This is a genomic window from Pseudomonas sp. FSL L8-0168 (genome assembly GCF_037976155.1).
GTDB classification, from domain to species: domain Bacteria; phylum Pseudomonadota; class Gammaproteobacteria; order Pseudomonadales; family Pseudomonadaceae; genus Aquipseudomonas; species Aquipseudomonas paracarnis.
The window spans coordinates 3,070,530-3,125,958 of sequence record NZ_CP150262.1; the positions used below are offsets into that span (position 1 = coordinate 3,070,530).

57 protein-coding genes and 2 pseudogenes (2 of these 59 only partly in view) are annotated in these 55,429 nt (G+C 61.0%); 18 read left to right on the top strand and 41 right to left on the bottom strand.

From position 1 onward, the window contains the following. The 5 genes in view from MHH62_RS13655 to MHH62_RS13675 are tightly spaced (at most 31 nt apart) and all read left to right on the top strand, a layout consistent with a single transcriptional unit that may run on beyond the window. Positions 1 to 411: the final stretch of an FAD-binding oxidoreductase gene (locus MHH62_RS13655; RefSeq protein ID WP_032902375.1), read on the top strand. The gene continues 888 nt to the left of window position 1, outside the view; 411 of the gene's 1,299 nt are visible here — the last part of the coding sequence; the start codon falls outside the window, past its left edge; the stop codon is at positions 409 to 411. 31 nt (positions 412 to 442) lie between these two features. Further along, positions 443 to 808 (top strand): cupin domain-containing protein, encoded by a 366-nt coding sequence (locus MHH62_RS13660; RefSeq protein ID WP_020301331.1) that lies wholly within the window; start codon positions 443 to 445, stop codon positions 806 to 808. Between the two features lie 13 nt (positions 809 to 821). After that, positions 822 to 1,643, top strand: a complete 822-nt coding sequence (locus MHH62_RS13665; RefSeq protein WP_014719081.1) for a molybdenum cofactor biosynthesis F family protein — start codon at positions 822 to 824, stop codon at positions 1,641 to 1,643. After that, positions 1,636 to 2,439 (top strand): SDR family oxidoreductase, encoded by an 804-nt coding sequence (locus tag MHH62_RS13670; protein ID WP_020301332.1) that lies wholly within the window; start codon positions 1,636 to 1,638, stop codon positions 2,437 to 2,439. The genes MHH62_RS13665 and MHH62_RS13670 overlap by 8 nt, the downstream gene beginning before the upstream one ends. Continuing rightward, complete coding sequence (locus MHH62_RS13675) at positions 2,429 to 3,184, top strand: SDR family oxidoreductase (protein ID WP_020301333.1); 756 nt, start codon at positions 2,429 to 2,431, stop codon at positions 3,182 to 3,184. Before MHH62_RS13670 ends, MHH62_RS13675 begins: the two co-directional genes overlap by 11 nt. Positions 3,185 to 3,298: 114 nt before the next feature. On the opposite strand, the gene feaR is transcribed toward MHH62_RS13675, so the two are convergent. The 3 genes from feaR to MHH62_RS13690 form a co-directional block, all read right to left on the bottom strand. After that, positions 3,299 to 4,240 carry a transcriptional regulator FeaR gene (gene feaR, locus MHH62_RS13680; protein WP_339230990.1) on the bottom strand — a complete coding sequence of 314 codons (942 nt, stop codon included), beginning with the start codon at positions 4,238 to 4,240 and terminating at the stop codon, positions 3,299 to 3,301. 113 nt (positions 4,241 to 4,353) lie between these two features. Then, positions 4,354 to 4,920, bottom strand: a complete 567-nt coding sequence (locus tag MHH62_RS13685) for a DUF3156 family protein (protein ID WP_032901972.1) — start codon at positions 4,918 to 4,920, stop codon at positions 4,354 to 4,356. Further along, positions 4,883 to 6,382: an APC family permease gene (locus MHH62_RS13690; protein WP_032901975.1), complete on the bottom strand. Its 1,500-nt coding sequence runs from the start codon at positions 6,380 to 6,382 to the stop codon at positions 4,883 to 4,885. Before MHH62_RS13690 ends, MHH62_RS13685 begins: the two co-directional genes overlap by 38 nt. A 216-nt stretch (positions 6,383 to 6,598) precedes the next feature. Here MHH62_RS13690 and MHH62_RS13695 point away from each other — a divergent pair, with 216 nt between their 5' ends. Next, positions 6,599 to 7,921, top strand: a complete 1,323-nt coding sequence (locus MHH62_RS13695; RefSeq protein WP_336827436.1) for a hypothetical protein — start codon at positions 6,599 to 6,601, stop codon at positions 7,919 to 7,921. A 32-nt stretch (positions 7,922 to 7,953) separates the two neighbouring features. Here the strand turns inward: MHH62_RS13695 and MHH62_RS13700 are convergent. Both MHH62_RS13700 and MHH62_RS13705 read right to left on the bottom strand, forming a co-directional pair. Beyond that, positions 7,954 to 8,427, bottom strand: a pseudogene (locus MHH62_RS13700) (flavin reductase family protein); the annotation flags it as partial. A 56-nt stretch (positions 8,428 to 8,483) separates the two neighbouring features. After that, the gene (locus MHH62_RS13705) at positions 8,484 to 9,653 is read right to left on the bottom strand and encodes a flavin-dependent monooxygenase (RefSeq protein ID WP_032901980.1); all 1,170 of its coding nucleotides are present in this window, start codon (positions 9,651 to 9,653) and stop codon (positions 8,484 to 8,486) included. A gap of 236 nt (positions 9,654 to 9,889) precedes the next feature. Between MHH62_RS13705 and MHH62_RS13710 the strand changes: the two genes are divergently transcribed. Next, entirely contained in the window at positions 9,890 to 11,377 is a 1,488-nt protein-coding gene (locus tag MHH62_RS13710) for an aldehyde dehydrogenase family protein (RefSeq protein WP_020301342.1), read from the top strand. A 23-nt stretch (positions 11,378 to 11,400) separates the two neighbouring features. On the opposite strand, the gene MHH62_RS13715 is transcribed toward MHH62_RS13710, so the two are convergent. The 5 genes from MHH62_RS13715 to MHH62_RS13735 all read right to left on the bottom strand — a co-directional run bounded on the left by MHH62_RS13715 (position 11,401) and on the right by MHH62_RS13735 (position 14,290). Continuing rightward, complete coding sequence (locus MHH62_RS13715) at positions 11,401 to 12,000, bottom strand: hypothetical protein (RefSeq protein WP_003192417.1); 600 nt, start codon at positions 11,998 to 12,000, stop codon at positions 11,401 to 11,403. Between the two features lie 41 nt (positions 12,001 to 12,041). Then, positions 12,042 to 12,548, bottom strand: a complete 507-nt coding sequence (locus MHH62_RS13720; protein ID WP_003192419.1) for a hypothetical protein — start codon at positions 12,546 to 12,548, stop codon at positions 12,042 to 12,044. Next, positions 12,545 to 13,063: a hypothetical protein gene (locus MHH62_RS13725; RefSeq protein ID WP_003192421.1), complete on the bottom strand. Its 519-nt coding sequence runs from the start codon at positions 13,061 to 13,063 to the stop codon at positions 12,545 to 12,547. The genes MHH62_RS13720 and MHH62_RS13725 overlap by 4 nt, the downstream gene beginning before the upstream one ends. Beyond that, entirely contained in the window at positions 13,060 to 13,722 is a 663-nt protein-coding gene (locus MHH62_RS13730; protein WP_339230999.1) for a hypothetical protein, read from the bottom strand. Before MHH62_RS13730 ends, MHH62_RS13725 begins: the two co-directional genes overlap by 4 nt. Before the next feature lie 172 nt (positions 13,723 to 13,894). Continuing rightward, the gene (locus tag MHH62_RS13735; RefSeq protein WP_003192423.1) at positions 13,895 to 14,290 is read right to left on the bottom strand and encodes a Rid family hydrolase; all 396 of its coding nucleotides are present in this window, start codon (positions 14,288 to 14,290) and stop codon (positions 13,895 to 13,897) included. Between the two features lie 303 nt (positions 14,291 to 14,593). On the opposite strand from MHH62_RS13735, the gene MHH62_RS13740 reads away from it, so the two are divergent. Then, a complete protein-coding gene (locus tag MHH62_RS13740; protein WP_230957574.1) occupies positions 14,594 to 15,121 on the top strand; it encodes an Sbal_3080 family lipoprotein in 528 nt (175 codons plus the stop codon). Positions 15,122 to 15,283: 162 nt separating this feature from the next. Here MHH62_RS13740 and MHH62_RS13745 read toward each other — a convergent pair whose 3' ends face one another. From MHH62_RS13745 to MHH62_RS13760, 4 genes are all read right to left on the bottom strand, one after another. After that, positions 15,284 to 16,216 carry a pyridoxamine 5'-phosphate oxidase family protein gene (locus tag MHH62_RS13745; protein ID WP_339231003.1) on the bottom strand — a complete coding sequence of 311 codons (933 nt, stop codon included), beginning with the start codon at positions 16,214 to 16,216 and terminating at the stop codon, positions 15,284 to 15,286. An 80-nt stretch (positions 16,217 to 16,296) separates the two neighbouring features. Beyond that, entirely contained in the window at positions 16,297 to 17,181 is an 885-nt protein-coding gene (locus MHH62_RS13750) for a LysR family transcriptional regulator (RefSeq protein ID WP_020300749.1), read from the bottom strand. After that, on the bottom strand, positions 17,181 to 18,101 hold the full coding sequence (locus tag MHH62_RS13755; protein ID WP_339231007.1) for a LysR family transcriptional regulator: 921 nt from the start codon (positions 18,099 to 18,101) through the stop codon (positions 17,181 to 17,183). The genes MHH62_RS13750 and MHH62_RS13755 overlap by 1 nt, the downstream gene beginning before the upstream one ends. Positions 18,102 to 18,270: 169 nt before the next feature. After that, on the bottom strand, positions 18,271 to 18,903 hold the full coding sequence (locus MHH62_RS13760) for a glutathione S-transferase (RefSeq protein WP_339231010.1): 633 nt from the start codon (positions 18,901 to 18,903) through the stop codon (positions 18,271 to 18,273). 214 nt (positions 18,904 to 19,117) lie between these two features. Here MHH62_RS13760 and MHH62_RS13765 point away from each other — a divergent pair, with 214 nt between their 5' ends. The 3 genes from MHH62_RS13765 (at position 19,118) to MHH62_RS13775 (ending at position 22,603) form a co-directional block, all read left to right on the top strand. Further along, entirely contained in the window at positions 19,118 to 20,194 is a 1,077-nt protein-coding gene (locus MHH62_RS13765; RefSeq protein ID WP_020300751.1) for an aldo/keto reductase, read from the top strand. A 267-nt stretch (positions 20,195 to 20,461) separates the two neighbouring features. Next, positions 20,462 to 21,676, top strand: a complete 1,215-nt coding sequence (locus tag MHH62_RS13770) for a DUF1835 domain-containing protein (RefSeq protein WP_020300752.1) — start codon at positions 20,462 to 20,464, stop codon at positions 21,674 to 21,676. A gap of 90 nt (positions 21,677 to 21,766) precedes the next feature. Continuing rightward, a complete protein-coding gene (locus MHH62_RS13775; protein WP_339231014.1) occupies positions 21,767 to 22,603 on the top strand; it encodes an HAD family acid phosphatase in 837 nt (278 codons plus the stop codon). Between the two features lie 147 nt (positions 22,604 to 22,750). Here the strand turns inward: MHH62_RS13775 and gspD are convergent, their stop codons facing one another. From gspD to MHH62_RS13835, 12 genes are all read right to left on the bottom strand, one after another. Further along, a complete protein-coding gene (gene gspD, locus MHH62_RS13780; RefSeq protein WP_020300754.1) occupies positions 22,751 to 24,877 on the bottom strand; it encodes a type II secretion system secretin GspD in 2,127 nt (708 codons plus the stop codon). A gap of 5 nt (positions 24,878 to 24,882) precedes the next feature. Then, positions 24,883 to 25,383, bottom strand: coding sequence for a general secretion pathway protein GspN (locus MHH62_RS13785; RefSeq protein ID WP_020300755.1), 501 nt, complete (start codon positions 25,381 to 25,383; stop codon positions 24,883 to 24,885). Then, positions 25,380 to 25,982 (bottom strand): type II secretion system protein GspM, encoded by a 603-nt coding sequence (gspM, locus tag MHH62_RS13790; RefSeq protein WP_020300756.1) that lies wholly within the window; start codon positions 25,980 to 25,982, stop codon positions 25,380 to 25,382. The genes MHH62_RS13785 and gspM overlap by 4 nt, the downstream gene beginning before the upstream one ends. Further along, entirely contained in the window at positions 25,957 to 26,949 is a 993-nt protein-coding gene (locus tag MHH62_RS13795) for a PilN domain-containing protein (protein ID WP_019821142.1), read from the bottom strand. Before MHH62_RS13795 ends, gspM begins: the two co-directional genes overlap by 26 nt. Beyond that, positions 26,946 to 27,647, bottom strand: a complete 702-nt coding sequence (locus tag MHH62_RS13800; protein WP_020300757.1) for a general secretion pathway protein GspK — start codon at positions 27,645 to 27,647, stop codon at positions 26,946 to 26,948. Before MHH62_RS13800 ends, MHH62_RS13795 begins: the two co-directional genes overlap by 4 nt. Next, positions 27,644 to 28,252, bottom strand: coding sequence for a prepilin-type N-terminal cleavage/methylation domain-containing protein (locus MHH62_RS13805; RefSeq protein ID WP_072433813.1), 609 nt, complete (start codon positions 28,250 to 28,252; stop codon positions 27,644 to 27,646). Before MHH62_RS13805 ends, MHH62_RS13800 begins: the two co-directional genes overlap by 4 nt. Then, positions 28,249 to 28,581, bottom strand: a complete 333-nt coding sequence (locus MHH62_RS13810) for a type II secretion system protein (RefSeq protein ID WP_014719114.1) — start codon at positions 28,579 to 28,581, stop codon at positions 28,249 to 28,251. Before MHH62_RS13810 ends, MHH62_RS13805 begins: the two co-directional genes overlap by 4 nt. Then, the gene (locus MHH62_RS13815) at positions 28,578 to 29,003 is read right to left on the bottom strand and encodes a GspH/FimT family pseudopilin (protein ID WP_020300759.1); all 426 of its coding nucleotides are present in this window, start codon (positions 29,001 to 29,003) and stop codon (positions 28,578 to 28,580) included. Before MHH62_RS13815 ends, MHH62_RS13810 begins: the two co-directional genes overlap by 4 nt. Positions 29,004 to 29,010: 7 nt before the next feature. Next, positions 29,011 to 29,421, bottom strand: coding sequence for a type II secretion system major pseudopilin GspG (gspG, locus tag MHH62_RS13820; RefSeq protein WP_019821138.1), 411 nt, complete (start codon positions 29,419 to 29,421; stop codon positions 29,011 to 29,013). Between the two features lie 20 nt (positions 29,422 to 29,441). Then, positions 29,442 to 30,638, bottom strand: a complete 1,197-nt coding sequence (gspF, locus tag MHH62_RS13825; protein ID WP_014719116.1) for a type II secretion system inner membrane protein GspF — start codon at positions 30,636 to 30,638, stop codon at positions 29,442 to 29,444. Continuing rightward, positions 30,635 to 32,302 carry an ATPase, T2SS/T4P/T4SS family gene (locus MHH62_RS13830; RefSeq protein ID WP_233086015.1) on the bottom strand — a complete coding sequence of 556 codons (1,668 nt, stop codon included), beginning with the start codon at positions 32,300 to 32,302 and terminating at the stop codon, positions 30,635 to 30,637. The genes gspF and MHH62_RS13830 overlap by 4 nt, the downstream gene beginning before the upstream one ends. Before the next feature lie 255 nt (positions 32,303 to 32,557). Next, positions 32,558 to 33,598, bottom strand: coding sequence for a LacI family DNA-binding transcriptional regulator (locus MHH62_RS13835; protein WP_014719118.1), 1,041 nt, complete (start codon positions 33,596 to 33,598; stop codon positions 32,558 to 32,560). 197 nt (positions 33,599 to 33,795) lie between these two features. On the opposite strand from MHH62_RS13835, the gene MHH62_RS13840 reads away from it, so the two are divergent. Beyond that, complete coding sequence (locus tag MHH62_RS13840) at positions 33,796 to 35,988, top strand: TonB-dependent receptor (protein ID WP_339231031.1); 2,193 nt, start codon at positions 33,796 to 33,798, stop codon at positions 35,986 to 35,988. Between the two features lies 1 nt (position 35,989). Further along, the gene (locus MHH62_RS13845; RefSeq protein WP_339231034.1) at positions 35,990 to 37,321 is read left to right on the top strand and encodes an LLM class flavin-dependent oxidoreductase; all 1,332 of its coding nucleotides are present in this window, start codon (positions 35,990 to 35,992) and stop codon (positions 37,319 to 37,321) included. Between the two features lie 40 nt (positions 37,322 to 37,361). Here the strand turns inward: MHH62_RS13845 and aqpZ are convergent, their stop codons facing one another. Continuing rightward, positions 37,362 to 38,054, bottom strand: coding sequence for an aquaporin Z (aqpZ, locus tag MHH62_RS13850; RefSeq protein WP_073844912.1), 693 nt, complete (start codon positions 38,052 to 38,054; stop codon positions 37,362 to 37,364). A 542-nt stretch (positions 38,055 to 38,596) separates the two neighbouring features. Between aqpZ and MHH62_RS13855 the strand changes: the two are divergent. Together MHH62_RS13855 and MHH62_RS13860 are read left to right on the top strand one after the other, a co-directional pair. Further along, positions 38,597 to 38,924, top strand: a pseudogene (locus tag MHH62_RS13855) (integrase); the annotation flags it as partial. Between the two features lie 372 nt (positions 38,925 to 39,296). Next, complete coding sequence (locus tag MHH62_RS13860; RefSeq protein WP_339231040.1) at positions 39,297 to 39,650, top strand: hypothetical protein; 354 nt, start codon at positions 39,297 to 39,299, stop codon at positions 39,648 to 39,650. On the opposite strand, the gene MHH62_RS13865 is transcribed toward MHH62_RS13860, so the two are convergent. Then, positions 39,642 to 39,851: a hypothetical protein gene (locus MHH62_RS13865; RefSeq protein WP_038449292.1), complete on the bottom strand. Its 210-nt coding sequence runs from the start codon at positions 39,849 to 39,851 to the stop codon at positions 39,642 to 39,644. The genes MHH62_RS13860 and MHH62_RS13865 overlap by 9 nt on opposite strands. Positions 39,852 to 39,934: 83 nt before the next feature. Between MHH62_RS13865 and MHH62_RS13870 the strand changes: the two genes are divergently transcribed. Then, positions 39,935 to 40,618: an SOS response-associated peptidase family protein gene (locus tag MHH62_RS13870; protein WP_339231043.1), complete on the top strand. Its 684-nt coding sequence runs from the start codon at positions 39,935 to 39,937 to the stop codon at positions 40,616 to 40,618. A 38-nt stretch (positions 40,619 to 40,656) separates the two neighbouring features. Continuing rightward, on the top strand, positions 40,657 to 41,472 hold the full coding sequence (locus tag MHH62_RS13875) for a hypothetical protein (protein ID WP_339231045.1): 816 nt from the start codon (positions 40,657 to 40,659) through the stop codon (positions 41,470 to 41,472). Between the two features lie 3 nt (positions 41,473 to 41,475). Here the strand turns inward: MHH62_RS13875 and MHH62_RS13880 are convergent, their stop codons facing one another. The 11 genes from MHH62_RS13880 to MHH62_RS13930 form a co-directional block, all read right to left on the bottom strand. Next, the gene (locus tag MHH62_RS13880; RefSeq protein ID WP_339231048.1) at positions 41,476 to 42,015 is read right to left on the bottom strand and encodes a lysis system i-spanin subunit Rz; all 540 of its coding nucleotides are present in this window, start codon (positions 42,013 to 42,015) and stop codon (positions 41,476 to 41,478) included. Further along, positions 42,015 to 42,440 (bottom strand): cell wall hydrolase, encoded by a 426-nt coding sequence (locus MHH62_RS13885; protein ID WP_138725928.1) that lies wholly within the window; start codon positions 42,438 to 42,440, stop codon positions 42,015 to 42,017. The genes MHH62_RS13880 and MHH62_RS13885 overlap by 1 nt, the downstream gene beginning before the upstream one ends. A 57-nt stretch (positions 42,441 to 42,497) precedes the next feature. Beyond that, complete coding sequence (locus tag MHH62_RS13890; RefSeq protein ID WP_339231053.1) at positions 42,498 to 43,058, bottom strand: tail fiber assembly protein; 561 nt, start codon at positions 43,056 to 43,058, stop codon at positions 42,498 to 42,500. Positions 43,059 to 43,060: 2 nt separating this feature from the next. Next, on the bottom strand, positions 43,061 to 43,540 hold the full coding sequence (locus MHH62_RS13895) for a hypothetical protein (protein ID WP_339231056.1): 480 nt from the start codon (positions 43,538 to 43,540) through the stop codon (positions 43,061 to 43,063). Between the two features lie 1,033 nt (positions 43,541 to 44,573). After that, positions 44,574 to 48,302, bottom strand: coding sequence for a phage tail protein (locus MHH62_RS13900; RefSeq protein ID WP_339231059.1), 3,729 nt, complete (start codon positions 48,300 to 48,302; stop codon positions 44,574 to 44,576). Between the two features lie 57 nt (positions 48,303 to 48,359). Continuing rightward, positions 48,360 to 48,941 (bottom strand): tail assembly protein, encoded by a 582-nt coding sequence (locus tag MHH62_RS13905; protein WP_057712031.1) that lies wholly within the window; start codon positions 48,939 to 48,941, stop codon positions 48,360 to 48,362. Beyond that, the gene (locus tag MHH62_RS13910; protein ID WP_339231063.1) at positions 48,938 to 49,693 is read right to left on the bottom strand and encodes a C40 family peptidase; all 756 of its coding nucleotides are present in this window, start codon (positions 49,691 to 49,693) and stop codon (positions 48,938 to 48,940) included. Before MHH62_RS13910 ends, MHH62_RS13905 begins: the two co-directional genes overlap by 4 nt. Before the next feature lie 3 nt (positions 49,694 to 49,696). Then, positions 49,697 to 50,446: a phage minor tail protein L gene (locus MHH62_RS13915; RefSeq protein ID WP_339231066.1), complete on the bottom strand. Its 750-nt coding sequence runs from the start codon at positions 50,444 to 50,446 to the stop codon at positions 49,697 to 49,699. A gap of 10 nt (positions 50,447 to 50,456) precedes the next feature. Further along, complete coding sequence (locus tag MHH62_RS13920; protein WP_339231069.1) at positions 50,457 to 50,795, bottom strand: phage tail protein; 339 nt, start codon at positions 50,793 to 50,795, stop codon at positions 50,457 to 50,459. A gap of 2 nt (positions 50,796 to 50,797) precedes the next feature. Next, positions 50,798 to 53,713: a phage tail tape measure protein gene (locus MHH62_RS13925; protein WP_339231072.1), complete on the bottom strand. Its 2,916-nt coding sequence runs from the start codon at positions 53,711 to 53,713 to the stop codon at positions 50,798 to 50,800. Positions 53,714 to 53,770: 57 nt separating this feature from the next. After that, entirely contained in the window at positions 53,771 to 54,103 is a 333-nt protein-coding gene (locus tag MHH62_RS13930; RefSeq protein ID WP_339231075.1) for a hypothetical protein, read from the bottom strand. A gap of 198 nt (positions 54,104 to 54,301) precedes the next feature. Between MHH62_RS13930 and MHH62_RS13935 the strand changes: the two genes are divergently transcribed. Beyond that, positions 54,302 to 54,568, top strand: a complete 267-nt coding sequence (locus MHH62_RS13935; protein ID WP_339231077.1) for a hypothetical protein — start codon at positions 54,302 to 54,304, stop codon at positions 54,566 to 54,568. A 167-nt stretch (positions 54,569 to 54,735) separates the two neighbouring features. Here MHH62_RS13935 and MHH62_RS13940 read toward each other — a convergent pair whose 3' ends face one another. Both MHH62_RS13940 and MHH62_RS13945 read right to left on the bottom strand, forming a co-directional pair. Further along, entirely contained in the window at positions 54,736 to 54,987 is a 252-nt protein-coding gene (locus tag MHH62_RS13940; RefSeq protein WP_339231079.1) for a DUF1799 domain-containing protein, read from the bottom strand. Positions 54,988 to 55,049: 62 nt separating this feature from the next. Then, positions 55,050 to 55,429, bottom strand: partial view of a phage tail assembly chaperone gene (locus MHH62_RS13945; RefSeq protein ID WP_339231081.1) — the 3' portion only. The gene runs 4 nt beyond the window's last position; only the last 380 of its 384 coding nucleotides appear in the window; the start codon falls outside the window, past its right edge — the gene reads right to left on this strand; its stop codon occupies positions 55,050 to 55,052.

Consider the following 55,429-nt stretch of genomic DNA (forward strand, 5'->3'; position numbering starts at 1 on the left):
CGCCTGCTGTTCGGCGCCGCGACGCCCCTGGTGGAGCACATTCCCGGCGACCTGAAAGCCTGGAACCGTCACCTGATGCTGAAGATTTTCCCCTACCTCAAGGACGTGAAAATCGACTTGGCCTGGGGCGGCCCGATGGCGTGCAGCCCGAACCTGTTCCCGCAAGTGGGCACCTTGCCGGGGCGCAGCAATGCGTTTTTCGTGCAGGGCTATTCCGGCTTTGGCGTCACGCCCAGCCACATCATCTGCAAGGTACTGGCCGAAGGCATGAGCGAAGGCTCGGCGCGTTATGACCTGGTCAGCTCGATTCACCGCTCCACCATCATCGGCAAGGACGCGATTCGCCCCCTGCTGCTGACGGCGGGCAAATCCTGGCACCAACTTTCCGGCTACTGGAATGGGCGCCGCTAACCCTCTTTTCTCACTCACAGGAACCACTGCCATGCCTCTTACCGCCCTGAAACACAACGTCCAGCTGTCGGAACTCGACGCCTGGGGCACCGTGGCCGACCTCGGCTCGCAAATCCTCGAAGGCGAAGTACGCGCCTTCGGCAAGATGACCTTTGGCGCGCCCACCGATGCGGTCAGCAGTGCGTACTTCGGCACGACCCAGGGCAAGTTCCGCATGGTTTACCCGTTCGCCGAACAGGCCACGATAGTCACCGGCGAAGTGGTGCTGACCGACGAGTCCACCGGCCAATCCACCCGCTACAAGGCCGGTGACAGCTGGTTCGTGACCAAGGGCACGCCCGTGCTGTGGGAAGTGGTCAGCGAGAGTTTCGTCAAACACTACTTCGCCGTCGTGTAAGGGAGGCGTTGCCATGTCGAATTCATCTGACTGGATCACCGTGGGCGCCCTGGCTGAGGGGTTTGCACCCGAGGCGTTCATCCTGCCGAACCTGGCCGACCTGGCCGGCCAGACCTTCACCCTGCACTTTGCCAATGGCTGGCAGATCGAACACCGCTTCGAACAGGAACGCCTGGCCTGGCACGCCGCCGATGGCCACTCCAGCGGCAGCGCCGCCTACCGCGCCAGCTCGATTCGCCCGGGCCTGTACCTGGTGGACTTTATCAAGCACGAGGCCGGGCAAAGCTGGTCGATCAGCCTGGTGCTGGACACACCAAATGCCTCCTTTACCGCGGTGATTGGCCGTATGCCGGAACCAGCAGAGACCCACGAAGGCCTCTACCACCGCGCCCTGGCCGGCAAACCGCTGACCTCGGTACAGGTCGACTTCCTCCACGGCAGCCTCGACCGGCCGTGGCAGGATGGCCACTGCCTGCACGCCCCCACCGACGAGTTGGTCGGCCTGCGCAACCACTATCGCTACAGCCCCAGCGAGGTCTACGAACACATCTACCTCAACCCTCGGTTCTACGCCTGGCAATGCCTTGAGGGCGTGGAGAAAGGCTTGTGCGACACCGACCGCTGCCATTACTACAAGATCGCCGAACAGCTGTACCTGTTCGTGTGGCAGGAGAAGATCGTACCGACCCTCGGCCTGGTGCTGATCGACCTGCAACAGCACCGCAGCGACGGCAAGATCTTCGGCTATGCCGGGGCGTCCTTCGACGCGTTGTCGAACTTCCCGATCAGTTCCTATTGCCAGGTGCTCAACCGCACGGAGTATCCCCGTGACTGAGCCGCGCACGGTGGTGATCACCGGGGCCGGCACCGGCATCGGCGCTGCCTGCGCACGCTTGTACGCACAGGAAGGCGCACGGCTGGTGCTGATCGGTCGGCGTCGTGAGCCCCTGGAACAGATGGCGCAGGACACCGGCGGGCTGATCCTGGTGGGCGATGCCGCCTGCCCGGACACCTGGGACGGCTTTATCCAGCAAATCCGCAGCCACTGCGGGCGCCTCGATGTGCTGCTGGCCTGTGCCGGTGGCCACGGGCTAGGCAGCGCGACCCAGACCAGCCCGGCCACCTGGGAAGGCGCGCTGCGCAGCAACCTCGACAGTGCGTTCTACAGCGCCCGCGCCTGCCTGCCGCTGTTGCAGGAAAGCGCCGGGAACATGGTGCTGATTGGTTCCATCGCCTCATTGGCGGCAGGCCCCGAGGTGTGTGGCTACACCACCGCCAAGCATGCGCTGCTCGGGCTCAACCGCTCGCTGGCCCGTGATTATGGCCCCCATGGCGTGCGCGTGAACGCGGTGTGCCCAGGCTGGGTGCACACGCCGATGGCCGACGCGGAGATGCGGCCGTTGATGGAGGCGTACGGCGAGAGCTTGCAGCAGGCCTATGCACGGGTGTGTGCCGATGTCCCGCTGCGGCGCGCCGCCCGTGCCGACGAGATCGCCAAGGTGTGCCGCTTCCTGACCAGCGACGACGCCTCGATCATTACCGGCGCCACGTTGGTGGCGGACGGTGGGGCCAGCATCGTCGACGTGCCGACGCTGGCGTTTACGCGCCTGGAGCCTGCCCATGACGAATGACCTGGATTTCAGCGGCCAGGTCGTGCTGGTCACCGGCGGCGCCCAGGGCATTGGCCTGGGCATCGTCCAGGCCTTTGCCCAACGCGGTGCGCGGGTGGTGATTGCTGACCGTCTGCTTGAACAGGCTGAAGCCGTGGCTGCCCGGTTGTGCGCACGGGGGCATCAAGTTGAAGCCGTTGGCGTTGACCTGGCGGATGCCAAAGCGGTGTTTGCTTGCGTCCAAGGCTTGGCGCAACTGGATGTACTGGTGCACAACGCCGGGTACTTTCCGCTGACCGCCTTTGCCGACATCACCCCAACGATCCTGGAGCGCACCCTGGCGGTGAACCTGTCGGCGCTGTTCTGGCTGACCCAGGCGGCGTTGCCGAGGTTTCGCGAGCAAGGCCGGGGCTGCGTGCTGGTGACGTCTTCGGTCACCGGCAACCGGGTGGGTTACCCGGGGCTGAGCCACTATGCGGCGTCCAAGGCCGGGGTGAATGGGTTTATCCGCAATGCCGCGCTGGAGCTGGCGCCGTTGAATGTGCGGGTCAACGGCGTGGAGCCCGGCATGATCGCCACTCCGGCGATGGATAACCTGGGCGATGCGGCCGTGAATGACAGCATCGCCCGCCGTGTGCCGCTGGGGCGCCTGGGCGTGGCGGCGGATATTGCCGGGGCGATGGTGTTTCTGGCCTCTGACCTGGCGGGCTATATCACCGGGCAGACGCTGGTGGTGGACGGTGGCGCGACGCTGCCCGAAATCTGAAACCCGATCATTCCCACGCTCTGCGTGGGAATGCATCCTGTGACGCTCCGCGTCACGACTTGGAGCGGGACGCGGAGCGTCAGGGCGGCGTTCCCACGCGGAGCGTGGGAACGATCACGCTTGCACCGCCTGCAACCGGCTGGAACGAAACTCCTTGGGCGACACCTCGAACTGCTTCTTGAACGACCGACTGAAATGCGCCGAGTCGGTAAAGCCCCATTTGTACGCAATCGAGGTGATCGACTCACTGCGCAGGAACGGGTTGGTCAAGTCATCCGCACTGCGCTTGAGCCGTGCGCGCTGGATATAGCGGCAGACGCTGTCGTCCTGTTCTTCAAACAGACGGTACAGATGCCGCACCGAAATATTCAGGCGGTTGGCCAGGCCGATCGGGCTCAGGCCTGGCTGGCTCAGGGACTCATCGATGACCTTTTGTACATAGCTGCGCAGGTTATTGCCGTGCAACGCAGCAACGCCCTCGCGACACTCATCGCCCTGCTCCAACGCCGACCCCAACAGCGAGACGAAGGCCGCTTGCAGCGCTTCCACTTGCGTGGCGTCTTCGTCGGTATCGTCCTTGCACAGTTGGTCCATCAGCACATGCAGCATGCGCCCGCAGGCTTTGGTCGAGGAGATCTTGCCGAAGGCCCGTGCCTGGCCGCCCAGGTGCTTGCACACCGCACTGCGCGACAGGGACAACGAGGCGTGTTCGATCAGGCCGAAGGGGGTGATTTCGATGGAGCCCACCGAGTCCATCAACAGCATTTCTCCGGGGGCCAGTTGTACGGTCTGGTCGTTCTGGGTGATCTGGGAGTAGCCGCTGCGCTGGCTGACCAGGAAACATTCCTGGTCGTTGTCATGGTCCGCTTGGTGCGTCGGGCGCTTGATCAGCCCGGCGTTGGTGCGCAGGATGGCCAGGCCACGCGACAGGTTGTGGATCTCGCCGATAAACAGCGAACGGTTGAAAGCCAGCTGAGTATCGAAGTGGCCGCACGCGGCGCGCAGTTCGCGGTTCCAGCTGTCGAGCCCGTCGGGTGCATGCTGTGGGATGCTCATGGGGTGTCTCCGCAGTGGCGTTATTCTTGTTGTTCTGCGCAATAGTTAACATGTTATCTATATGCACGCAACAACAACCTGTTTGCCCTTTGCAGAAGCACTAATGGTGCCAATCAGAGATTCGACAGTACCCTGTGCAGGCCGACCAATGTGGCGAGCAAATGCTCGCGTTGTGCACGGCTTAGCGCAATGTAGCGCCGAAACGCCGGCATGCGGTTGACCACCTCGCTGCCGCCCATATGCTCCAGGCGAACGCACCATTGCTGGTCGTGCAGCTCGATGCGCAGGCGCTTGAAATCCAGCGGCATTAACGCTTGGAACAACGTGCTGTCAGCCAGCAGACGCGCCTGCAATTCACGGCCCAGTGCCTGATTGCCAGAGCGGCGCCGCACATGAATGCCGCTGCGACGGATCGCGCCGCCATGGTGCACTTCGAAGCTGCCAGCGCCACCCGCTGCCGCAGGAGCGCGCAGGACATATTCGGTCAGCACCAGGTGCATCAACAACTGCGACTCGGTGCGCTCGACAATTTCGAAGGCCACACCGTCCACTTCAAGGGTTGCCAGGCCCAGATCACGCCGCAGGTGGGCCAGGGTCACCCCCGGCCGATACCCACTGGGTGCGCGGTCAGCACGAAACAGCTCAAACAGTTTTTGCCGCAAGGTCGCTATAACTTGCATGGGCGTGCCCCGGTTCGTGATTGAATTCCTTGGCCAACACCTCCTCTACGCAGGCGGGCTTGAAGGGGTTGACCTTCTGCACCACCAGGGTCCAGAACAGCGCGTAGGTGGCCGTCACGCCGAGCATCACGCCAAACGGCACGTAGATGTCCGCCGGGTTCATGCCGGGCGGGGTGATAAACCACATGCCCAACAGGATGCCGATGCTGGAGACGATCTGCGGCAGCGGGAACCACGGCGAGCGATAGGCGCGGGGCAAGTCCGGACGCCGAATGCGCAGGATCACCACCGACAGCGTCACCAACAGGTAGGCAAAACTCCAGGCACACACCGCCGCCAGCACCAGGTGCATGATGTTGTCGGTGTTGCCGCCCAGGTACAGCGCGTGCAGGCACGGGATCAACATGGCCACCAGGATGCACAACAGCGGCGTCTTGAAGCGCGGATGCAGGTAGGTGAACACCTTGGGCAAGGCGCCATCCACTGCCATTCCGTAGAGAATGCGCGGCACGCCGGCCATCAGGGTATTGATGGTCGCAGCGCCAGCGAACAGAAAGCCGATGCCCAGCCACAACGGGCCGATCTGCCCCATCACCTGTTCGGCGAACCGGGGAATGGCCATGGGTGTGTCCAACAGGTGCACCCCCGAAGCTGCGTCGAGCACCACGTTCTCCACCTGGCGTTTCATCGCCGCGCCATAGATGAACATGCAGGTGGCCACGCCCATCAGCCCGAGCATCATCGCCCGTGGCATCACCTTGGCCGATTGGCGCAGGTCCGGCGCCAGCGGGGTGACGAACTCGCAGCCCACGAACATGAACATCGCCATGCCCACCAGCGACAGCACGGTAACCAGGTCGGTGCCCACCAACGACTCGCCGAACCAGCCCTCCAACTGCACCGCCGGCGCGGCGATCAGGCCCAGTACGCCGAACACCATCAGGGTGGTCCACATGCCGAAGGTCAGGATGATCTCGGCGCGGCCAAATGCGCTGACGCCAAAAGCATTCAGCACGCCGAACACCAGTACGAAACCGACGCCCAGCAACCACGAGCCGCCGGCCGACTCTGCCAGGGTATTGAGGTGTTCGAAGTTCACCAGGGCCATGACCCCGGCGAGGATAGTTTCGGCGGTGCCGGCGAACACATGCACGATCAGGTAGGCCGACAAGGTCCCGGTGATCGCAAAGAACCTACCCATGCCACAGTTGATGTAGTCGTACACCGAACCGGTGGTAGGCAGTATCGACGCGGCCTCGGCGAAGGTGGTGGCCTGGGCCAGCATCATCACCACGGCGAGCAGCATCGCCAGGGCAAAGGCGCTGCCGCCGATGCCGAAACCCATGGTGGCGGTGAGGATCACCGGGCTGGCCATGATCAGGCCGATGGTGCTGGCCAACGCAGTGGGAAAACCTACCGTGCCCCGGTTGAGGTGTGCGGTGAGTCGGTCGTTGATCGACATGGAGGGGTCCTCGAAGCGGTTTTTTTAATGTGTCGGCACTCTGCGCCCCACTCCCGTTGATCGTCTTGCCCCTGTCTGCCGCCGGTTTTGTTGCTGCCTGCCAGGGCGTGTGGCCTGGCGGCCAGAGTCAATTGCCTGGCACGCAGGGAAAAGACTTGGCCTCATACCGCTCGCCCTAATGCGCCCTCACTCTTAACCAAGATGGGGTCAATAACAATGGAGCACACACTGAAAAACCGCCGCCTGCGCCAGACGGTCGGCCTGGGCGTGGCACTGCTGGTGGGCCAGGCGCAGGCCATCGAGTTGTATGCCGACGCCGACACTCAGGTCACCGGCAACTTCCTCGCCGTGTACGGTATGTTCAATAGCCCGAAGAACTACGATGGGCGCAGCGGCGGCTCCACCTGGCGTGAGGCGTTCATCAAGTACGGCCTGAGCGTCGAACAGCGCCTGGGCAACCTGGGCGGTGTGTATGGCACGGCCAACCTGGTGAGTTCCGGTACCTGGGGCGATGGCGACGCATCCGGGTTGACCAACGGCACCGAGCGCACCACCAAGTTTGACGAAGCCTTCGCCGGCTGGCGGTCCGGGGAGCTGTTCCCGGTGTTGGGCAAGGACGGTGTGGACCTGTCGTTTGGCCGCCAGATCATCATGTTGGGCGACGGTTTTATCCTTAACGACGACGGCCCCAACCTGGGCAACGGTGTGGGCGACGGCGAGTTCAATCGCGGCGGCGCCTACTACATCGCCGCACGCCATGCCTTCGATAAGACGGCGGTGATTCGCCTGGGTGGCAAGGACGGCGTGCATGGCAGCCTGATGTGGATCAAATCCGACAACCGCGCCCAGGCCCTCACCGAAATGGCCGCCGGCACCCTGGAATACAGTGCCGCGCCGGGCACCCTGGGGTTGACCTATATTCACGGCATCGATGTGGATGAGCGCTTCGCCACCGACCTGCAGCGCCAGCGCAAAGGCATGAACCTCTACAGCCTGCGCGGCACCGGCAATGCCGGTATCGACAACGCGCACTTCGCCTTCGAACTGGCGCGCCAAAGCCGTCGCGACGGCCAGGAAAATGCCGGCTACGCCGAAGCCGGTTACACCTTCACCAACCTGCCGTGGTCACCGGACCTGACCTACCGCTACGCCCGTTATTCGAAGAACTGGGACGGCATGTTCTCAGGCTTCAACCGTGGCTACGGCACCTGGGTGCAGGGCGAAGTAGCGGGCAACTATTCCGGCCCCTTCAACAGCAACACCGCCGTGCAGCACGTGGCGCTCAAGGTCAAGCCACTGGAGAACGTCACGCTTGGGGCGCTGTTCTTCGACTACAACACCGTCAGCACCCGCGGCCAATTGAACCTGGATGGCCGCGAACTGGACCTGTATGCCGAATGGGCCGTCAACGAGCACCTGATCATCACGCCGCTGCTCGGCCTGTACAAACCGAATAAATCAGCCGAAAACGGCGGCAATCAGATCGGCGGCAACGGCACCAATGTCTACAGCCAACTGGTGGTCGCCGTGCCGTTCTAAACCGCCTCGGGCGCGCACGGAGGCAGCGCCCGGACCTCGGCATAGGCGCCCTGATGATAGAGCAGCGGCGCACGGCCAAAATCATCAAAGGCCACCACCTTGCCGATCATGATCCAATGGTCGCCGCCGTCCACCTGCTGGTATTTCTCACAGTGAAAACGCGCCGAGCAATCGGCGAATACCGGCGAGCCTCCCTCCCCCGGCTCGTATTCGATCAGGGCGAAGCGGTCTTCACGGGGGCGCGCGAAATTGTTGGATAGATGCACCTGGTCCGCCGCCAACACATTCACGGCAAAGTGGCTGGCCTCCTCGAACACGGCATGGCTGTTGGAGCGCTTGTCGATGCTCCACAGCACCAGCGGCGGGTCGAGGGATACCGAGTTGAAACTGTTGGCCGTCACGCCCACCTTGCGCCCGGAGACGGTGGCGGCGGTGACCACGGTCACGCCAGTGGCAAAATTGCCCAAGGCGCGACGAAAGGCCCGTGGGTCGAATACGTCAGACATGCAAGACTCCCGGGTGGCCTCTATGGGCCGCCCTGATTGTTGTAGGGAAAACGCAGCTACACCATGCTCGGGTCGGGTTCCAGGCCCATCAGCTCACGGCCAAGGATCTGCGCGCACACGTCATAGTCGGTGTAGGCATGCGCGCCGGTCATGTGGGCATCGCGGAACAGGCGCTGCATTTCGTTGTGTTCGAACCAGGCATTGCCACCGGCGGCGGCGAACAGCCGGTCTACCGCTTCGATGCACATCTTGGTGGCGTAGGCCTGGTTGGTGCGCCAGAACGCCAGGGTTTCTCGCGCTGGGTAGCGGTGGGCGGCGCTGTGTTCGGCGTGGTCTTGCCAGGTTTTCTCCAAAAACGCCCGAGCGGCGGCCACCTGGTGGGTGGACTCGGCCAGGCGCATCAGCGCCGGGGTCGCTGCGCCGACGGCGGCACCGGTATAGGCGCGCACACGGTTTTTGGTTTTTTCGCGGAACACCTCCAGCATGCGCTCGGCCACGCCGAGGCTGACGGTGGAAAAACCACTGGCGAAATACGGCCGGTACGGCGCGTAGAAAATCTGGCTGTCTGGGTAGAGACCAAAGCCTGCGGACTTGCCTTCCATCATGTCCTTGGCCTTCTGGATCCGGTGCTCAGGCACCCAGGCGTTGTCGATGATCAGGGTCTTGGTGCCACTGCCTTTCATGCCGGCCGCGAACCAGTCATCGCGAATCTGATAGTCACTGCGCGGCAGCACGGCAAAGCAGTAATCCTGGGTACCTTCGGCATTCTGGCGACGGCAGCCGACAATCGCCCACTCGCCATGGTCACAGCCGCTGCTCCAGCCCATCTCGCCACTGAAGTACACGCCACCCTCGCCCTCGGTCACCCGGCCGAACGGCGCAATACTGCTGCTGGCCGTGGCATCCGGGTTGGCGCCCCAGATCTCCTCCTGCAACTGCGCCGAGAACAGCGCCAGTTGATGGCTGTGGGTACACAACAAACTCATGGCCCAGGCGGTGCTGGCGCAACTGCCGGCGAGCAAGGCGATGCAGTCGGCGAATTCGGGCAGCGACAGTTCCAGGCCACCGAATGCCTTGGGCTGGAAGGCGCGGTGCAGGCCGATGCTTTTGAGCAGCGCGATATTCTCATCCGGCACCTGGCGCAGCTGTTCGGCACGGCTGGCGTTCGCGGCAATGGCAGGCAGAAGAGGCTTGAGGTCTTCGAGGAGCGGGTTTGGCTTTTTCATGGACGGCCCTGCTTATTATTGGAAGTCCGGCAGGCGCTCCGAATCGTGGAACGGCGCGGGATGCAGGGCCAGTATCGAACGGCTTGCGCCGGCACAACATGCACGTTCGGCAGGCAAGGTTGTACTTTTCACAGGCACGGCAGGCACAGGCATAAAACCTGGCAGGCACAGTCAAGCCGCGTACCTGCGCGTTGGTTAACCTCGGGGTTTCTTTTGTGAACTGCCAGGAACCTGCCATGAGCGATATCCCGCTGCTGCCTCACGTCGAAGCCTTTTTGCGTCGCCGTCATGGGCTGTTTATCGACGGCGCCAGTGTGCGCAGCCACGCCGATGCACGCCTGAGCGTGACCAACCCCGCCACCGGCCAGGTGATCGCCGACGTGGCCGACGCAGACCTGGCGGATATCGACGCCGCGGTCGCTTGCGCCAACCGTGGTTTCCAGCTGTGGTCCCAGACCGCTCCCGCCATCCGTGGCAACGTGCTGCTGAAACTGGCCGACCTGCTGGAACACCATCGCGAAGAACTGGCGCAGATCGAAACCTGCCAGTCGGGAAAAATCATCCAGATTTCCCGCGCCTTTGAGGTCGACCAGGCCGCGCACTTCCTGCGCTACTACGCAGGCTGGGCCACCAAGCTCAGCGGCCAGACCCTCACGCCGTCGCTGCCTTCGTTCAATGGCGAGCGCTACACCGCCTTCACCTTGCGCGAACCGGTGGGCGTGGTGGTGGGCATTGTGCCGTGGAATTTCTCGACCATGATCGCCATCTGGAAGCTCGCCTCGGCACTGGTGACCGGTTGCAGCATCATCATCAAGCCCAGCGAATTCACACCGCTGACCCTGCTGCGCATCGCCGAACTGGCCATCGACGCCGGGTTGCCGGCGGGGGTGCTCAATGTGCTGACCGGCGGCGGCCAAGTCGGCAAGGGGCTGGTGGAACACCCCGGCACGCACAAGGTGTCCTTCACCGGCTCAGTGCCCACCGGTATTGCAGTAGGCCGCAGTGCCATGGGCGCCGGGCTGACCCGCGCGACCCTGGAACTGGGTGGCAAGAACGCCGCCGGCTTCCTGCGCGACATGGATGTAGACAAAGCGGTGGATGGCATTATCGAAGCGGGTTTCCTGCACTCGGGGCAAATCTGCGCAGCGGCCGAGCGCTTCTTCGTGCACCGCTCACAGATCGATGCCGTGCTGGAAAAACTCAAGGCACGTCTCAGCCGCCTGACCATCGGCTCACCCCTGGATGACCACACCGACTTCGGCCCCGTGACCCACCAGCAACACCAACACAAACTGCTCGGCTACTTCAACCAGGCCCGCGCCGAAAACAACACGATCATCCACGGTGGCCACCTCATCGACCGCCCCGGCTGCTACGTCGAACCCACCGTGATCCTCGCCAACCACCTGCACGACACCCTGCTCAACGAAGAGACCTTCGGCCCCATCGCCACCTTCCTGCCCTACGACGATGAAGACGAACTACTGACCATGATGAACCACGGGGCCTACGGGTTGAGCGCCAGCCTGTGGACCAATGACCTGGGCAAGGCCCTGCGCATGATCCCGGCCGTCAAGGCCGGCACCCTGTGGGTGAACATGCACACCTTGCTCGACCCGGCAGTGCCGTTTGGTGGCAGCCGGTCTTCGGGATTAGGGCGGGAGTTTGGCAGTGCGTTCATTGAGGACTACACCGAGCTTAAGTCGGTGATGGTTCGGTATTAAGGGCTGAGTGCCGACGACCGGAATCAGGGCGCAGGTTTGGCGGGTGGGCCACGAAACAGGTTCCTGGAAATGATGTCGGCCTTCAGCATCTTGAGTTGCAGATGACGATTCACTGCGCCAACTCCTTCCATATAACGGGTGACATGGCGCTTCCACGTATCGACCAACACGAAGGGCGCCAAGCCAATTGCAACAAACGGAAAAATAACCAAACCGAAAAGAATTTTCATAAGTTCCAAGCACCCTTGCAACAAATTCACAGGGCCCAAGGATTTTTCATAATGCAATTTCTTGGTCAACACGTCGGAAATCAGGTTCGTGCCGATGGCGGCGGTTACAAACGGGAAAACAAAGAGGAACAGGTTGGAGCGGTGTTTCACCTGGTCAAACAGAGCACCGCTGATTTTGCCTTTTTCGTGCAGTGACTGCGCCAGCCCATTGAATGCGTCGATGGAGACCACGGCACACGCGGCAATCGAAATCAGCGCAACGCCGGTCGCCACGACAACTTGCGGCGTGGTGTCTTTGTCCAGAATGAAGCCAATCACCGCCATCACCAACACAAAGGCCATCACCAAAAAGCCCAGTTGCACATCCAAGCCAAACAACAATTCGTAATTCATCCGTGAACCTCTCTATCAAAACTAATTAAAATAACCAACTGTCACTGATAAGGAATCAAGTGATCGTGCTCCAGATCCCGCATCAACTCGCTCAACATCTCGCTTTCGCTGCGGGGCTCGGTCATGGGGATGTACCAGGTCGTAGCTGTCCAACCACCACGCTTGTAAGCATAGGTTTTGAGCAGTTGCCCGTCCTTGAACAGCGAGCCGTGCAACTGGCGCTCGTAGGTGTAGGGCACTGGCACGGTCAACAGCGTCAACGCGCCAAGTATCGCCGGGAGCGCACCGGCCCCTTTACCGCCGCGTTGATCGACCAACAAGCTGTAGCCCGTCTTGCTGAAACCGCCATCCATAAAACTGAAGGCACCTGTGTCACGCAACAACTGGATAACTTCGCGTTGCGTCTGCTGTTCAAACCTCGACACGGGCGACGGCATCGTGACACTCATCGGCACGTAGGCACGCTCTGCCTTGTAATCCAACGGTTTGAGGGCGGTACCGCAACCACCGAGCAACAGCACGGCGGCCAGTAACGTAGTCCTGATCATTGTGCGTGCTCTTCGGGCAGCAGCCCGTCGCGCTGTACATCTTCGGCAAAAGCCCGTGCAACACGGTGACCGCTCTGTAGCTCCATCCCGCCAGGGCCATCCAGCAGCCAGGAATATTTGTGGGTGACGTTGCGGTAGCTGTACTGCTTGAGCTGCTTCCCATTGTGCTGCAGGGAGAACTCGGTGGTGGTGTCAATGCTCACGGACAGGGGCAGCAGAAACAGAGTTGCCGCGCTCAGCAGTACCACCGGGAAAGGCGGCATATCACGCTGAACGTTGTAGCGCACCCACACCGAGTAATCGTCCGCGTTGCCCCGGCCGCTTTCGACACTGCGAAACACCCCAGTCTCACGCAATTGGTTACGAATTTGTGCTGCATTAAGCGGGTCATCGATCATGACGTGGATCGGCTTGAGATATTCCTTGCCATCCGGCAATGCACGCTCAGGAAGCGTATGGGTGGTTGCACACCCGGTCAGCAGCGCCAGGGCGCTGAACGTAATAAAACGGTTCATGGGCGTGTCTCGTGAAGGATGTTCTGGCCCGCCCCGGATGGCAGCGGCGCGATGATATAAGGGTCGGCGCTGCGATAATCCAGCGGCAACAACTCCAGAGCCGGCAGGCCCGCAACAGAGTGCCGCGCTAGCGGCTCATCGCGTGCTTGCTGGTCGCGCCAGCGGAAGGCACACAGCGAAGCGCCAAGGCATAACGAGCGAAATTCACCGAGGTAATAGGCGTTGCCGGCCTTCAGGCGCAGTGGCAGGTTGAATTTCTCTCGCGCCTGCACCGAGGTGTAGGTCGTCCCCAGAGGGGGTGAATAACTGCTGGAGAAAAACTGAAAATCATAGAACTCATAATCCCCAGGCTTGAGCGCCAACACGAATACACTGGCGGCACCGGCCGCATCCTTCACATCCTGAGGTGTTTGCCGACCGACGCCCACCCAGATCGCTGCGGCGCCAAACTCGGAACCGCGCTTGCGAAACAGTAAACGCTGATTAGGCGCAGGAGATGCGCTAAGGCTCTGCGGGCCGATTGATCCGACTACATAAGCGACCGGGTCCTGGGGGCCAGGTTGCAACGGCTGGCTAACCAGCGACGCAGACTGAGTACCGCAACCTGCCAGGGCTGCCGTAATCAAGAACAAGGCCAAAGGCCGAGAGAAGCGAGACATATCGAACCCTGAACGCAGGCATAAAAATAAACGGCAGGCGTCAGGAAAAATATGGGATGAGCCTTCCTGGCGCTGCGCCTCGCGTCACTGCGAGGGGGGCGAATGGTACGGGGGGAATCGCGGTTTGACTACAGATGATCAGCAGCATTTGTCAGCGCTCGGTGAAAGCCACTCATATCACCGCCTCCGCCTCAATCTCAATCAACCACTGCGGCAACGACAACCCGCTGACGATAATCCACGAAGACGGTGGCGGGTTGTGCGGGAAGCGCTCAAGTAGCGCATGGGCGATCGACGCTTGCTGCTCACGGGCAGACTCGACGATATACAGCCGCAGCATGATCACATGAGACAGGTCGCCACCGACCTCGGCCAGCACCTTTTCGATATTGTCCAACGCTGCGGCGGTCTGTTCGGCGATGCCGGGGCCGACCGTGTGCTCTTGAGCATCTACCCCCACCTGCCCCGACAGCATGATTCGCCGGCCCTCTGGCACTTCCATGGCCTGGCTGAAACCGTACTGCAGGGAGTTGAATACCGTCGTGGGATTAATAACCTTTCGTTGCATGACCAATCCTTGTTGTCAGTAGGAAAACAAGGCTAACCCAAAGGAATCGCTAAGGATGATGGTTCAACATCCAGCAACATGTTCGTGGGTGAAGCGCTGAACCTTGAGTGCCCGGCGGCCTGATGAAAACGCGCAAACCCGCCAGGCAATGACATTCCCCTGTGGGAGCCGTCGAGCTTTAGCGAGGCCGCGATAGCGGTGGGTCAGGCAATGAGTATGTTGACAGTGCCGCCGCCATCGCAGCCTCGCTAAAGCTCGACAGCTCCCACATTGGATCGGCTGTGTCTCAGTAGATAGTGATCCATGCTGGAACTTCACTGCTATCATCCAGCCACTACTTATGACATGGAGGTCGCTATGCACCAGGTAACAACCCTCGCTTGCTTACTGGTATGCGGCGCCCTCACCGGCTGCAGTATCACGCAAACCGTCACCCCCGTTCCCTCCTCAACTGTTCACTCGCCCGAAATCTGCATGATTCCCGCCGCAGGCTTGCGTGAAGGCTTCAATACGACTTACACCGCTCAATTACGCAGTAAGGGCTTTCAACCCCGCGAGTTGCCGCCAGGCGCCCCGCCCGCCAGTTGCGCGCTGTCGACCACTTATATCGGTACATGGAGCTGGGACATGGCGCTGTACATGAGCTTCGCCGATATTCAGGTGTTCGAGAACGGTCGAAGGGTCGGACAGGCGTTGTATGACTCAACTTCGGGTGGCGCCCGAATGGGCAAGTTCATCGACGCGCAAAGCAAAATCATCGAGATGACCAATCAGCTGTTTCCCAATGCTGATTACGGCATGACTCGACGTCAGGCTGACCTTCTTCCCTAGAGCGAGCTCATCCACCTGCCTGCGCCACACTTCATACCACCTTCTGTAGGAGCGAGCTTGCTCGCGAAAAACCCACAGGCGCCGCACTTACTCAGGAAGCACGCGTTATCGTTGACGTTTTTCGCGAGCAAGCTCGCTCCTACATGGCATTATCGTGCCAGGCTACCAGGTGCCCATCGCCAGGCTGTGTGGCGAAAATTCCGCGAATTGCCAGCGCAAGGCCAACGCTGCCGGGCGGCGGACCACATGTTCCACCGTCACCGTCCACAAGCGCTGCGCGCCTTCGAACTCAGCTACTTGCGGCCCGCTCAGGATCAACGAAGTACGCCCGGCCACTTGCAGCACGTCACCCGTCTCAAAATCAACAAACAACAACCCCGCCACCGGGTTGGCGTGCAGGTTGCCGAGGGTGTTGAAGAACAGGTTGCCGGCAAAATCCGGGATGGTCAGTACGTTACCTTCCACGCGCACAAATCCCGTATTGCCGCCTCGGTGGGAGACGTCCACCGAACGTTCGCCGTGCAGTTCGACGTAGCTGGCGACGAAGAAAGTGTCGGCGTGGCGGATCAGTGCTTGTGCGGCGTCGTCCAGGCGGCAGCTGCGCTCGGCCAGGTTGCCGGGTTTGCGTGCAATGCCAGCGACGGGCCGCAGTTGGATGTACTTGGGGCAATTGCCGAAGGTGTGCACTACGTCCACAGTAAAGCCCTCATCCTCAAGCGATCCGATCCGGCCATTCATGCGATTGCGGCGGCGGGTGTTGAGGTCGATGCCCAGCAGGCCGATCGCCGCGCCATCCGTTATCCCAGCCCAGGCGGGATCGCTTTTGGCGGGCAGGCTGTCGATCTGCAGCGTGTGTGGGTCCGGTGAATGCGCAAACCCTGGAGCGCCTTCCAGCATCGTTGCCCAGGGGATGCCTTGTTCGTCCACCACACCCGCGATCAAGTACGGCAGCAGCGGATAAAAATCGCGGTGCTGCTCAGGCAAATGATCACGAATGACCTTGGGCCCGATCATGGCCATGCGTTCAGAAACGCCGGCACTTTCCTGCATGTGTCGTTCGCCGACATGCCAAGGGGATGGTTCAATCGAGTGCATGGCGCTCACCTCCGGTTAGATACTGAAGATGCTGCACCCACACCGCGATGGAGAGAATGCCCACCCTGGGCAATCCACTATTACGCCAACTGAAACGCCGGATGCTCGCGCAACGCGGTGACGCAGTAGTCGACAAAGCTGCGCACGCGCATCGACGCATGACGACCTTCGCGGTAAACCACATACACCGGCTGCGGCGGCAACTCGAAGGTAGGCAACAGACGCTGCAACTGGCCGCTCGCCAGGTGTTCGTGCAGGGGGTAACTCAAGGCTCGAATCACGCCCGCCCCCTGCACCGCCGCATTGATCGCACCTTGGACAGTGGCGCAACGCAGCCGGGCGCGAGCCTTGAGGGTGTAATGCGGGAAATCCCAGTGCACCGGGTCGGCGCTGGCAATCAGATGATGCTGCTTGAGGTCGGCCGGATGTCGGGGTTCGCCCCGGTTCGCCAAGTAAGCGGGGCTGGCGCAAAGGACAGTGCCCACCTGCCCGACCTGCCGCGCAATCAGCGACGAACTGGGCAATTCGCCGACCAGCACCGCCACATCCAGCCCTTCTACGTGCAGGTTAGGGAAATAATCGTGGTAGTGCGCGATGACACGCACCGCCGGGTAGCGATCCGCATAGCCGGCCAACAACGGCGCCATGACATAGCGGCTGAACAGCAACGGCAGGAATATCCGCAGGTCGCCCTGGGCCTGCACATGCAAACCGTTGGCCGAAGCCTCGGCCGCGTCCACCGCTGCCAGCAGACGCACACAGTCGGCAAGGTAAGCCTGGCCTGCATCGGTCAGGCTGACCCCACGGGTGCTGCGTTGCAGCAAAACCACGCGCAGGCGTGCCTCAAGGCGCGCAACCGCTCGTACCAGCGTCGGGCCGGAGACCTGCGCATGGCGCGCCGCCGACGCCAGGCTGGGTTGCCCGGCCAGCGCGGCAAACAGCTGCATATCGCGAAAACGCTCCATCAGGCGCGCTGCTTCGTCGCCGCGTTCAGGGCCGGGTCCTGCCCGAGGCGATGGCTGAGGAAATCCACAAACGTATTGACCTTGGCCGGTATGCGGCCGTTTTGCTGGAACACCACGTGGATCGGCAGCGGCGCCGGTTCGAAATCCTCCAGCACCAGCTCCAACTCACCCGCCGCCACCGCTGCCGCGACTTGGTAAGACAGCACCCGCGTCATGCCCCAGCCCAGGCGGGCCAGGTTGATCGCGGCATTGTTGGCGGTGACCACCAGGCGTGGCTCGATCGGTACCTTCAGCGGCTGGCCGGCGTCGATGAATGTCCACTCACTGACCAGTTGGCTGGACGATGAGGTGACGAGCTTGGCCTCACGCAACTGCTCGGGGCGCTGGGGCCGCCCGTGTTGGTCAAGATAAGCCGGCGATGCGCACACCACCCGGCGTACTTCGCCGACCTTGATCGCTTGCTGCAAGGATGGCTGCAGGTGGCCGATACGCACCGCCACGTCAACACCTTCGTCGGTCATATTGACCACCCTATCGACCAGCAAGGCGTTGATACTCACCAAGGGAAAACGGTCCAGATAATCCCCCAGTACCGGCGCCACATACAACTCGCCAAACAGTACCGGTGCGGTCACCGTCAACTGGCCGCCCGGGATGGAGTAACTGCCCGCCGCCGCTTCCTCGGCTTCGTTCAGCTCGGCAAGGATGCGTCGGCAATCTTCCAGGTAACGCTGGCCGGCTTGGGTCAAGTGCAGGCTGCGGGTGGTGCGCGCCAGCAACTGCGTGCCGATGCGTTGTTCCATGGCGGCAATGGCGCGGCTCACGCTGGGCGGCGACGTGTTCAGGCGCCGGGCGGCAGCCGCGAAGCCCTCCTCTTCGGCTACCGCCAGAAAAACCTGCATCTCATGAAATCGATCCATCTTTACGCCTTCTGATTATGTGCCCCTGTGGCGAGGGAGCTTGCTCCCGCTGGGGCGCGCAGCGGCCCTGAAAGCTGCCAGCGCGGTTTGGCTGAATAAATACGGCAGCCTTGTTGGGGCTGCTGCGCAGCCCAGCGGGAGCAAGCTCCCTCGCCACAGGTGTTGGGCTTCAACTCGATTGCAAACCGACAGCCGTGCGCGGCATGCCGACAAAACCCGGCAGTGCTTCGATGCTGGCGAGCCAGGCGCGTACCTCAGGGTAGTCGGCCAGGGACACATTGCCTTCCGGCGCATGGGCCACGTAGGTGTAGAAAGCGATATCGGCAATGCTGGGCTGCTCACTGGCGAGGAAACGGCTCTGGTTCAGTTGCTGCTCCATCACGCTAAGCAAGGCATGGGCACGGTTGATTGCGCCGACAGTGTCCACCTCGGCGCCAAACACCGTGGCCAAGCGCGCCGTGGCAGGCCCGGCATGGAGTGGGCCGGCGGCGGCCGAGAGCCAACGCTGCACCTTGGCTTGCCCGACAAGGTCGCTCGGCAGCCATTGGCCGCTGCCATAGGTGCTGGCCAGGTAAATCAGGATCGCATTGGAGTCGGCCAGTACCGTGCCGCCGTCATCAATCACCGGCACCTGGCCAAAGCTGTTCAGGGTGGTGAGGAACTCAGGCGTTTTATGCGCGCCTTGCTTGAGGTCCACCAGGATAAATTCACTCGCCAGCCCCAGCAGGGACAACATCAGCTCGACCCGGTGGGAGTGGCCGGACAGGGGAAAACCATAGAGTTTGATCGCAGGCTGGGTCATGACAGGCTCCAAATGAGTGGGTATCGACGCCAGGGATGTTCTACCGCTGCCCTGTCTGGCGGAATGACCAGGATTCACAATCCAGCATTTCATCCAGCGAAACAATCTTCATTGACGTCATGCCAAGACGGGCGCGAGGATTTCACGAAAAAATTCAAACTATCGCCGCCCCCATCGTTCACACCTTCACGTGCAACGTTAAGTAGGAGGCAACATGCAGTATCGACAACTGGGTCATTCCGGCCTGCTGGTATCGGAAATCATCCTTGGCACCGTCCCTTTTGGCGGTCGCGCAGAATTTGAAAAATGCGGTGCGGTGGATGTGCCCCTGGCCAAGCGCATGTTCGATATGGCGTTCGACGCCGGGGTGAATATGGTCGACACCGCTGACCTCTATTCCCACGGCCTGGCCGAAGAAGTGGTGGGCAAGGCGCTGGGCGACAAGCGTCACGACATTCTGCTGGCCACCAAGGGCCGCAGCCCGGTGGACGACAACCCCAACAACTCCGGCTCATCGCGCTACCACTTGATCCGCGCGTGCGAAGCCAGCCTCAAGCGCCTGGGTACCGACCACATCGACTTGTACCAACTGCACAACTGGGACGGCATGACGCCAATCGAAGAGACCCTGGAAGCCCTGCGCCTGTTGGTGGGTTCGGGCAAGATCCGCTATTTCGGCACCAGCAACTTCACCGCCTGGCAGATGATGAAAACCCTGGGCAAGGCTGAACTGCACGGCATGCTCAAGCCGATTACCCAGCAGATCTACTACACCCCGGAATCCCGCGAGGCCGAGTACGAGTTGCTGCCGTTGGCCCTGGACCAGCAGGTCGGCACTTTGGTGTGGGGCCCGATGGGCGAAGGCTTGCTGACCGGCACAACCCGACGCGGGCACAAGCCACCGGCCAATACCCGCCAGGGCAGCGGTTGGCCGGAACCCTACGTCCACGACCAGGAACGTGCGCTGGACATTATCGAGACCCTCGCCGCCGTCGGCGATGAACACGGCGTCTCGGTCGCCCGCACCTGCCTGGCCTGGCTCAAGGATCGCCCGGGGATCACCTCGCTGATTGTCGGCGCCCGTACGGAAGCACACCTGCGCGATAACCTGGCGGCCACCGAACTGAAACTCACCGACGAGCAGTCGGCGCGCATCGAAGCCGTCACTCGCCGTCAGCCGTTGTACCCCTACTGGCACCGCTTCACCGCCGGGATTGATCGTTTTGATCCAGCGGAGCAACCCTTCCTGGCCGAGCATCAAAAAACCCTGGATGCGCGCCAGGACAAATAAAACAGCACCTGCCCCAATGTCGATGAATTAAGCGAACGCAATCCCCAAAGCAACGAAAATCCTATGTGGGAGCTGCGCTTGACTGAGTGGCATTGGGGCAAGCCCACATTTTCAGGGTTGCACCGAACGGCAATGCTGCCTATATTTCCCGCCTGGCGCTCTCTACGCCACCTTCCGCGGAAAGGGCTGCGCCCAAGACATCCCAGCTCCACCACATTTCTACGACTCCCAACCTTGAAGCGGAAAAGGTTTGTGCAAGGAGCTCGTATGTCGCAACGCCCTTTGGCCTCCACTACCAATGGCCGCCTCAACCTTGAGCAGCAGCGCAAGCGCGCCAAGGAACTGTTGTCGCACCTGAAAAAACTAGACCCCAGCGCCACCTTGGCCCAGGCCCAATGGCAGGTCGCCAGGCAATTGGGTTTTGCCAGTTGGCCCAAGCTCAAGGCGCATATCGATGCCCTGGACTTTGCTGCGCGCCACCCCGGTTTCGAGGCCAGCGACGAGGCACGTACTCACCATTGGCGCTGTGGCAATGACATTGCCCACAGCTTGCAGGTGGCTGGGTTCAAGGGCCGCTTCCAGATGCTCAGCGACCCACTGTGCATGGGCCCCGTACGCAATCTTCCCAGCGCCGAATTCCGCCGCCTGCGCAGCGCTTTTATCAGCCAGACTTTTGCCTTGACCCCTGCTGATGTAAACCTGCGCGTTGACGGGGAATACACCCAATTGGACGCACTGGCCGGCGCCGAACATAGCGTGTTGTGGTGTGAAGCGGATGCCTATGACCAATTGTTCCTGATTCGCGCACTCTCAAGTCTTGAACGCACGCCGAAAAAACTTGAGCTGATCGAGGTCGACCGCATACCGGGCGTCGAACGGTTTATCGGGATCGGGCAACTGGCGCCCGACGTGCTTGCCTGGCTATGGCCGCAGCGACGCTTGATCGACGACACGGCGGTGCACCTGGCCAAACAAGCCTGGTCGGCTTATTGCGACTCCTCGCCGACCAAGCTGGCAGAACTGGCCCGTACCGCTCACCCGAGCCTGCCGCTGCTTGCACCGGCGCTACGCCGCCAATTGCAGGAGTTGCCAGGAATTGAGGATGGCCTCTCACTGACCGAGCGCTTGGCGCTGAGGTATATCGCCGAAAGCGGGCCAGTGGCGTTTGCCCGGGTCTTCGCAGAGTTGATGGCCAGGCGCGAACCCCTGCCGTTCCTTGGCGACCTGATGTTTCATGCGCTGATGCGGCCGTTGATCGATGGCGAGCAGCCGTTGCTGGTGGAAACAGAGAGGGATCAACCATGGCCTAAGCGCCCCTTGGCGTTGACGCCACTGGGGCAGGCTGTATTGAACGGCGACACCAACTGGATGGACCACGCCAGCCATGAGCGTTGGGTCGGCGGTGTGTGCCTCAGGCCTCGGCAGCCCCATTGGCGAATGGGCAATCACCACATGCCCACCTGGGGTGAAGCCTGGCTTTAAGACGATTGCGAAACGGCAACGAGCCGCGAGCATCGCAAGTGATTAGACTGGCGTGCTGACCACGCCACCACGCTCTTCGAGACCCAGCCCATGCGCAACCTGTTCTTTGCCAGCCTCTGCTTGCTCACCACCGCCCTCGCAGGCTGCCAGCAACACCCGCCGGCCAATGACCAACTCGACGCCGTGCTCTGGACCCAGACGTCCATCGAGCACGAACTGATCTACCGCCAGCTCTTCGCCAATGCCACCCGCCAACTGGATGTTGCCCTCGCCGACCCGAGCTGGGACGCCCTGCCTTTTGCCCCACGCAACTTGGCCGGCCTGCCCCCGGCGGTGGTGGTGGACATCGACGAAACGCTGTTGAACAACGTGCCCCTCAACGCCCGCGACATCATCAATAATCAGGTCTATTCCTATGATCGCTGGAACACCTGGGTCGAGCAGGCCAAGGCCCAGGCACTGCCAGGCTCGGTGGCGTTCCTGCAGGCGGCCCGGCAAAAAGGCATCCAGGTTTACTACCTCACCAACCGAGAACACAGCCAGGTCGCGGCCACGGCCAAAAACCTGCGTTTGCGCGGTTTCCCGATTGAGAGCGACGCACAGATCCTGGCGGCCAGCACCCCCACCGGCCACTGCGAAAGCGCGGGCTACGGCAAGCAGTGCCGCCGTCAGTGGGTCGCCAGGCATGCCCGCGTGCTGTTGATGGCCGGAGACTCCCTGGGCGATTTCGTGCAGGCCGAGCACAACACCCTGGATGCACAACGCAAGGCCGTCGAACCCTATGTGAATTGGCTAGGCCAGCGTTGGTTCCTGCTGCCCAACCCCAGCTACGGCAACTGGTACAGCGCGCCGTATGGGGATGATGAGAGCTTGCCGTTTGCGCAGAAACGCAAGCTCAAGCAGCAGGCGTTGCTGTTGCAGCAATAGGGTGACGCCCTGCCGTGATGATCGTTCCCACGCTCTGCGTGGGAATACATCCTGTGACGCTCCGCGTCACGTTGTGCAGATGGGACGCGGAGCGTCCAGGGCGGCATTCCCACGCAGAGCGTGGGAACGATCAATGTGGGAGAGGGCTTATTGGGCGGGTCGCAACAACTGCATCTGCTGGCGATAATCATCCGTCACCTGCCGCGCCTGGCTGCTGCTGGTAATCACCCTCGGCGTAATCAGCACAATCAGCTCCGTGCGGTCCTTGGACTTGCCGGTATTGCCAAACAACCAGCGCAACCCCGGAATCTTCGCCAGGTAAGGCACGGCACTGACGCTCTCAGCGTTGTCCTGCTTGATCAATCCGCCGAGCAATACCGTCTGGCCACTCTGCACCGCCACCTGGGTGGACACCGAGCGCGTGGAGATACGCGGGTTCACCGGCGTCTCACTGTTCCCCGTCGGGTTCTGGGCATCACTGACCTGTTGCTGGATATCCATGTACACCAGCCCACCCGGATTGATGCGCGGCACCACATCCAGAATCACCCCCGTCTGCACATATTCCACACTGCTCAAGGTGGTGTCGGCGTCCCCGGTATTGACGGTGGTCTGGCTGATGGGAATGTTGTCCCCCACCTGGATCTGCGCCGGCTGGTTGTTCATCACCACCAGCGATGGCGCCGACAGCACCTGGGTGCGGCCGTTGGTCTCCAGGGCGTGCAGGGCCACTTGCAGGTTGGAACTGACGAAGGAGTAGAACAACGAGTCCGCCGCCCCCAGCCCTGCCCCGCCACCGCCCAAGGCGCCTTGGCTGCCGGAAGCATTGGCCACCGTGGTGCTGGTGGAATTGCCGGCCAGGCGGCCCAGGTACCACTGCACCCCCAGGTCCAGTTCGCCGGTGAGTTTGACCTCCAGGATGCGCGTCTCGATCTGCACTTGCAGCGGTGGGTTGTCGAGGCGTTTGATCGCCGCTTCGATCTCTTTCCATTGCGCCGGGCGGGTGCGTACCAGCAGTTGGTTGCTGCTCTTTTGCGCGGTGATGCGCGTGCCCGCTTCGAGGTCGCTGGTGGGCGATGCCGGGGTGTTTTCGGCAGGCTCGGATTCAGGTTCTTCGGCTGCGGGCACCGGGGCGCTCGCCTGCAAACCGGCACTGGTGGACGAGGACAGGGTGGTGGTACGCAAGCCCGGCGCGACCTTCGCCGGGGCATCATCCTTGATCGCGCCATTGCCGTAAATCTGCCGCAGGTACTTGGCCAGATCAGCGGCCTTCATATTGCGCACGTCGTACACATACATCTGCGGCTCGTTGCCGCCGCCCTCGTCGATGGTGCGGATCCAGTCGCCCACTTCGCTGAGGTACTGGGGCTGGGAAGAAATCGCCACCACCGAGTTGGTGCGCTCGACCGGCAAGAACCGCAGCATGCCGGCCAGGGGTGTGCCACTGTCCGCGCCGAACATGGCTTGCAGCTCGGGCATCAGCTCGGCCACCGAGGCGCGTTGCAGGCCGAACACCGCCACCGACATGCCCTTGAGCCAGTCCACGTCGAAGGTGTCGATGGTGTCCTGGTAGTTGGCCAGTTCGTCGGGCGTGCCGGCCAGGCTCAGGACATTGCGCGCCGGGTCCACCAACAAAAAAGCGTTTTCACGGGCGAAGGGTTTGAGCAGTTTCTGCATCTCGGTGGCCGAGATATAGCGCAGTGAGAACAGACGTGCCGAGAGGCCGCTGGCCGGTTGCGCCACGCGCATCTGCGGCACCAGCTTGCCCGCCACTGCCTGGTTGGCCGGCAGGATCACATAGCGGTTGCCCTGCTTGATCATGGCGTTGTCGGTCCAGGACAGCAGGGTTTCGAGAATCGATAGCGCCTGCTGTTTGTCCACGGGTTTGGAGGTGGAGAAGCTGACCGTGCCCTTCACGCCCTCGGCGATGCTGTAGTTCTCGTGCAGCAGGTCGCCCATCACGCTGTTGATCACGGCCTCGATGGGCTGATCGGCGAAGTTGAACACGATGTCGCCCCCCTGCTGCGGCACGTTTGCCGGCACTGCGGGCTGGCGCACAAACGCTTGATTGCCACGAATCAGCTGGCGCTGCGGCGGAGCCTGGGTGGCAGGTGGAGGGCTTTCGGCCACAGGCGCCTGAAGCGCCGGGCGTTGTGCGCCGGTGCCCTGCAGGGCCTCGTGCAGCAGGTCGTCGTCCGGGTCGAGGGTGTCGGGCAAAGAGCCACAGCCGCCCAGGGAGACGGCGGTAGCCAGGCAAAACAGCGAAGTGCGCATATCAATCAAGGGAGAGACTCGCGGGGATGTGAGATCAGGGGTAACCGCTTACCGTAGAGGCTCAGGGTCTGGGTGCGCCCGTTGAGGGCAAAACGAGCGTATTGCGGGGTCAGGTGTTCCAGGCGCCAGCCGTTGGGCAACGCCTGGCCCAAGCGCACCGTGAGCGTTGGGCCACCGGCTTGCTTGAGCATGGCCATTTGCAGGTTGCCGGTGATCATGATGCCGCTGAGGGTCAGGTTGGCCAGGCTCGCCACCTGGGTTTTACCCACCTCCCGGTCCGGGCGGCGATCCGGGCTGAACAGCGGCGCTTGCCAGGTACCGGCAAGGTCTCGCAACGCCGGCATGGGAGCGGCCTGCACCTGGAAAGAGGGTGGCGCGTGCACCGGCGCATCGGGTAACCACCGGGGGGCATCGCCGATGCTGCTGAGGATCATCGCCATCAACAATCCCAAGAGCCCGGCCACGCCGAGCCAGCCCCATTCAAGAGGACGCAATGGGCCGATCATGGTGCCACCCGCGCCGGTTGCAGGTAGCCGCGCACCAGCAGTTGCACCGCCAGCTTGCCTGCCCCACCACTGGCTGGCGCCTGTTTATCGCGACGAATATGCAGCTCATCGACGAACAGAAAAGGCGGCTGATACTCCAGCCCATGCAGGATCGCGGTCAGCGGTTCGATGGCGCAATTGAGCGTGAGGCTGACCTTGACCTGACGATAGGGCTCGCTGTCGTTTTGTTCAGGCGTGATCGGCTTGCGCTGGGTGAGGTTGCAGCCGCCGCCGAGGTTGGCGTGGCTGTTGATCAGGTCGGCAAGACGCTGCATCAGGTCGGCGGCGACCACGTCCGGGTCGTCCCCCGGCAACAGGCTGGCGCTGCTGGCCGGGTCTTGCTGTGCCTGCGCCAGCTGTTCGCGCAAGGCATCGCCCTGGCGTATGACGCTGGCATAGCGCTGCTGCTGTTCACGCAACTGTTCGGCCTGTTCACCCATGGCCCGCAGCGGCCCGGCGAACCAGCTGTCGATCAACAGCCAATAGGCCGCGCCGAGCACCAACGCCAGGGTCAACAAGGCGGCGCCGCGGCGTTCACGGGGTGTGAGGGGTCGGCGCATCGGCGGCCTCCTGGCGTAAGTGGGCACGCAAGGCAAACTGGTCCTTGCCGGTGCGTGCGTCGGGTTGGATCACCCCTTCGAACTGTGCGTTGTCCAAGCGCTGGCAGCCTTTGATGCGGCTGATCAGGCCACTGGCCTTGGCGCTCTGGCCGGAAAAGCTCACCTCGCCGTCCTTGACGTCCAATTGGTCGAGCCAGGTGTCGGCGGGCAGACAGCTGGTCAAGTCATTCAGTAGGCCGGCCAGGGGGGGTTGCGCCCTTTTGCGCTGGGACAGGTACTGCGCCGCACCACGGGTGTTGAGCAGTTGCTGGCGCAGGGCGTGCACCTGCGCGACCTCGGCTTTTTGCTGTTGAACAGTGGCGTGCATGCTGTCGAGTACCCGCTGGCGATCGTTGAGCCACAACAGCATCGCCGCAATCAGCAACGCGCCGCACAACCACGGCAGGCTGCGCTGCAATTGCTTGCCGGCAGAACGTGAACGCGGGCGCAACGGCGCGGGCAGCAGGTCGATACCCAGGCCCGCCGCGTCCACACGGTGTGGGTACAGGCCGAGGGCGGCACAGTCAGTGAGGACCTGGTCCAGGCGCTCGCGCAGGATCGCCACCACCCTCACCTCCAGGTGGCTGGGTGTGCGCCGCTCCTGGCGGGCGACAAAGTAGAGCTGCTCGGCGTTGAACGGGGTATAGCGGTCCAGTTCATAGCCAACCACCTCCACGAGGTTGCGCGCGGCAGCCAGAGGCAGTTGCACGCTTTGCTGCAACACAGCATCAGGAGCAAGCATCAGCACCTGGCGCGCATTGCCTGGCACCACCGGTGCCGTGAGCGGCCAGTGATGAACGTGCTCGGGCGGGTCCTGGAACGCCAGCCACTTCGGCACACAGCCGCGTAACTCTGTGAGCCACAGGCGCCAGCCTTGTTGCAGCAGGCTGCCGCGCCAATAGCGGGCAATTGGTTCGAGTTGAATCATTCTTGCCACCGCACCACCCGATAGGGCTGTGCGCTGTCCTCCGCAGGGCTTAATAAAAGGGTCAGTCGCAGGCGTGCCTGATAGCCGCCGGGGCGCTCGGCGCGGCTGTCGATTTCCACGACCTGGCCGGGGTCGACGCCCTCGGCGTCCTGGCGTGGCAGGTTCAACGCCTTGCGCATCAGGGGGCTGGCGAATGCCGGAGCGGGCCGGTCGAGGTCGCTCCACAAGGTGATGTGCGGCAGTAGTTGGCTGTAGAGCGCCGGGGTCATGCCGGGAAGTTGACGTACCTCCTCCAGCACCCGAAACGGCGCCAGGCCCTGATGGCGGCGAGTCTCAAGGGCCTTGGCCAACTGCTGGGCCTGAACCGGTGTGGCGCCGCAGGCCAGGGCCAGGCGCGTGAGGTCTTGGGGGGCAGCGTTGACCAGGTACAACTTGCCACGCTCACTGCGCAGACTGACCTGCAAGCGGGCGTCGTCGAAGGTCAGCGCCATAGAACGCCCGTCCGCCACCCACTGCCCTTGCGCCATGACCTGTGCGATACCGGCCTGGGCGGCCAATAGTGTCTGGGTATGCTGGCGCAGCCACAGCGCCTGGCGACTTTGCAGTTGCACCCACCCGGCCAGGCCACCCAGCAATACGCTGAGCAAGGCCAGCACCCACAACACCAGCAACAGGGCCGCACCGCGTTGGCGCTTCATTCTTCGCTGCTCGCGCTGGACAGGTTCAGGCGCAGCGCAACCACCTGGGCGACCCATGGCACCGGCCCGTCGACGGAGGCGTCGATGCGCACCGCTGTGGGCAGGCGCCGGGGCCAGGGCCACGGGCTCAACCAGTCGGTGGGCTGGCCCAGTGGCGAGACACCGCGATAGCTGAACTGCAGCGCCTCGACGTTGTGCAAAAGTACCTGCGGCTCATCGCGCTGCGCGTTGGCGTGGGAGGCCCTCTGCGAAAAAGCCACCTGCAAATCCTGCCCGACCCGTTGGAGGGTAAAGCGCTGGATCCCCCCGCCCAATACACCGGGCAAGGTCGCCACAAATTGCAGACGCTCAGGCGTGCCGATAAAAAAACCTTCGGCCTGGCTGTCATCGCCAGTGAGCTTTAGCGGCAGCGCCTCGCTGATCGAGGTGCGCAAAAACTGTTGGGCGGCGCGCATTTCATCCAGGCTGACGGTGTAGGCCTGGGCCTTGGCCACCGCCCGATTGGCCCCCAGCAACGCTGCGCTCACCAGCAGCAACAACACCGACAGCAAGCTGAGCACCACGAGCACTTCCAGCAGGGTGAAACCCTGCTCACGGCGCTTCACAGGCGCGCCTTCAAAGTGCTGAAGTGCGCCTGATGCGCGCCTTCACGCACGTTCAGGTCAAGACGAAACAGGTGCGGCTGTTGGCGGGTGCTGGTCAGTTGCCAATGGATGCCGTCGAGTTGGCCTTGGCGGGTTCCTTCAATCAGCGGGCCGGCAGCTTCCTGGTCCAGCAGCGTGAGCGCGGCATGGGTAAGCCGGTCACTGCGGGCCACCTGGGACAAGGCGCGCGCGCTCTGGCCGAAGGCAACCAGCAACACGCTGCTGCACACCGCCATCAACGTCAGGGCGGCGAGCATTTCCAGTAAGGTGAAGCCGGCCTGGTGCTTCATGGCAGCGCCTTGGATTGCACACTGCCGGTGAGCCAGCCAATATCGATGCGCCAACGCCGGCTGCCGTTGGCCAGCAGCAGGTTGCCGCCGGTAGAACTGCCGTCGGGATAGAACACCACGGCGGACCCTGCCTGCTCGGCACTGTGCAAGGTCACTTGCACCTGCGCTGGCCACTGCTGTGACGCACGCCCTGAAGCCTGGAACGTGCGGCCCTGGAGGTCAAACCGAGTGTGCGTCGCCTGGCCGCTGACGATGGCGCTCGCGCGCGTGGCGCGCAGCGCCTCGACCATCTGCGCGACCACCCGCCGCTCCTTGGCCACCTGCAGCCCTTGCCGTACACCCAGCCCCAACAAACCCGCCGCAATGCCGATCAATAGGATGACCACCAGCATCTCCAGCAGGGTAAAGCCTCGCTGGCCCACGGGCGGGTTATTCCCAGTTGCCCAGGTCGGCACTGTAGCCCTCGCCGCCGGGTTGGCCGTCCTGGCCGTAGAAGATCAGGTCGAAGGCGCCGTGCTCACCGGGGAAGCGATAGCCAAACCCGTGGCCGAACGGGTCTTTCAGCTCCGAAGGCTTGGCGTAGGGGCCGGCCCAGTTCGAAGCACTGGCCGGCTTGTCGAGCAGCTGTTGCAGGTTGTTGGGCGGCGCGCCCACGTCCAGGGCGTAGCTGTCGATCTTCATGCTCAAACTGGCCAGTTGCGCCTTGCCCGCGCCGTACTTGCCCTTGTCCACATTGCCACCGACCTGGCGCACCACAATGGTCGCGACAATGCCCAGCAGCACGATCACCGCCAGCATTTCCAAAAGGGTGAAGCCGCCTTGGCGGTGTCGGGTTTTCATCGGTTCTGCTCCTTGAAAGTTCATATATGGCTGGTGAGGCTCATCAGCGGCAGCATGATCGCCAGCATGATCACCGCCACCAGCACCGCCATGACCACGGTCAGGGTCGGCACCATTGCCGCGAGCAAGCGTTCGATGGCGCGCTTGGCCTCGACGTCGAAGATGTCGGCAACCTTGAGCAGCATGCTGTCCAGTTCGCCGGCCTGTTCACCGACTTCGATCATGTGCAGCGCCAGCTCCGGTAGCAGCGGCTGGCGACCGAACGCATCGGCCAGCGTACCGCCGCCCTTGACCCGTTGCGCTGCCAGCGCCACTTGCGCCTGGAGCGCACGGTTGCTGCAGACTTGCCGGGCGATCACCAGCGCGGGCAGCAGCGCCACGCCATTGCTGAGCAACGTGCCGAGGGTGCGGGTCAGGCGGGCGGCTTGCACCCGTTGCAACAGCGGGCCGATCACGCGGATGCCCAGCAGGTGACGGTCGTAACGCTCACGGCGCAGGGGGTCGCGCAGGCGCGCCGCCAGGATCCACCCACTGATCGACAACCCGGCCAGCACCACCAGGCCATAGGCACCGAGGAACTCGCCAAGCCCCAGGATCATCTCGGTGATCAGTGGAATCGGTACGCCCAGGTCCTGAAAAATCGGCACGAATTGCGGCACCACATAGGCCAGCAACAGCGCCAGTGAACCCAGTACACCCACCACCAGGAACGCCGGGTAGATCAGCGCATTGATCACCTCGCCGCGCAGTAACTGGCTGCGTTCCAGGTAGTCGCTGAGCTGGCGCAAGGTGCCCTCCAGCGCCCCGCCGGCCTCACCGGCGCGCACCATGCTCAGGTACAGCGGGGAAAACGTGCCGCCCTCCTCCTCCAGCGCCGCCGACAGCGGTTTGCCGGCCTTGACCTGATCGCGAATACGCTCGATCAAGGCCTGCACCTGGGGATGGCGGGCTTGCTTGAGCAACAGGTTTAAAGCGCGTTCGAGGGGCTGGCCGGCGCCCAGTAGCGTGGCCAATTGCTGGGTGAAACTCACCAGCGCTACGCCCTTCAACTGCCCACGTGCCTGGCGCAACAAGGGGCCGCTGGCCGTTTCGATGTGCAGCAACAACCACCCGCGCTGATGCAAGACGGCGACAGCGGCCGCTTGGTCAATGGCCTGCAACGTGCCGCTCTGGGCCACGCCCTGGCTGTCCAGGGCGCGGAACTTGAACAGGCTCACGCGTCATCTCCGCGGGTGACGCGCAGCACTTCTTCCAGGGAGGTGACACCGGCCAGGGCCTGGCGCAAACCGTCTTCATACAAGGTGCGCAAACCGGCGCGGCGGGCGGCGTGCTCGAGGCTGGCGACGTCGGCGTGGCCCATCAGCAAGCCACGCAACTCATCGTTCATCACCAACAATTCAGTGAGGGCGCTGCGGCCGTGATAGTCACCGCGGTAAAGCAGGATCGGACGCTGCTCGGTCAGGCGATCCAGGCCATGCTCCTTGATCAATTCCGCTGGGGCCTGGAAGGCTACTCGCGTGGCCGGGTCCAGGCGCCGCACCAGGCGCTGGGCGAGAATACCGCTGACCGTGGAGGCAATCAGGTAGCTTTCCACGCCCATGTCCAGCAAGCGCGTGATACTCGCCGCAGCGCTGTTGGTGTGCAGGGTCGAGAGGACCAGATGGCCAGTGAGTGACGATTGGACGGCAATGCGGCAGGTTTCCAGGTCGCGGATTTCGCCGATCATGATCACGTCCGGGTCCTGGCGCACGATGGCGCGCAGCGCTCCGGCAAAGTCCAGGCCGATGGCCGGCTTGACCTGGATCTGGTTAATCCCTTCAAGCTGATATTCCACCGGGTCTTCCACGGTGATGATCTTGCGTTCAGCGGTATTGAGCTGCGACAACGCGGTATAGAGCGTGGTGGTTTTGCCCGAGCCCGTAGGCCCGGTGACCAACAGGATGCCGTGGGGCCGCGCCAATAGATCCTGGAAGGCCGCCAGGCGCGGGCCATCAAAGCCCAGGCTGGGGAAATCGAATTGCACGGTTTGCCGGTCCAACAGGCGCATCACCACCGACTCGCCGAAGCTGGTGGGCACCGTGGACACCCGCAGATCCAGCGCCTTGCCCTGGATGCGCAGCATGATGCGCCCGTCCTGGGGCAGGCGTCGTTCGGCGATGTCCAGGCGCGCCATTATCTTCACCCGCGAGATCACCGCCGCCGACGAACTGGCAGGCGGTGCTTCGGCGTCGTGCAGCACGCCGTCGATGCGGTAGCGCACCTTGAGTTGGTTTTCGAAGGGTTCGATATGGATATCCGAGGCGCGCTGTTCCACGGCGCGCTGCAGGATCAGATTGACCAGGCGAATCACTGGCGCTTCGGAGGCCATGTCCTTGAGGTGTTCGATGTCTTCCAGCACGCCGCCCTGCTCATCGAGGTTTTCGATCAGGCTGCCCATGGCGGAACGGCCCTGGCCGTAATAGCGCTCGATCAGTGTGTCGACTTCATTACGCGAACCGATGGCCAGCCAGACCGGCACCTCACAGGCATACGCCAGGGCCTGGAACGGATACCACTGCGCCGGGTTGGCGGCCATTACGTGCAACCCGCCCTGATGCCAACCCATCGGCACGACCTGGTAATGACGCATAAAGCGCTCGGTGAGCACGGGAAGCGGGTCGAGCAACGGCGGCGCCGCGTCGGCCAGCAGCAGTGGCGCATTCAGCAAATCGGCCCAGGCGCGAGCCAGTTCGACCTCGGACACCAGGCCCAGGCGCGTGAGTAAACCGAGCAGGTCGCCAGGCTCAGTGGATAAACGCTGGGCGCGTTCCAGATCAGCGATTTTGAGCCCGGCGTGCTGCATCAGCCACGCGCACACCTGGTCGGTATGCGGGATCTGCATTTTGCAAGCATCGATGGGCGCTGACGACATCATTGAGGAATATCTAACGTTGCGAAAAGTATGGCTATTTAGAACTACCGAACAATGCCATTAGTTCGCCATAGCCCAGGCAGGCGTTAGCCGGGTGTATCGACTGGAAGTTATAGCCCTAGTTCCGGACGAGGGGGTAATTAAATACAAAACATTGCCAAATGCACTGATTTAGAGCATTGACAGCCAATAGCCACTAGTTGCACTTAGCCATAATTAAGTTGTTCAGGTGCTCTCTCGTTCAATTAACTGACAGTGCAAAAGATTCAAGCGCTCAACTTCCTCATCGGTTGCTAATACACCCAGACTTTGCAGGACGCGTGTGGCGGCGAGCACACCGATCTCCAACGCGGGTGGCTGGAGGGTGCTGAGGCTGGGCAACAACATGTGGGCAAACGGGTAATCGCCAAAACCCAATACGGCGCAGTCCTGGGGGATGCTCAGCCCGGCGCGTTGACCGGCCAGCAAACCGCCCGCGGCGAGGTTGTCATTGGCGAAGAAAATCGCGTCGGGCGTGATCGCCTGCCCCATCAGCGCTTCCATGGCTTGCTTGCCGGCTTCGAAGGGCGCACGGTCGGCGTCCGGCACAAAGACCCACGGGTGCACACCCAACTCGGAGAGGGTCGCGGTAAATCCATCGCGCCGCTCCAATGCGCTGAAGTCGCCCACTGCACTGTTTTGTACGAAGGCGATGCGTCGATAGCCTTTGCCATGCAAGTAGCGCGCGGCGGTGACGCCCACTTCATAATGAGAAAACCCCACTTGCAACGGCGCGCGTTCCGGCACGTAGTCCCAGGTTTCGACGATCGGTATATCTGCCTCGGCGATCATCTTCTCGGTGCCAGGGCTGTGAAAGCGGCTGGTCAGCACCAGCGCTGCCGGCGACCAACCGAGAAAAGCGCGCACCGCACTTTCCTCCTGCTCGATGCTGAAATAGCTGGAGGCCAGCAACAGCTGGTAGCCGTGACGACTGAGAGTGTCGCTGAAGCCCTGCAGCGTATTGGCAAAAATCGGCCCCGAGATATTCGGAGTCACCATCGCAACGATTTTGCCGCGCGCGGAGGCCAACCCGCCGGCCACCAGGTTCGGCACATACCCCAACTGCGCAACTACCTGGGCGATACGTTCACGGCGCTCGGGTGACACCTGTTCAGGTTGGTTGAAGTAACGCGACACCGTAATGGCCGACACCCCGGCCTGGCGCGCCACGGTGTTGAGGGTGACGCGGCCGGCGCCCCGGCGCTTGCGCGGTTTTTGTTCGTTCACGGCAAAAACCTCAAAAAGGAATATAAAACTAATTTTTTAGTATTTGACGCTCTAAACCGACGCCTTCAATAATGCCGATGTTAGCGCTAACAAAGCGCACTGTCTGCTACTCGCTCGAGCGAATGCCCAAGACATTTTCAGGCGCTGAAGGTCGCAGAACCGCAGCGGACCAGGGTATTTTTTCGAGCGGGCACAGCATGCATAACTTTCCACGGCACACCCATTTGTTGCTTCTGGCTGGCCTCAGCGCCTTGCCCGTCTGCGGCGCTGTAGCGGCTGACGAACAGGAACCCACGCTCCAATCCGTGACAGTCACCGCTACCCGCCGCGAAGAATCGCTGCAAAAAGTGCCGGTGGCCGTCTCGGTGCTCGATGGCGAGCAACTGGAGCGTGACAATCGCAACGGGGTGGCGAGCATCGCGCAGCAAGTACCGTCGCTGAACTTTCGCACCGGCGCTTCGAACAAGGACACCTCATTGTTCGTGCGCGGCGTGGGCACCATTTCAACCTCGCCGGGCGTTGAGCCAACGGTGGCTACGGTGATCGATGGCGTGGTCTATGCACGCCCCGGCCAGGCCACACTCGACCTGTTGGATTTGGAGCGCATCGAAGTGCTGCGTGGCCCGCAAGGCACGCTGTTCGGCAAGAACGCGTCGGCCGGTGTGCTGAATATCACCAGTAAGGCGCCGACTGCCCAGACCCACGGTTTTATCGACCAGTCGTTCTACAGCGGCCATGAAAGCCGCACGCGCTTTGGCATCGGTGGCAGCCTGGTGCCGGAGGTGCTCAAGGGCTCGATCAGTACTTTGTTCGGCAGCTACGACGGTAACGTCGACAACCGCCACAACGGCCAGGAGGTCAACGGTTACAACCACAAGGGCATTCGCGGCAAGCTGGAATTCACGCCCAACGACGCCGTGACACTGACCCTGATCGCCGACTACATGCAATCCCACGACGACGCGCCCAATGGCGTGGTCAGCAAGTCCCTCAGCCCGGCGTTCAGCAATGCCTTGAGACCGGTGCGCGCCTCAAGTGACAACCGCGATATCAACACCGATACCCGCAGCCATGTGGAAGACATTAACAAGGGCTTGTCGGCGCAGTTGGACTGGAATCTGGGTGACTACACCCTCACGTCAATCACCGCCTGGCGCGGCTGGGACAACACTCAATATCAGGATGGCGACCGTCTGGGCACGGTCACCGCCGCGTTCCCCGGCACCGCTGACAAGGGCGACCTGGCGTTCGACCAGTATTCCCAGGAGCTGCGCCTGGCCTCGCCCAAAGGCGAGTTCCTGGAGTACGTCGGCGGCCTGTTCTACATGCATGGCAAGGATGAGGAGACCTATCAGCGTACCCTCACCACCACGACGCGGGTCGATAGAGGCATTGCCGACTACAGCACCACCAGCGACAGCTACGCGGTGTTCGGCGAGACCACGCTCAACTTCACCTCGCGCTTTCGCGGCATCGCCGGGTTGCGTTACACCCATGACGACTTGCAGTACGACCATCGCCGCGTGTCCACCTCTGCCACTACCGTCAGCGGCATTCAACCGGCGACGTCGAGTTCCGGTTCGGTAGACGAGGATGGTTGGTCCGGTCGGCTGGGCGTGCAGTACGACCTCAGCGACAACATCACCAGCTACCTCACCTACTCACGTGGCTACAAAGGCCCGGCCTACAACGTGTTCTTCAACATGCAGCCGCGCGATACCGACGCGCTCAAGCCGGAGACCTCCAATACCTGGGAAGCCGGAATCAAGGCCACGGCCTGGAACAACCGCCTGACCACCAACCTGGCGGTGTTCCACAGTGACTACGACAACTACCAGGCCAACTTTTTTGACACGGTTGCCGGCCAAGTCGTGACGCGCCTGATCAACGCCGGCAGCGTCAGCACCGAAGGCGTCGAGCTCGATTACGCCCTGCAAGCCACTCAGCAACTCAAGCTCTCCGGCGCCCTGGCCTATACCCGAGCGCGCATCGATCAGTTCGCGTGCCCGCCAGGCGCAGCAGCAACCTGCAACGTCAATGGCAAACCACTGCCGTTCAGCCCGGACTGGAAAAGCTACGTGCGCGCCGACTACAGCATCCCTCTGGATAACGGCCTGGATATCGAACTGGGCACTGACTACAGCTGGCAGAGCGAAGTGCAGTACGACATCAGCCAGAACCTCGACACCAAACAAGGCGCCTACGGCCTCTGGAACGCCAGCGTGGCCCTGGCCGACTACACCAATGGCTGGCGCGTGGCGCTGTTGGCGAAGAACCTCGCTGACAAATCCTACTCACCGCTGCTGGCCAGCGGCGGCAACTACATCTACCGCGCCGTGCCTCGTGACGATGAGCGTTACTTCGGCGTGCAACTGCGCAAGGATTTCTAGCATGGGCCGTCAACTCAAACTCGGCGCCTTCCTGATGGCTACCGGGCACCACGTGGCCGCCTGGCGCCACCCCGACGTACCGGCGAACGCTGGCCTGGATTTCGCCCACTACAAGCATTTGGCACGGGTGGCGGAAGCGGCGAAATTCGACGCACTGTTCGTGGCCGACAGCATCGCCGCCGCCACCGGTGAGGTCGCCAGCCAAATGGCGCGTTCGGATCATTTCGAGCCGCTCACCCTGCTCTCGGCCCTCAGTGCCGTGACCGAACATATCGGCCTGATCGCCACCGCTACCACCAGCTATAACGAGCCGTACCACGTGGCGCGTAAATTCGCCTCGCTGGATCACCTCTCCGGCGGTCGCGCAGGCTGGAACCTGGTGACCTCGGATAACGCGGCCGAGGCGCTGAATTTCGGTCGCGACGAGCACCTGGGGCATGCCGAACGCTACAGCCGCGCACGGGAATTTCATCAGGTGGTGACGGGGCTGTGGGACAGCTGGGACGACGACGCCTTCGTGCGCGACAAGGCCAGCGGGCGCTATTACGAGCCAAGTAAACGCCATGTGCTGGACCATGTGGGCGAACACTTCCGAGTCAAAGGCCCCCTGAACGTGGCGCGCTCGCCCCAGGGCCAGCCTGTGATCGTGCAGGCTGGTTCCTCGGAAACCGGTCGTGAACTGGCCGCGCAGACCGCCGAAGTGGTGTTTACCGCGCAGACCTCATTGGCCGACGCGCAGGCCTTCTATAGCGACCTCAAAGCTCGCCTGGGCCAATACGGGCGCGAGGCCGACTCGCTGAAAATCATGCCGGGCGTGTTTGTGGTGGTGGGGCAAACCGAAGCCTTGGCCCAGGCCAAATTCGAAGCGTTCCAGGCGCTGGTCGAACCCGAGGTGGGGGTGGCGTTGCTGGGGCGCATGTTGGGTAATTTCGACCTGTCCGGCTACCCCCTCGATGGGCCGCTGCCCGAGTTACCCTTGACCGACAGCGGTCAACGCAGCCGCCAGCAACTGCTGAGTGAACTGGCCCAGCGCGAACAGCTGACATTGGCGCAACTGGGCCGACGCATTGCCGGTGGCCGCGGTCATTACAGCGTTATCGGCACGCCGATTCAGATCGCCGATGAACTGCAGCGCTGGTTCGAAGAAGGTGCGGCGGATGGCTTCAATATTCTGGTACCGCACCTGCCGGGCGGGCTGGAGGATTTTGCCCGCCTGGTCATTCCCGAGTTACAGCGGCGCGGCTTGTTTCGGCGCGAATACACCGGCACCACACTGCGCGAAAACCTTGGTTTGGCGCGCCCGGTCAGCCGTTACAAGGCGGCTCGATCATGAAGAACACGGTCCGCTCGCCGAGCAAAGGTGGCCTGAGCGATTACTGTTTTGTCGCCAACACGAACCTGTGCACCAGCCCACCAAACACGCCACCGAGCAAAGGCACCACCCAGAACACCCACAACTGGGCTATCGCCCAATCGCCTTGAAACAGTGCCACGCCCGTACTGCGCGCCGGGTTAACCGATGTATTGCTCACCGGAATGCTGATCAGGTGAATCAAGACCAGGGCAAACCCGATGGCCAGCGGCGCAAAACCGGCCGGCGCCTTCTTATCGGTAACACCCAGGATAATCAGCAGGAAAAACGCCGTGAGTACAAACTCGGTGACCACCACTGACAGAAACGAGAAGCCACCTGGAGAGTGCTCACCATAACCATTGGTGGCAAACCCCGCCGACACATCAAACCCGGCCTTGCCGCTGGCGATCAGGTACAACACCCCGGCAGCTGCAATCGCGCCCAAGACCTGAGTGAGGATGTAGGGCGCCACGTCCTTGCCGTCAATCCGCCCGGCGGCGAGCAAACCCAGGGTGACCGCGGGATTGAAATGCCCGCCGGAAATATGGCCGACGGCGTAGGCCATGGTTAATACGGTTAAGCCAAATGCCAAGGCCACGCCGACAAAGCCGATGCCCAGCTCAGGGAAGGCGGCAGCCAGAACGGCACTGCCGCAACCGCCCAGTACCAGCCAGAATGTGCCGAAGAACTCGGCGGCTAGACGTTTTGTCATCAGGTAACTCCTTGAAGTTAGGTCAAAGAGTGGGAGCGTAACAACGGGGTACCTGCGTTGGATGTGGGAAATTTCCTTGGTGTGTGGTGATTATGAAAAATGGCGACGGATGCTGGGAAGGGCATTTATTCCCTGAAAAAGCCCAACCGTCACCGATTGGGCTAATTCATTGAATAATATGGTCGGGACGGAGTGACTCGAACACCCGCCCCCTGGCGCCCCATGCAAGCGGACACCTCTGCTGGTCTCGGTCGTCGACTGGGCGATTTCAACGGAAAAGGCCGCGCTGAGAACAGAGTTGATGCCGATCTGCACGCCCATCCGTATGAACCCGGAGCCGAAAGCAGCCCCGCCCGGTAAAGGCTATGGATTACCTACCAGTCGGGTTGCCTTGAGGCGAAACAATAGCCCGGCGCTGGGCCGGGCTATCGTCATTGCTACCTGCTAAGCCAGCAGGTCTGCGTCCCGCTCCCGCCACAGAGCTTCCAGCTTCGTCAGCCCCATCCCGGTAATCAGCGTCGAGCATGTTGGGATCATGGTTCACCCCGCGCTCAGCCAACCAATGCCGCGCGCCGTTGGTCGACTTTTTCAACCACGCCGCAGCCAAGGGCCTGTGCCCGGACAACCCAGCGGCCAGCTCCATCAAACGAGTCGAGAAGAAGCAGCGCAAGCGGCACACCGCTGAGGGCCTGAAGGCTAGCAGGGAAAAGTCGCCTGCCTGGCTACAGAACGCCATCGGCCTGGCGCTTATCATCGCTCAGCGGCGGACCGACATCCTAGACATGCGTTTCGAGGGGCAGAAGATCTGCGGGTCATGCGAGCGAGGGCATGACCAAAAACTACCAGCGAGACCATGATGAAATCATCTGATCCGAGGCAGTTCCGGACCTGAATATCAGTGAAATCACCAGGTAGTTTTTCGCGGGTTTTGCGCAGGCACAAAAAAGCCGATCTAGCTGATCGGCTTAAGTGTCTGATTTTACTCAGGAATAATGGTCGGGACGGAGTGATTCGAACACTCGACCCCTAGCACCCCATGCACGCAGTACCTCTGTAAGACCTTGTTAAGTAGCTGTTTTTATTGGCGCTCGCTGCAATCGACTGCCCACAAGAGCTTACAAGTGCGTGAGAGTGTCACGCAAAAGTCACGCACCCTTCCCGGCGTCCTGCCGACGAACACCACTCCCCAAACCTGCACCACCTCAGATACTGTACGCACATACAGTATTTGAGATTCACGCTATGAACGTTGAAATGGACACCGATGATTGGCTCGGTTGCCCCACTCCACTTGAGATGTACCAGCACCAATGCTCAATCCTCGTAGATGAGCTGGCGGAGACCGAGCGCATGCTTCGTCGAGCACGGGCGAATATCGCCGGCCTGGTGCAGATGAATGATTTGCTGATGACGGGAAAGGCCGAGACAGAAGCAAAGCTCGCTGAGGCGCTTGAAAAAATAGGCATGCTGGAACAGCAATACTCGTTTGCCTCAGTGCAAAGCGTGAAGATCATCGCCGGGCAGCGCGACCATCTGCTCAGGGAGAATCAGCGCCTGCTGCTCGAGCTTAGCGTTTACAAGCAGCCATTAGCCTAGCTCGTCGGCATAGGCCGCAACTGCCTCCTCAGTCAGCTCACGCCACTCACCTTCGTTGATCAGCCCCTGTTGCTTGAGGTCGTCAGCCAGGGCCAGTCGCGTTTCGTAGCGCTCCTCCGGTGTGGCCGATATGAAGGTTGGATCGTTACGCAGCGCAAACCACGCCTCCATTGCGTTCACCTGATCAATGTTGATCGCCATGACGAATACCTCGGGCCAGTGTCTACAGTGTAGAGATTGGCCGGGGACCGGCTGTTCATCGGCGCCGACGAGCGGAGATGCTTATGTGCGGGAGACTTTCGCAGTACCGGGGAATCCACGACTTCGTTGCAGCGCTGAGCATGCCCAATGCTCTGGCGAACTCAGTGGGCGATCAGCCGATTGAGCGGTACAACGTCGCACCGACAACCGCGGTTGCGCTGCTGCACCTGCAGGGCGACTTGCTCCACGCCGATCCAGTCCGCTGGGGATGGCGGCCGCATTGGGCGAAAGACCGGGCGGCGCCGATAAATGCCCGAGTGGAGAAGGTAGCCCATGGCCCGTTCTTCCGGGCAATCTGGCCTCACCGAGCAATCACGCCTATCGACAACTGGTTTGAGTGGGTAGATGAAGGCGGTGCCAAGAAGCAGCCCTACCTCATCCGCCGAAGGGATGGTGCACCGATACTCTGCGCTGCCATTGGCCAGCTACCTGACGCTGATGAAGGCCCAGGCGAGCATGATGGCTTCGTGATCATCACAGCCGACAGCGCCGGCGGCATGGTGGACATTCACGACCGTCGGCCCGTGGTGCTCACGCCGGACCTCGCTCGGGAGTGGCTGGCCCCTGAAACACTACAGCAACGCGCTGAGCTAATCATGCTGCATTATAGCGAACCAACCGCTATCTTTGAGTGGTTCAAGGTTAGTAAGGCCGTGGGTAATACTCGGAATGAAGGTGCTGAGCTGATTCTTCTCTGTGACAATTGACGAAACACCAATAAGCCGAACATTCAGAGGATATGGAAATGCTACTAGCCAAGAGCTGCCATAGAAAAGACCATATAGCTTCGCGCAAAACATTGAGACTCGGAACTCTTGCGGAATACAGGGAAACTGAAATCCAGCAGATTGCTGATCGACATGAAGGCACCTTAACATTTGACATTAAATTCAAAGGACTGGTCAACATAGAACCTAGGTGGTTTAACACATTATTTGCCGGAGCAATACATATCGGCAGTCATGACAACGAGCCGGTGTACAGTCTACCAGGGCGCTCCACAGTCCAGGTAGACCATATAGAATACGTTGGCCCAAGTATGGATTTACTCACCGTTAAAGACTCATCCGCGACGATTACCCGCGAGGCTACAGATAGTTTTATATTTTGCATGTCAAGCATTCGACGCACACATGAATGCATTGGTATGTTTGCTGATTACGATGCTTATTGGTATGTAAAATCATTGCATGCACACTCATTTGGTAAGGCGCTGGGTCGCATATTAAGATCAACAATAAAAGAGCGGCACGCATCATGCAACTATTTAGTTCCGAAAGACACATGCATGAAAACTTTAAACGTATTCCTTGAAGTGGATAGTGTCATCTATACGGGTCGAAACATTGAAATATCAAATAACAGCATAATACCGCTCAGAGAATATATGAGGAGAATGGAGACAATGACCTATTTAAAGCCCGTTGAGTTTCAGCACGAGAAGGAGATGCGCTTTAGATATATCATTGTCTCAGAAGGAAAAATTATCTCTCCGATAGTGAAGTCCGTCATACTTGATGCAGAAACACTATTGCCATACGTATTCTACTTTAACGAATAAAATTTAATTAACCGAAGATTTCGTGATTGTTCTGACATAGGCTTGACACGCCCGCAGCGCCATCACGGCGTTATCCCCGTCATCGGTGATGGCGACAATTCGTTGCGCATGCGCTGGGTCAAGTTGGGCTCGACGGGCTGCATGAACCACGCCGGCGGCGCTGGGGGTGGCAGGCACGTTGCAGCTACTGGCTGGATCCTCGGCAAGGAGGACTGACAGCCGGACATCAGCAGTAGCAAGCTGGTCAAGCAGGCGAGCCTGGTTGCGCTGGGCATCGGATAATTCCTTGGTGTGTTGTTGGTCCTGGAGCGCGAGCTGTTGCTCGGTAGCCAGGCGCTTATCCAGCTCGACCGACTGCTGAAGCCAGGCCTCGCCAGTGATTGCATCCAGTTCCTTCTGGTGATGGGCGCCCTGCTCCGCAATACGCTCGGCCATCTTCTTGCCCAGGCGCCAGTCCTGAACCAGCCACGCCCCGCCAAAGCCGATGGCCAGCGCCAGCAGGATCGCCAGCCCCAGGCCGATCAGCTTCTGTACAGGAGTCATCACGGCACATCCTTGAAGAACACATGGTGACCCAGGCGCAGGGTCTGCGTGGCCTTCGCCGCCCAGGCCGGGGCCTTGGGCATCGTGGTCGCGTAGTAATGCGTGGCGCCGCCGGTAGGGTCTGGCACTGCGCCCGACATAACCTGGTCAGCAGCACGCTGAGCCTGGGCAAACTGCGCGGCCGGGATCTGCTTGGCACCGCTCAGGTAGGCGTAGTTCGGGTCGTTCTGGTTCCAGCAGCTGAACTGCCAGGGCTTCAAGCACACACCTGCGTAGCCCTCCCCCCACCAGGACTTGGCCTTGCCGTCGAACACACGGTTGCGGATGGTCCACGCCACGGCGATCTGGCCATCCAGCCCTTCGCCGCGAGCCTCGCCCCACAGCGTGCGCGCCAGGATGTCCCGGTCTTTCTCGGTTGCGTTCATGCTTTTCTCCAGGCGAAAAAAAACCGCTCAAGGCGGCATCGAGGTTCGGTCGTACGTCTATTCCGGCAGGACGGGCCAATCAATAGCATTCGGGTAGCCGGACTGCTCAGGAACTCGACTCAGGGCAACCCGGTATTTTTTCCAGGCTTTGAGCGATGCGATGTCCGCTTCGGTGGCTTCCTCCACGTCAACCGCGTCTTGAAGAGGCGCAACAGCGTAATCCGCGACTGCTCGTAGACGCTGGATCTCGGCTTGCGCGGTATCCAGGGGATTGCTCGCGATCGGTGGCGTCGGCGGGATATCCTCGTGCGGCAACTCTGGTACCAGAATGTGCAGCGTGACCATTGTTTTAAGGTCGTAGGGCTCACCATTCATAGTGACAGTAACGGTCAAAAGCCCACCGCTGAAAACGATATCCACCTGCGCGGAATTTTCGGACGGGTGCAACGAGTATCCCCACCCCTGATCCACTGGCGGGAATGGGACCATTCCCTGGGTACCAGTGACGCAGTACACACCCACACCTGATCGGTAGCTCTCGACATCCTTACCGCCGAGCGAGGTGATATCAAATAGCGCACCTGTCTGGCCTTCGATATTAATTGCTGCTCTTGCCATGGTCATATCGCCTTCAGGGTGCCGTCTTGGGCACGGGTGGTATTGCCAGTGTGGTAGATTTTCAAGACTTGCGCGGTACCGGCCTTGCCAGAACGGAACTTCAAGTCGTCGCCGGGCACTTGGCCGAAGAACAGCTGGCAAATTCGGTTGTCTGACGCGTCGTAACTCAGAGTCAGCATTCCTCCGTACTGGTAGCCCAGGTCACTCGCGCCGGCCGTTGACGGCTGGATCAACTTGAAACCAGTCTTATAATCGTTAATCGTTGTTGCGTTTTCCGAGGTTGTGCCAAGCCAGCCACCAGCGCCAACCAGCATTACATTGCCGGGATTAACACCCGCGTCGAGATTTGATGCTGACTTGAGCTGCGCATTCCGAGAATAAAGCTCTGCGGTCATTGCATTAATTTTTACCGCACCACTGCGAGTTGTATCACCGCCGGCACCCGTCGGGGCTACGCCTATGTTTATTTCTTGCCTTGGCATTTAAGCCTCCTGGATTATTTACACATTAAAACTCGAGAACTTTATAAAAAGCTGGCTCACGTGATCGGCTTAGCAAAAGTAACTGAGATATATAAATATATGGAGTTTGCTACCCCCTCAACAAAAGGCACGATTCTATTATTCTGATAATCCCAAGTACAATAAAGCTTGCAGAATCGGGTAGATGCCCCCCCAACATCCATGCCTATGTTGTTAACCAGCATGTAATCGCCAGTATTCAATGGCGATGTGGCAGTCCAGCTCGACTTAGTTGTCCCCTGTCCAGTGGATGAAGATCCAAGGTAGGTCCAATCGGTTATCGTCCTGGTGAATTGGGCGCAGGGAGTACCGCTATCAATTAACAGATTGGCAGATGGCCCCCACACCCTGAACCCATATGACGCGACCGCTCGGGCTTGAAAAGCGGCCACGAAAAAGCTTCCAGCACCGTCTACGAGAAAAGAAAATCCTGTCCAGTTGCCAGGTGTTCCAAGAATAGTTACGTAGCTGAATGTGCTTGTAGCATCCGGACGAACGAAAACTAAAGGGGGCTCCTGAGTAGTGATAGCAGGAGAAAACGTAGCCCCGCCTGAGTATCTACCCTTTTGTAAAATGGAAAGCCTCGAATATTCAGAATCCAATGTAACTACATCAGCCCCATTTTTGAACTCCATGCCGTATGCCATTCACCTGTACCTCATAACCAACAATCTTTGAGTTCCTAACGCCATAGTCGCAGTAGGGTGGGACCGATTGGCAAACCAGACATAAACACCGCCTGAAACGACCTGGGTATCAAATTGAACCGCATAGGAGTCCTGGGCGTTAGGGTCTTTTGGATATGCGCCTGCTGGAATACATATAGCCGAGTGGGTGCTCGGCTCTACTCCAGGCAACGCTATAAACGTGTTCCTTGGTCCTGAGTTATTAGGAGGCGATCTTGTGATTAGTGACGAGTGTATGATCCTCACTGTAAACGAGGTTTCATCAAGCTCTAATGCACCAGTCGCCCCCCATACCCTTATCCCGTAGCTCATGCTGATAAATCCCCCCACTGGAATCGTTTGACGTTGTTTTCATCAAACACTTTCCCGCCGCGATTATTGATAACTTGCCGGGCGTCACCTCCGAATGCACCGTTGATCTCAAAAGTCCCGTCGAAGAACAGCTTCCAGCCTGTCTTGCCTGGGTCATAGTTGTTCGACTGGATGTAGTTACCGATCTTGGCGTTGGTGATCGTGCCGTCCTCAATGAACGCCGACTTGAGAAACGCCTGCCCACCCTTCACGGCGAAAGGAACTGAGCCGGCCTGCTCAATAGCGAATAAATCGGCGCTAATGATGAACTGGCTCTGAAGGCCGCCTGGGCCATTCTCAAGCCCGAGACCGATGCCGGCATACTTGTAGGTACCGGTGGAGGATTCGTACTGCAAACGCACCGACCAGTTCAGTGTCACCTTGCCGTCCACGGCCTGGATCGCGGTAGCGTTTGTCTGGATGGCGGCAGTGTTGCCGTTGACCGTGTTCTTAACCGTTTCGATGCTGGACGACAGCGCGCCATAGCCATTGATACGGGCGGTTTGCTCGGCTGCGACGGCGGCGGCGTTGTTGGCCACCTTCACTTCCACTGTGTCGGTTCGCTGTCCCTGCACCAGGTCACCCTCGATCAGGGCTGACTGAACAGACCAGACACCAACATAGCTTTCGTCCGAGCCGATCAGCGCCGTGTCATCACCCTGAAGCGGTGGATTGACCTGCAAGTAGATGCCGTCAACCCGCTGCGCCGTGGTGGTGACCTTGCCGTCGAGCGTGGTTACCGTGGCCTTAAGGGTGCTTAACCCGCTGGCCGTGGCGTTCACGCCGGTTACCGGATCGTTGACCGTGACCTTCACCGCATTGAGCTGTTGCGCCTGGGCGGTGATGTCCTGGCCGTGCTGATTTATCGTCGCCGAGTTCTGCTGAACCTGCGTTACCAGGGCATTCACCGTCTGCGTTACCGTGCCGATGTCGGTCCAGTAGGTAGCGTTCGGTGGTGGGTTGTTCGCCGGTACCGGACCATTTGCCTGATACAGGTGCTGCCCCATGCGAACGATATCGTTAAGCGCGTATGCCTTCGCAGCGTCGTACTCCAGCGCGTCGACGATCTGGTCAATCAGCCCTTCAAGCTCATCCTTGGCCGCTTCGATGCGCCCATTGACCGAGCCAGGGCCATTGCCGTCGATAAGGTTGATGCGTTCGTTGAGCAGCTGCCCCAGGGACGTCTCGTCGATTTGCCCTTTGATCTGCTCAAGGATCGGCCCAGCATCCGAGCTGGCCTGGCCCATCACCCCATTCACTACTGGATAGAACGGACCGATGTTGCCGGTACGGTCCACCAGGCGCGCCCAGAAGAACAGCGTTGCGCCAGCCAGCAAGGACTGCATCCGGTAGTCAGCCTGCGGGTATGCCAGATCTGCCAGCTTGGTCGCGGCATCCAGGTTATTCGCCGGGCCATACCAAACCTCGGTCCGCTGGGTATCCTCGGCGCCAGCAGGGAAACCCCACTTGATGCTGATCCCGAACAGTTCGCTGGTGGTGGTCAGGAACGACACCGCTGGCGGCAGGCCGGTCTTGCCTTCCAGGTTGGTCAGGCTGGAGTTTTTCCAGATCGACGAGATTTCGAAGGCGCTCACTGCGCGAACCCGAGCCAGGTAGGCGCCCGAGTAAATACCGGTGACGTCCACGCTCGTCGAGCCTGTGCGCTGCACCTTGATCCAGTTGCCGCTGTCCTTGCGCCACTCCACGTCGTAGGCAACGGCGCCAGCAACAGCTGGCCACGAAATGTTCATGGTGCTGATGGCCAGGCCCTGGTCGATGGAAATGTTCGATGTGATCGTGACGCTCGCCGGTGCCGGAACCACAGTGATCGGAATCACGCTGATTGGGCGTTCTTCCAGGCGTGCGCCGGTATCAATGCTGGGGAACTTGCTTGGCTCGTACTGCAAAGCGCTGATGTCGTAATCACCCTCTGGCGTCCGGGCAGTCCTCATAACCCTATATAGAGGGATTGCCAGGTCGTCAGCGTCGATCGCCCACTGGAGCTGTGCAGCAGGCGCCTCGCTGTAGTCCACGGTCACGGTTACATTGCGACCGCTCACGCTTTCCACGGTGCGCCCTTCTGCCCGCCCGCCCGGAAGGTTGATCACTAGCCGGTCGCCTGCCTTGGCAAGCGTGTCGCGGTCCAATGTGATGACCTTCCCGGCCGCCGCTGCAATGCGCCCGCCGATCTCCCGGCCCGCCAGCAGCGAGTCGGCGACGGGGATGATGAAGCCGGGCAGCGGGATACGGCCTTCCATGCCGGTCCTGAAGCTGATTGTACGGTCCTGGTTGTTGCTCAGGACTAGCCATTTTGCCCGGCGCTGGGCTTCAGATGCCCGGGTGCAACCGATGGCACTGATCTCAGTCGGCTTGTCGCCCAGGCGGCGCTGTAGCGGCAGGTCTGAATAGACCGTGACGTCGGTGTCGTAGTTGTTCAGCGGGTTGTCATAGCTGACCAGGCAGCGAGTGAAGCGGGTCTTCGCCGATGCGCTGCCGTAGGAGATTTTCCCGTCGATGACGTTGGACCGGGTGAAGACGTAGTCGATGTCTTGCGCCCGAGGCATATCAGCCTGCATGACCAGTTGGCCCTGGGCCCAGTACGTCATGCCGCGGTAGATGCCGGCGATGTCCCGGAGCAGTGACCAGGCATCTGCCTTGCCCTGCAGGTTCATATCGCACAGGAAGCGCGGCTCAACGCCATCAGCACCATTGGGCACCATCTGGTCGCAGTACTGCGCGATGCGGTACAGCTCCCACTTGTCCACCATCCACGGCTTAATGCGGCGGCCCAGGCCGAAACGGTCCTGGGTGCAGATCCCGTAGGTGATCCAGGCCGGGTTGTTGGTCCAGGCCTCCTTCATGGTGCCGTCCCATGCGCCGGTGTAGCTGCGGGACACAGGGTCATAGTTGCTCGGCACCTGCCAGCGGCGGGCCTTGCACTTCACGGTGACGGCCGGGATGTTGGTGAACTGCTCGGCGTCGAACTCTACGAATAGCAGCGCGGTGTTTGGGTAGCGCAGCTTTGCGTCGATCACCTGGGTGTAGCCGGCGATGAAGAGGCTGTCCGCGACTTTGTCGGTGTTCTGCGAGTTTGGCGTGAGGCGGCGAACGCGGATCAGCCAGCCGCTGGTAGCCGGTGGCAGGTCTATTCGCAGAGACCGCTCGTAGCGGGTGGTGGTCTTTCCGTCCATAGCGCCCACCAGAACCTGCTGATATGCCCCGCCGTCGGTTGCCACATCGACCGCATATTCAATACGGTAGCCGTTGATATTGCCTTCAGCGTCCTGGCTCGCGAGGCGCGGCGTGGCCAGGCGGATACGCGCGGCCGAGAGCTGAAGGTTGGTCAGCGACTGAACCCAAGGCGTGCCGCTGCGCAGCTCGATGTTCAGTGAGGTCTCATTGTCGACAGACGGAATACCCGGAATGTAGCTCTGCTCGACGGAACCCGGCCGCCAGTCCCACTTCACGTTGGTGAAGTTGAAATTGCCGCTGGCATCCTGAATCGGCGTGTTGTCGAGGAAGATGTCGCGCGCAGTCGGCGTACCGTCGAACTCGCCCTCTCCCACGGCAATCAGAATCTTTGCCACGTTGGTGGACCGCAGGCTGTCGGGCGCCTCTACAGGGGCCTTTGGCTTGCTCTCGCCACCTTTGGCACCGTGAATATCCAGCTTCTGTGCTGCGCCCATGCTTTCCTCCAGGCAATAAAAAACCGCCTCTTGGGCGGCCTGCTCGATGCGTCGTGGCTATGTCTTGTCTTCGGCGTAGACCGATGCCGAGATGATCGCCCCGCCCCACCGGCGCTCGCCGATGCAGATAGGGACGGGGTTACCGCTGGCCGTGGTGTTCTTGGCGCTGCCGAATGCGTAGCTGGGCATGTTTTCAGGCGAAGCGCTCTGTTTGAGGCCTGCCGCCTGGGGACTAAGCATCTGAATCACACCGCCGGCGAGTAACGCGATGCCGGTACTGAGGGTCGCGCCTCCGGTAAAATAAGACGCTGCGATCAGTACAACACCGATGATTGTTTGGAGTAGGCCGGCGCGCTTTGCGCCTTCTACCACCGGCACAATCCGAACTTCCTTGGTGCCACCCATGCCGAATTGATCCTGCCCGGCGTTCTTCCGGTTGCGGAAGATGGCGAAGCGCAGGCCGAGCCGGTCAAGTCGCCGAATCTCTGCTTCGAACCCGTCAATGGTGGCCTTCAGCGCCCTGAACACCTCCCACGTGTCGCCCGAGCCAACCTGGCGGCGGTGCAGCCTGCCGAACTTCTGGGCCAGCGAGCCGGACAACTTGATAGTGGTCATCGGCGAATAAACGATGGCGCTCATCTAGCCTCCTTGTGTCGAAGAATTAAGCGGGTGCGCTGGAGCCACGGGCCACCGTAGATGAACACCTCGGACGGCCGTCCATACATGTGGTGCAGGACAAACGGGCCAGGTCCGAAAATGCCGGCTTCTTCGCCAGGCAGCGTCGGGTCAGTCCCCAGGTAGATCCCTGCGTGGTTTGGGTGGGCCGTGCGACCGACCTCCATCACGATCATATCGCCGCGCTGCGGGCTGTCGACTTGCTCGAATCCGGCTGCGGCGTAATTCGCCTCGTACAAGCTGGCGCTGTCTTCACTCTCCCACCAGCCATCAGCGCGCTGGAAGGCCTCGAACTCAAGGCCCCACTCGCGCTGGTACCAATCAGCGCAGACCTGCCAGCAGTCCCAGGCGCCATGTACGAACGGGCGCTTGAGCAGCGGCGTGCTGCCGGTCGGCGTGATCGTGCGCAGGTCGCCCTCGGGCCAGGACAGAATGTGCCAAGGCAAGGCCGTGGCCTCGCACATCGCCAGGTCGCGGGATGACGGGCGGCTGGTGGCGTCCGGGTGAGAATGGACGATTCCTATCACCTGGCCCTGGTCTTCCGCCGCGGCGTAGTCCTCTGGATCAAGCCGAAACTCTTCGTTCGGCTCCGTGGCGATGTTCCGGCACGGGAAGTACTTCTGGGCCCGGCCCACGACCAACAAAAGCCCACAACACTCCTTCGGATATTCGGCCGCCGCATGAGCCTGGATGGCCGCAATGATGTGTTTGCGCATTATTCAGCTCCGGGCAATGAGTGACACTGCGGGAAATCCCCCGAACGGGTAGGGGTTGCCCTCGCCAAAACGCGGGATGCAGCCCTTGCCCAGGGTGGCGTCGCATACGTCCAATTCAGGATCATCGGTAACCACACCATCCTTCGTTACGTAGGGCCCGGTGTATCCGCAATTGGGTCCTCTGTACCCCCCCGTGAGGCACCAGTGGCACAGAGTGGTCATCTGCCGGCCGATGGTTTCGCCGCCGACGTCGCCCGGGCTGGCCAAGTCCCAGCTGACTGTTTCGCCGTCCTCGTTGGTCTTCTGGTCGACATACCACACCTCGATCGATTCCTGTGTGGGATCGGCCGTGGCGTTGCCGCCTTCGAAGTTCACGGCGTCGAGAAACTCGGCCAGCGTATTGCGAATGGTCAGCTTGAACTCGAGCAGATCCTCGAAGGCCAGGCAGAGGGCGGTGATTCGCCCGTTGACGTTGCCGACCGACAGCTTGGGCCGTACCGCGGTGCCGTCGCCATTCGCCTCGCTGCCCTCGTACTGCATGGGCCAGGCGCCATACTCTTCACCCTTCCACCAGATCGACTTGGCCGGCAGCTGGTCAGCGTTGCCGCCGGCGGCAATCAGTTCTGCAGGTGTGTGCGGTATAGCGTGGCCATGAAAGCGCAGAACATCGGCGCCGTAATCGCTGCCGTCCAGTTCGAACAGAATGACTTCGTTGCCAGGCTCAAGAGTCTGGATAGCGTTGATCAGCGACATGGATTGACCTTTACGGGTGGAAGGCGCGCTCGAACGTCGCCGTCACTTTGAATACGCCCCCGCCCATGGGCGTAGGGGTTGGGTTCTTGCAGGTGAACAGGCCAAGCTGGCCCAGTGGCGTGGTCCACAAGAAGGCCTTGGCGCCCTTATGGCGGTCGAAGAACGCCATCATGGCCAAGGCCGTGGCCGTGTTGCCCGTGTGGGTGATCGGGTAGGCATCGACTTTATTGTTGATCCCGTCACCGACCTCTTGCTTGTAGCCGTCCCCGAACTGTGAGGTGCGCACCCGATACGTGATATCGGGCGCCTCCCCGTTCTGGGTGGGCCAGGTGAATGTTTCAATCGCCATGGTTACCTCCCGTTGATAGCTCGCCAGATAGCCCCACCAGGCTGAACACCGCGTGCGATGGCAGCCTCGGCTTCGGTCTTGGTGACCTGCTGGATATTCCTTCCGGCCTGCGAGGTGTCTTCCTGAGTCGCATTGCCTCCGTCACCTCCTGTTTGCACGGAAACCGACACGGGGAAGTTGTAGGTGTTTCCGCCGCCACCGGCACCAGAGGCCGCCGCAATAGATCCACCACCCGTCATCAAAGGCGTGACGCTGCCACCCTGAGCACCCGTCATGAGGTACGACCGGCCACCCTGATTGAACAGCTCGGGCCCCTTTTCGTTTACCTCATAGAGCGTGTTCGGATCGACAGGCCCACCTGACGCCCTGCCCTCTACCAGAGCGCTGCCGATGCTGGAGCCGAAACTGCCAGCACCCGCACCCGCCGCCGCACCGCCACCGAAGTACGCGCCAAGCGCGCTACCAGCAAGGCTCGAAAGCAATCCGGAGGCCGCCTGCCGAGTTGCGATACGCGCCATGTCGGCGATGATCGACTTGGCGAAGTCAGAGAACGAGAACTTGCCATTGGTCGCGAAGCTGGCCACCGCATCCTCCATAGAGCTGAAGGCGTTGGTGAACAGGCTGCGGGTTTGCCCGGCCACATCACGGGCCGAGTCAAGGTAGTTGCTGAACGCCGAAGTGGCTCCATTACGCCAATCGCTCTGGGCCACGGACATCTGCTCGTAATTGCTGAGCGTGGTCTGCGTCAGGTCGCGTTCGCTGCGATTGATCGCCTCAAGCTTGGCCTGGTATTCCTCGGCGCTCATATTGCGGGATGCGTCAGCCTTATCGCGGGCCAGGTCCAGGCGCTGCTGATTGGCTCGGTCCGAAATACCATTCAGGTCGCCGTTTATGGCGTTCTGACGGTCGCTCTGGCCGACACCTTGAGCCGCCCGGCTGCCGGCGCGCTGCAGTGCAGCGTTCTGCTGATCCAGCGCATCGGTGTACGACTTGATGGCCAGCTCCTGCTTCTTGAGCCTTCCCTGCTCATTGGTCGCAATTACCGAAAGCTCGCTATCCGATTCCTGCTGAGCCTTGACCATGTTCGCCCGGACGTCGGCGATCTTCTGATCCAACTGGATGCGCTGGGCAGCCGACGTGCCGGCCTTGCCCTTGGCACCCTCAAGCGCCGCGATCTCGGCCTCATACGAGGATTTGACCTCGGACGCCTGCTGCTGCAGCAATGCAACGCGCTGAGCCGTGTAACTCTCCTGGGAGATGATCCCGGCCTTCTGCGCGGCTTCCAGCTCCTTGTCGGCGCTCTTGTAGTAGCTGAGCACCGCATTGAGCTGGTTTTTCGAGTCGTTGAACGTTGTCAGGTCGACCGAGCCTGTCGCCCCCTTCGGGTCCTTGTACTTGTCGCGGATGTTTTTCAGGTCGCGATCAATGTTCTTCTGGCCGAGCAGTGGGCTGTTTGGATTCGCCTCGCGCAGAGCAGCGATCTTGCGCAGGTACGCTTCCTCTTCCTTGTCGCGCTTCTGCTTGTTGCTGTAGGACGCAACACGAATGCGCTCAAGCTCCTGCTCGGCCTCGATGCCCTTGTCCTGGATCTTCTGCCGGTCGCCAAGGTATTTGGTGCGCGTCTTCTCTGCTTCTATCTGGAGGTCAAGAAACGCCAAATCCTTGGTGTCTTTCGCAGTATCGCGCGTCTCGATCCCCATGGCAGCAGCGCGGCCGCCACGGCCCTGCCCAGTTTTCAGCCTTTGGCGTATTACTTCGGCTTGCTGCTCCAGGGTTTGAGTACGTCCGATCTCCTTCGTGGCGTCCAGAGCGCCTTTTGCTGCGTCCCTTACCGCATTCCAGCCGCGCTCTATGATTCCCAGGTTCTGCGTAATCTCTCCGGTGCGAGTTTCAATCGTACTGGCGTATGTATCCGTCAGTAATTTAGCCGCACCCACTGTGTCGCCCTGCTCTTTAAGGGCAACGATCTGCGAGTAAACCGACGCTGTTAGAAAGTGATATTGATCATTGAGTTCTTTTGCAGCGGCGACAGGATCTTTCGCAATTTTCGCGAACTCTGCGATCGTCTCATCAATAGCCCGACCTGTAGCCTTCTCCATCTGCAGGGCGGCTTCGGTGATCTGCCCGAAACTTTCGCTGGCGATCTTTCCGTTACCGGCGAGCTTGGCCAGCACCTCAGCTGCAGCGCCAGTCGTCCCCACTGTTGCGCTGACCTGCCGCGCCATATCGCTGAGCTGACTTGCACTCGTACCAGCCACATTGCCGCTGAGGATCAGCGCCTCATTGTAGGCGTCGGCCTCTTCACTACCCTTGTAATAGGCTAGCCCCAAAGCGGCAACCGCTGCAGCCGCCAGCGTAAATGGGTTTACCAGCCCTAGAACGTAACCGCCCAACGCCTTCGCCGCCGGCGCAATCCCGCCGAACATATCTTTCAGCTGGCCGCCCTGCTGTAACAGAACCGTCAGCGGAGCCTGTCCACCCTGGAGAGAGACGGCAATGTCAGTGAACTGAGCAGGAACGCCTCGCAGCGCTGCAGCTGTCTGCTTTGCCGTGTTTCCAGTGCGAGTAAGGCTGTCGTCGAATCTGCCCAGGTTAGCCCGCGACTGGTCGATCTTGCCCTGGTACTCGCTGAACGTTGAGGCATCCAGCGCGCCAAGCTTTTTTTGCTTGGCCAGTTTCGTTTCAAGGTCGTCGAGACGGCCCAGGGCCTTTACTGTTGGGTCAATCTCGCCCAGCAGGTCTGATAGCTCATCCTTCTGCTTCTTCATCGAAGCAGTCGCCTTGTCAGCGCCGCGCGCTACGCCATCAGCCGCTTTCTCTGCCCTTGCACCTGCCGCCGTGAGCTTGTCGAGCTCAGAACTCGCCTGCGCAGCATCCGTCGAATCGACCTTAATGCCGAGTTCTGCAATCGACGTCATACTTTTCTCCGGGCGTAAAAAAACCCGCTTAGTAGCGGGCTATTGGGTTCAATTGATCTATTTATTCAACTTCGAATTCGTTTCCGCAAACTGGCAGGTAATGCTTATGTCCGTTTGCATGGCTTCCCCGAACTTGGCCACCGGCCTGGTTCCCACCCCCTCGACCACGTACTTCGAGAACCCTGCATATCCACCATAGCTATTCTTGGCGTTTACTTCGCCACATACGACCGTATTGTCGGGAAGGCGATAAACCTTCTCCCCTCTGAACTCAGCTGATGCCGAGTCGTTTAAGTTGCGTTTCACCTCTTCCCTGGCGCCATTTATATCGCTATTGCCGCACCCGGACAGAAGCAATCCGAACATCCCCATCACCACCAAACGCTTCATAATCAGCTCCCTGTAGATAGCGGCAATCTACCACCATCCACGGGAAGCACCAAAGCCGCCTGTACGAATCCCCAGTAACGCCCGACCATCGGCCAGTAGTAGCCTCCTGCCACACGCAAGGATTCCCCAGTCCTACGCCTGCAAGCCCAAGGACTGGGACAGCGCCAATATCGGCGCGTTTATGACCTGGAGGTCAAATTGAGCAGCGAATCAGATATCGAAGTTGCAATGACGCCAACTGAGCTTGGGCTTTTCATGGCGATGAATGCCATTGCCATGGCTCTGAAGTCTTCGCCGAATTTCAATAACGAGGCATTGACAGCTTTGGCCGAAAAGTTTATCCACGATGCTCCTTCAGCTCTGCAAGGCAGCAGTGCGAAAGAAGCGTATGAGCGCCCTCTCCGCTTTCTGGTGAACGACCAGTCTCAAGTGATTGATTGGCTCAAGCAGAATGGCCTTGCTTGATCGGTTGCCCGTAGATACGGAATGAGCCATCTGGCGTAAGCTCCCAACCGCTTACGCCAGCATGCCAATTAACGGATCGGATTAAAGTGTCCGAAAGGATGATTTTCTCGATTTGTTCTTTGGCGTCCATAATTCCTCCTGCGGCTATGCCGCGTTATGTTGGTTGTCTACGTCCTGCTCTCGCTCATCACCAGCAGTGCCTCTGCCTCCATCATCCGCAGGTCAGGGAAAGCCTGCGTCAGCTCTGCGCGCTTGAGGCCTATCATGCTGGCCACCGGCTTGATGGCGTTGTAGTCCAGGCCCACGGCGCCGCCCATACCCACACGCCACTGCGTGGACATCGCCTCGAACAGTAGGAAGGCCGGCCAGTTATCTGGCCAGACCTCGAACTCTTCATCGGGGATGTCGGCCTTGGTCATGCCGAAGGCCGCCAGGTCAGCCTCTGAGGGCCCCTGCTCGTACAGGATGCGGGCGACGCCGGTCAGTTTCCCAGGCGGGCCGGCTGGTAGGCTGCCTGATACGCCTCAAGCACTGCCTTGGGCGCACCTACGCAGGTGGTTACCAGTGCAGTCATGGACTCGTCGGACAGCTTCTCGTCGAAGCCCCAGCCGCTGACGATGTCCTTGAGCTGATTCACCTGCAGCGCGATCTCGGAGGCCGTGGCGTCCTGCCAGGACATGCCTTCGTCTTGCACCTTGGTTGCGTGCGCGTCGCGCGCGGTGTTCCAGCGGTCGAAGAGCGCCGAGAGCGCAATGCGGTCCAAGTACTTGAACTCGAAGTCCACGGCCACTGCTTCACCGCCCACGCGGGGGATCTGCACCTTGGCCTTGAACGTTGGGTTTGGTGCGATCTTGATCTTGG

What these genes read in the sequence shown, in the direction of transcription:
- MHH62_RS13660 (WP_020301331.1), top strand. Translation starts at nt 443, where the DNA reads ATGCCTCTTACCGCCCTGAAACACAACGTCCAGCTGTCGGAACTCGAC.
- MHH62_RS13665 (WP_014719081.1), top strand. Translation starts at nt 822, where the DNA reads ATGTCGAATTCATCTGACTGGATCACCGTGGGCGCCCTGGCTGAGGGG.
- MHH62_RS13675 (WP_020301333.1), top strand. Translation starts at nt 2,429, where the DNA reads ATGACGAATGACCTGGATTTCAGCGGCCAGGTCGTGCTGGTCACCGGC.
- feaR (WP_339230990.1), bottom strand. Translation starts at nt 4,240, where the DNA reads ATGAGCATCCCACAGCATGCACCCGACGGGCTCGACAGCTGGAACCGC.
- MHH62_RS13685 (WP_032901972.1), bottom strand. Translation starts at nt 4,920, where the DNA reads ATGCAAGTTATAGCGACCTTGCGGCAAAAACTGTTTGAGCTGTTTCGT.
- MHH62_RS13690 (WP_032901975.1), bottom strand. Translation starts at nt 6,382, where the DNA reads ATGTCGATCAACGACCGACTCACCGCACACCTCAACCGGGGCACGGTA.
- MHH62_RS13695 (WP_336827436.1), top strand. Translation starts at nt 6,599, where the DNA reads ATGGAGCACACACTGAAAAACCGCCGCCTGCGCCAGACGGTCGGCCTG.
- MHH62_RS13705 (WP_032901980.1), bottom strand. Translation starts at nt 9,653, where the DNA reads ATGAAAAAGCCAAACCCGCTCCTCGAAGACCTCAAGCCTCTTCTGCCT.
- MHH62_RS13710 (WP_020301342.1), top strand. Translation starts at nt 9,890, where the DNA reads ATGAGCGATATCCCGCTGCTGCCTCACGTCGAAGCCTTTTTGCGTCGC.
- MHH62_RS13715 (WP_003192417.1), bottom strand. Translation starts at nt 12,000, where the DNA reads ATGAATTACGAATTGTTGTTTGGCTTGGATGTGCAACTGGGCTTTTTG.
- MHH62_RS13720 (WP_003192419.1), bottom strand. Translation starts at nt 12,548, where the DNA reads ATGATCAGGACTACGTTACTGGCCGCCGTGCTGTTGCTCGGTGGTTGC.
- MHH62_RS13725 (WP_003192421.1), bottom strand. Translation starts at nt 13,063, where the DNA reads ATGAACCGTTTTATTACGTTCAGCGCCCTGGCGCTGCTGACCGGGTGT.
- MHH62_RS13730 (WP_339230999.1), bottom strand. Translation starts at nt 13,722, where the DNA reads ATGTCTCGCTTCTCTCGGCCTTTGGCCTTGTTCTTGATTACGGCAGCC.
- MHH62_RS13735 (WP_003192423.1), bottom strand. Translation starts at nt 14,290, where the DNA reads ATGCAACGAAAGGTTATTAATCCCACGACGGTATTCAACTCCCTGCAG.
- MHH62_RS13740 (WP_230957574.1), top strand. Translation starts at nt 14,594, where the DNA reads ATGCTGGAACTTCACTGCTATCATCCAGCCACTACTTATGACATGGAG.
- MHH62_RS13745 (WP_339231003.1), bottom strand. Translation starts at nt 16,216, where the DNA reads ATGCACTCGATTGAACCATCCCCTTGGCATGTCGGCGAACGACACATG.
- MHH62_RS13750 (WP_020300749.1), bottom strand. Translation starts at nt 17,181, where the DNA reads ATGGAGCGTTTTCGCGATATGCAGCTGTTTGCCGCGCTGGCCGGGCAA.
- MHH62_RS13755 (WP_339231007.1), bottom strand. Translation starts at nt 18,101, where the DNA reads ATGGATCGATTTCATGAGATGCAGGTTTTTCTGGCGGTAGCCGAAGAG.
- MHH62_RS13760 (WP_339231010.1), bottom strand. Translation starts at nt 18,903, where the DNA reads ATGACCCAGCCTGCGATCAAACTCTATGGTTTTCCCCTGTCCGGCCAC.
- MHH62_RS13765 (WP_020300751.1), top strand. Translation starts at nt 19,118, where the DNA reads ATGCAGTATCGACAACTGGGTCATTCCGGCCTGCTGGTATCGGAAATC.
- MHH62_RS13770 (WP_020300752.1), top strand. Translation starts at nt 20,462, where the DNA reads ATGTCGCAACGCCCTTTGGCCTCCACTACCAATGGCCGCCTCAACCTT.
- MHH62_RS13775 (WP_339231014.1), top strand. Translation starts at nt 21,767, where the DNA reads ATGCGCAACCTGTTCTTTGCCAGCCTCTGCTTGCTCACCACCGCCCTC.
- gspD (WP_020300754.1), bottom strand. Translation starts at nt 24,877, where the DNA reads ATGCGCACTTCGCTGTTTTGCCTGGCTACCGCCGTCTCCCTGGGCGGC.
- MHH62_RS13785 (WP_020300755.1), bottom strand. Translation starts at nt 25,383, where the DNA reads ATGATCGGCCCATTGCGTCCTCTTGAATGGGGCTGGCTCGGCGTGGCC.
- gspM (WP_020300756.1), bottom strand. Translation starts at nt 25,982, where the DNA reads ATGCGCCGACCCCTCACACCCCGTGAACGCCGCGGCGCCGCCTTGTTG.
- MHH62_RS13795 (WP_019821142.1), bottom strand. Translation starts at nt 26,949, where the DNA reads ATGATTCAACTCGAACCAATTGCCCGCTATTGGCGCGGCAGCCTGCTG.
- MHH62_RS13800 (WP_020300757.1), bottom strand. Translation starts at nt 27,647, where the DNA reads ATGAAGCGCCAACGCGGTGCGGCCCTGTTGCTGGTGTTGTGGGTGCTG.
- MHH62_RS13810 (WP_014719114.1), bottom strand. Translation starts at nt 28,581, where the DNA reads ATGAAGCACCAGGCCGGCTTCACCTTACTGGAAATGCTCGCCGCCCTG.
- gspG (WP_019821138.1), bottom strand. Translation starts at nt 29,421, where the DNA reads ATGAAAACCCGACACCGCCAAGGCGGCTTCACCCTTTTGGAAATGCTG.
- MHH62_RS13830 (WP_233086015.1), bottom strand. Translation starts at nt 32,302, where the DNA reads ATGCAGATCCCGCATACCGACCAGGTGTGCGCGTGGCTGATGCAGCAC.
- MHH62_RS13840 (WP_339231031.1), top strand. Translation starts at nt 33,796, where the DNA reads ATGCATAACTTTCCACGGCACACCCATTTGTTGCTTCTGGCTGGCCTC.
- MHH62_RS13845 (WP_339231034.1), top strand. Translation starts at nt 35,990, where the DNA reads ATGGGCCGTCAACTCAAACTCGGCGCCTTCCTGATGGCTACCGGGCAC.
- aqpZ (WP_073844912.1), bottom strand. Translation starts at nt 38,054, where the DNA reads ATGACAAAACGTCTAGCCGCCGAGTTCTTCGGCACATTCTGGCTGGTA.
- MHH62_RS13860 (WP_339231040.1), top strand. Translation starts at nt 39,297, where the DNA reads ATGAACGTTGAAATGGACACCGATGATTGGCTCGGTTGCCCCACTCCA.
- MHH62_RS13865 (WP_038449292.1), bottom strand. Translation starts at nt 39,851, where the DNA reads ATGGCGATCAACATTGATCAGGTGAACGCAATGGAGGCGTGGTTTGCG.
- MHH62_RS13870 (WP_339231043.1), top strand. Translation starts at nt 39,935, where the DNA reads ATGTGCGGGAGACTTTCGCAGTACCGGGGAATCCACGACTTCGTTGCA.
- MHH62_RS13875 (WP_339231045.1), top strand. Translation starts at nt 40,657, where the DNA reads ATGCTACTAGCCAAGAGCTGCCATAGAAAAGACCATATAGCTTCGCGC.
- MHH62_RS13880 (WP_339231048.1), bottom strand. Translation starts at nt 42,015, where the DNA reads ATGACTCCTGTACAGAAGCTGATCGGCCTGGGGCTGGCGATCCTGCTG.
- MHH62_RS13885 (WP_138725928.1), bottom strand. Translation starts at nt 42,440, where the DNA reads ATGAACGCAACCGAGAAAGACCGGGACATCCTGGCGCGCACGCTGTGG.
- MHH62_RS13890 (WP_339231053.1), bottom strand. Translation starts at nt 43,058, where the DNA reads ATGGCAAGAGCAGCAATTAATATCGAAGGCCAGACAGGTGCGCTATTT.
- MHH62_RS13895 (WP_339231056.1), bottom strand. Translation starts at nt 43,540, where the DNA reads ATGCCAAGGCAAGAAATAAACATAGGCGTAGCCCCGACGGGTGCCGGC.
- MHH62_RS13900 (WP_339231059.1), bottom strand. Translation starts at nt 48,302, where the DNA reads ATGGGCGCAGCACAGAAGCTGGATATTCACGGTGCCAAAGGTGGCGAG.
- MHH62_RS13905 (WP_057712031.1), bottom strand. Translation starts at nt 48,941, where the DNA reads ATGAGCGCCATCGTTTATTCGCCGATGACCACTATCAAGTTGTCCGGC.
- MHH62_RS13910 (WP_339231063.1), bottom strand. Translation starts at nt 49,693, where the DNA reads ATGCGCAAACACATCATTGCGGCCATCCAGGCTCATGCGGCGGCCGAA.
- MHH62_RS13915 (WP_339231066.1), bottom strand. Translation starts at nt 50,446, where the DNA reads ATGTCGCTGATCAACGCTATCCAGACTCTTGAGCCTGGCAACGAAGTC.
- MHH62_RS13920 (WP_339231069.1), bottom strand. Translation starts at nt 50,795, where the DNA reads ATGGCGATTGAAACATTCACCTGGCCCACCCAGAACGGGGAGGCGCCC.
- MHH62_RS13925 (WP_339231072.1), bottom strand. Translation starts at nt 53,713, where the DNA reads ATGACGTCGATTGCAGAACTCGGCATTAAGGTCGATTCGACGGATGCT.
- MHH62_RS13930 (WP_339231075.1), bottom strand. Translation starts at nt 54,103, where the DNA reads ATGAAGCGTTTGGTGGTGATGGGGATGTTCGGATTGCTTCTGTCCGGG.
- MHH62_RS13940 (WP_339231079.1), bottom strand. Translation starts at nt 54,987, where the DNA reads ATGACCAAGGCCGACATCCCCGATGAAGAGTTCGAGGTCTGGCCAGAT.